At 53.6% G+C, this 56,691-nt stretch carries 56 protein-coding genes and 2 pseudogenes (2 of these 58 running past the window's edge); 18 read left to right on the plus strand and 40 right to left on the minus strand.

Annotation, left to right across the window (positions count from 1 at the left end; translation table 11 throughout):
- The 9 genes from AC2FAP_RS06605 to ymcF all read right to left on the minus strand — a co-directional run.
- On the minus strand, positions 1–584 hold the 5' portion of the coding sequence (locus AC2FAP_RS06605; RefSeq protein ID WP_342863356.1) for an alpha/beta fold hydrolase. 175 nt of this gene lie to the left of the window's left edge; 584 of the gene's 759 nt are visible here — the first part of the coding sequence; its start codon is at positions 582–584; its stop codon lies beyond the left edge, outside the window.
- Between the two features lie 86 nt (positions 585–670).
- Positions 671–844, minus strand: coding sequence for a GhoT/OrtT family toxin (locus AC2FAP_RS06610; protein WP_032670341.1), 174 nt, complete (start codon positions 842–844; stop codon positions 671–673).
- A gap of 155 nt (positions 845–999) precedes the next feature.
- On the minus strand, positions 1,000–2,424 hold the full coding sequence (patD, locus tag AC2FAP_RS06615; RefSeq protein WP_032678249.1) for an aminobutyraldehyde dehydrogenase: 1,425 nt from the start codon (positions 2,422–2,424) through the stop codon (positions 1,000–1,002).
- Between the two features lie 24 nt (positions 2,425–2,448).
- Positions 2,449–3,255, minus strand: coding sequence for an ABC transporter permease (locus AC2FAP_RS06620; RefSeq protein ID WP_032680927.1), 807 nt, complete (start codon positions 3,253–3,255; stop codon positions 2,449–2,451).
- Positions 3,245–4,147 carry an ABC transporter permease gene (locus AC2FAP_RS06625; protein ID WP_108648610.1) on the minus strand — a complete coding sequence of 301 codons (903 nt, stop codon included), beginning with the start codon at positions 4,145–4,147 and terminating at the stop codon, positions 3,245–3,247. The genes AC2FAP_RS06620 and AC2FAP_RS06625 overlap by 11 nt, the downstream gene beginning before the upstream one ends.
- A gap of 43 nt (positions 4,148–4,190) precedes the next feature.
- Entirely contained in the window at positions 4,191–5,204 is a 1,014-nt protein-coding gene (locus AC2FAP_RS06630; protein WP_044859298.1) for an ABC transporter ATP-binding protein, read from the minus strand.
- Between the two features lie 15 nt (positions 5,205–5,219).
- Positions 5,220–6,365, minus strand: coding sequence for a putative ABC transporter substrate-binding protein YdcS (ydcS, locus tag AC2FAP_RS06635; RefSeq protein WP_020884016.1), 1,146 nt, complete (start codon positions 6,363–6,365; stop codon positions 5,220–5,222).
- Between the two features lie 273 nt (positions 6,366–6,638).
- The gene (locus AC2FAP_RS06640; protein WP_020884015.1) at positions 6,639–8,048 is read right to left on the minus strand and encodes an aminotransferase-like domain-containing protein; all 1,410 of its coding nucleotides are present in this window, start codon (positions 8,046–8,048) and stop codon (positions 6,639–6,641) included.
- A gap of 82 nt (positions 8,049–8,130) precedes the next feature.
- Positions 8,131–8,319: a cold shock small protein YmcF gene (ymcF, locus tag AC2FAP_RS06645; RefSeq protein WP_020884014.1), complete on the minus strand. Its 189-nt coding sequence runs from the start codon at positions 8,317–8,319 to the stop codon at positions 8,131–8,133.
- A 394-nt stretch (positions 8,320–8,713) separates the two neighbouring features.
- On the opposite strand from ymcF, the gene AC2FAP_RS06650 reads away from it, so the two are divergent.
- From AC2FAP_RS06650 to hslJ, 4 genes are all read left to right on the plus strand, one after another.
- A complete protein-coding gene (locus tag AC2FAP_RS06650; RefSeq protein WP_342863355.1) occupies positions 8,714–10,114 on the plus strand; it encodes a cytochrome ubiquinol oxidase subunit I in 1,401 nt (466 codons plus the stop codon).
- Complete coding sequence (gene cydB, locus AC2FAP_RS06655; protein WP_311382615.1) at positions 10,114–11,124, plus strand: cytochrome d ubiquinol oxidase subunit II; 1,011 nt, start codon at positions 10,114–10,116, stop codon at positions 11,122–11,124. Before AC2FAP_RS06650 ends, cydB begins: the two co-directional genes overlap by 1 nt.
- Positions 11,124–11,252: a DUF2474 domain-containing protein gene (locus AC2FAP_RS06660; RefSeq protein ID WP_014170274.1), complete on the plus strand. Its 129-nt coding sequence runs from the start codon at positions 11,124–11,126 to the stop codon at positions 11,250–11,252. Before cydB ends, AC2FAP_RS06660 begins: the two co-directional genes overlap by 1 nt.
- 127 nt (positions 11,253–11,379) lie before the next feature.
- Complete coding sequence (gene hslJ / locus AC2FAP_RS06665; RefSeq protein WP_014170275.1) at positions 11,380–11,817, plus strand: heat shock protein HslJ; 438 nt, start codon at positions 11,380–11,382, stop codon at positions 11,815–11,817.
- Here hslJ and AC2FAP_RS06670 read toward each other — a convergent pair whose 3' ends face one another.
- Positions 11,818–12,084: a putative hemolysin gene (locus AC2FAP_RS06670; protein WP_014170276.1), complete on the minus strand. Its 267-nt coding sequence runs from the start codon at positions 12,082–12,084 to the stop codon at positions 11,818–11,820.
- Positions 12,085–12,357: 273 nt separating this feature from the next.
- Here AC2FAP_RS06670 and nifJ point away from each other — a divergent pair, with 273 nt between their 5' ends.
- From nifJ to AC2FAP_RS06685, 3 genes are all read left to right on the plus strand, one after another.
- Positions 12,358–15,882 (plus strand): pyruvate:ferredoxin (flavodoxin) oxidoreductase, encoded by a 3,525-nt coding sequence (gene nifJ, locus AC2FAP_RS06675; protein ID WP_422713688.1) that lies wholly within the window; start codon positions 12,358–12,360, stop codon positions 15,880–15,882.
- Positions 15,883–16,274: 392 nt separating this feature from the next.
- Positions 16,275–17,384, plus strand: coding sequence for a porin OmpC (gene ompC / locus AC2FAP_RS06680; RefSeq protein ID WP_032678256.1), 1,110 nt, complete (start codon positions 16,275–16,277; stop codon positions 17,382–17,384).
- Positions 17,385–17,608: 224 nt separating this feature from the next.
- Positions 17,609–17,734, plus strand: a complete 126-nt coding sequence (locus tag AC2FAP_RS06685) for a hypothetical protein (protein WP_255320659.1) — start codon at positions 17,609–17,611, stop codon at positions 17,732–17,734.
- Positions 17,735–17,792: 58 nt separating this feature from the next.
- Here the strand turns inward: AC2FAP_RS06685 and AC2FAP_RS06690 are convergent, their stop codons facing one another.
- From AC2FAP_RS06690 to AC2FAP_RS06710, 5 genes are all read right to left on the minus strand, one after another.
- Positions 17,793–17,870, minus strand: coding sequence for a hypothetical protein (locus AC2FAP_RS06690; RefSeq protein ID WP_485452930.1), 78 nt, complete (start codon positions 17,868–17,870; stop codon positions 17,793–17,795).
- 69 nt (positions 17,871–17,939) lie between these two features.
- A complete protein-coding gene (locus tag AC2FAP_RS06695; protein WP_020884007.1) occupies positions 17,940–18,353 on the minus strand; it encodes a GFA family protein in 414 nt (137 codons plus the stop codon).
- Between the two features lie 3 nt (positions 18,354–18,356).
- The gene (locus AC2FAP_RS06700; RefSeq protein WP_014170281.1) at positions 18,357–18,554 is read right to left on the minus strand and encodes a hypothetical protein; all 198 of its coding nucleotides are present in this window, start codon (positions 18,552–18,554) and stop codon (positions 18,357–18,359) included.
- A gap of 134 nt (positions 18,555–18,688) precedes the next feature.
- Positions 18,689–19,138 carry a hypothetical protein gene (locus AC2FAP_RS06705; protein WP_485452886.1) on the minus strand — a complete coding sequence of 150 codons (450 nt, stop codon included), beginning with the start codon at positions 19,136–19,138 and terminating at the stop codon, positions 18,689–18,691.
- Positions 19,139–19,282: 144 nt separating this feature from the next.
- On the minus strand, positions 19,283–19,627 hold the full coding sequence (locus AC2FAP_RS06710; protein ID WP_040017614.1) for a DUF1294 domain-containing protein: 345 nt from the start codon (positions 19,625–19,627) through the stop codon (positions 19,283–19,285).
- 90 nt (positions 19,628–19,717) lie between these two features.
- Between AC2FAP_RS06710 and AC2FAP_RS06715 the strand changes: the two are divergent.
- Positions 19,718–19,834: pseudogene (locus tag AC2FAP_RS06715) on the plus strand (site-specific integrase); the annotation flags it as partial.
- 141 nt (positions 19,835–19,975) lie between these two features.
- Positions 19,976–20,911 (plus strand): tRNA 2-thiocytidine(32) synthetase TtcA, encoded by a 936-nt coding sequence (gene ttcA, locus AC2FAP_RS06720; RefSeq protein ID WP_032678259.1) that lies wholly within the window; start codon positions 19,976–19,978, stop codon positions 20,909–20,911.
- Positions 20,912–20,969: 58 nt separating this feature from the next.
- On the opposite strand, the gene dbpA is transcribed toward ttcA, so the two are convergent.
- The 4 genes from dbpA to AC2FAP_RS06740 form a co-directional block, all read right to left on the minus strand.
- Entirely contained in the window at positions 20,970–22,343 is a 1,374-nt protein-coding gene (dbpA, locus tag AC2FAP_RS06725; RefSeq protein ID WP_014170312.1) for an ATP-dependent RNA helicase DbpA, read from the minus strand.
- 27 nt (positions 22,344–22,370) lie between these two features.
- On the minus strand, positions 22,371–22,553 hold the full coding sequence (gene ynaL / locus AC2FAP_RS06730; protein WP_020882481.1) for a proline-rich small protein YnaL: 183 nt from the start codon (positions 22,551–22,553) through the stop codon (positions 22,371–22,373).
- Positions 22,554–22,827: 274 nt separating this feature from the next.
- The gene (zntB, locus tag AC2FAP_RS06735; protein ID WP_014170313.1) at positions 22,828–23,811 is read right to left on the minus strand and encodes a zinc transporter ZntB; all 984 of its coding nucleotides are present in this window, start codon (positions 23,809–23,811) and stop codon (positions 22,828–22,830) included.
- Positions 23,812–24,011: 200 nt separating this feature from the next.
- On the minus strand, positions 24,012–25,163 hold the full coding sequence (locus AC2FAP_RS06740) for a methyl-accepting chemotaxis protein (protein WP_485452887.1): 1,152 nt from the start codon (positions 25,161–25,163) through the stop codon (positions 24,012–24,014).
- Between the two features lie 457 nt (positions 25,164–25,620).
- Here AC2FAP_RS06740 and AC2FAP_RS06745 point away from each other — a divergent pair, with 457 nt between their 5' ends.
- The 4 genes from AC2FAP_RS06745 (at position 25,621) to AC2FAP_RS06760 (ending at position 30,070) form a co-directional block, all read left to right on the plus strand.
- On the plus strand, positions 25,621–27,750 hold the full coding sequence (locus AC2FAP_RS06745) for a putative bifunctional diguanylate cyclase/phosphodiesterase (RefSeq protein WP_449542467.1): 2,130 nt from the start codon (positions 25,621–25,623) through the stop codon (positions 27,748–27,750).
- A 92-nt stretch (positions 27,751–27,842) separates the two neighbouring features.
- The gene (locus AC2FAP_RS06750) at positions 27,843–29,075 is read left to right on the plus strand and encodes a sensor domain-containing diguanylate cyclase (RefSeq protein WP_014170316.1); all 1,233 of its coding nucleotides are present in this window, start codon (positions 27,843–27,845) and stop codon (positions 29,073–29,075) included.
- A 73-nt stretch (positions 29,076–29,148) separates the two neighbouring features.
- Positions 29,149–29,289 carry an Ecr family regulatory small membrane protein gene (locus tag AC2FAP_RS06755; RefSeq protein ID WP_020882478.1) on the plus strand — a complete coding sequence of 47 codons (141 nt, stop codon included), beginning with the start codon at positions 29,149–29,151 and terminating at the stop codon, positions 29,287–29,289.
- A gap of 217 nt (positions 29,290–29,506) precedes the next feature.
- The gene (locus tag AC2FAP_RS06760) at positions 29,507–30,070 is read left to right on the plus strand and encodes a DJ-1/PfpI family protein (RefSeq protein ID WP_025204027.1); all 564 of its coding nucleotides are present in this window, start codon (positions 29,507–29,509) and stop codon (positions 30,068–30,070) included.
- Positions 30,071–30,139: 69 nt separating this feature from the next.
- Here the strand turns inward: AC2FAP_RS06760 and AC2FAP_RS06765 are convergent, their stop codons facing one another.
- Positions 30,140–30,898, minus strand: a complete 759-nt coding sequence (locus AC2FAP_RS06765; RefSeq protein WP_047356420.1) for a hypothetical protein — start codon at positions 30,896–30,898, stop codon at positions 30,140–30,142.
- Positions 30,899–31,013: 115 nt separating this feature from the next.
- The gene (locus AC2FAP_RS06770) at positions 31,014–32,630 is read right to left on the minus strand and encodes a peptide ABC transporter substrate-binding protein (protein ID WP_485452888.1); all 1,617 of its coding nucleotides are present in this window, start codon (positions 32,628–32,630) and stop codon (positions 31,014–31,016) included.
- A 185-nt stretch (positions 32,631–32,815) separates the two neighbouring features.
- Here AC2FAP_RS06770 and mpaA point away from each other — a divergent pair, with 185 nt between their 5' ends.
- Positions 32,816–33,529 carry a murein tripeptide amidase MpaA gene (gene mpaA, locus AC2FAP_RS06775; protein ID WP_485452889.1) on the plus strand — a complete coding sequence of 238 codons (714 nt, stop codon included), beginning with the start codon at positions 32,816–32,818 and terminating at the stop codon, positions 33,527–33,529.
- Here the strand turns inward: mpaA and ycjG are convergent.
- On the minus strand, positions 33,520–34,485 hold the full coding sequence (gene ycjG, locus AC2FAP_RS06780; protein WP_485452890.1) for an L-Ala-D/L-Glu epimerase: 966 nt from the start codon (positions 34,483–34,485) through the stop codon (positions 33,520–33,522). The two genes, mpaA and ycjG, sit on opposite strands and share 10 nt — an antisense overlap.
- A gap of 107 nt (positions 34,486–34,592) precedes the next feature.
- On the opposite strand from ycjG, the gene tpx reads away from it, so the two are divergent.
- Both tpx and AC2FAP_RS06790 read left to right on the plus strand, forming a co-directional pair.
- Entirely contained in the window at positions 34,593–35,099 is a 507-nt protein-coding gene (gene tpx / locus AC2FAP_RS06785) for a thiol peroxidase (RefSeq protein WP_063214359.1), read from the plus strand.
- 332 nt (positions 35,100–35,431) lie between these two features.
- A pseudogene (locus tag AC2FAP_RS06790) lies at positions 35,432–36,639 on the plus strand (aldose 1-epimerase family protein).
- 35 nt (positions 36,640–36,674) lie between these two features.
- Here AC2FAP_RS06790 and tyrR read toward each other — a convergent pair.
- The 3 genes from tyrR to AC2FAP_RS06805 form a co-directional block, all read right to left on the minus strand.
- Positions 36,675–38,216 carry a transcriptional regulator TyrR gene (tyrR, locus tag AC2FAP_RS06795; protein WP_014170325.1) on the minus strand — a complete coding sequence of 514 codons (1,542 nt, stop codon included), beginning with the start codon at positions 38,214–38,216 and terminating at the stop codon, positions 36,675–36,677.
- Between the two features lie 113 nt (positions 38,217–38,329).
- Positions 38,330–39,382: a YcjF family protein gene (locus AC2FAP_RS06800; protein WP_020882470.1), complete on the minus strand. Its 1,053-nt coding sequence runs from the start codon at positions 39,380–39,382 to the stop codon at positions 38,330–38,332.
- Positions 39,379–40,776: a YcjX family GTP-binding protein gene (locus AC2FAP_RS06805; protein ID WP_449541679.1), complete on the minus strand. Its 1,398-nt coding sequence runs from the start codon at positions 40,774–40,776 to the stop codon at positions 39,379–39,381. Before AC2FAP_RS06805 ends, AC2FAP_RS06800 begins: the two co-directional genes overlap by 4 nt.
- Before the next feature lie 155 nt (positions 40,777–40,931).
- On the opposite strand from AC2FAP_RS06805, the gene AC2FAP_RS06810 reads away from it, so the two are divergent.
- Complete coding sequence (locus AC2FAP_RS06810; RefSeq protein ID WP_059306831.1) at positions 40,932–41,942, plus strand: LacI family DNA-binding transcriptional regulator; 1,011 nt, start codon at positions 40,932–40,934, stop codon at positions 41,940–41,942.
- A 34-nt stretch (positions 41,943–41,976) separates the two neighbouring features.
- Here the strand turns inward: AC2FAP_RS06810 and AC2FAP_RS06815 are convergent, their stop codons facing one another.
- The 15 genes from AC2FAP_RS06815 to pspA all read right to left on the minus strand — a co-directional run bounded on the left by AC2FAP_RS06815 (position 41,977) and on the right by pspA (position 56,405).
- Positions 41,977–42,891 (minus strand): OmpG family monomeric porin, encoded by a 915-nt coding sequence (locus AC2FAP_RS06815; protein WP_020882467.1) that lies wholly within the window; start codon positions 42,889–42,891, stop codon positions 41,977–41,979.
- A 66-nt stretch (positions 42,892–42,957) separates the two neighbouring features.
- Entirely contained in the window at positions 42,958–44,040 is a 1,083-nt protein-coding gene (locus AC2FAP_RS06820; RefSeq protein ID WP_032669771.1) for an ABC transporter ATP-binding protein, read from the minus strand.
- A 2-nt stretch (positions 44,041–44,042) separates the two neighbouring features.
- Positions 44,043–44,720: a beta-phosphoglucomutase gene (pgmB, locus tag AC2FAP_RS06825; protein WP_020882465.1), complete on the minus strand. Its 678-nt coding sequence runs from the start codon at positions 44,718–44,720 to the stop codon at positions 44,043–44,045.
- Positions 44,710–46,989 (minus strand): glycoside hydrolase family 65 protein, encoded by a 2,280-nt coding sequence (locus AC2FAP_RS06830; protein WP_020882464.1) that lies wholly within the window; start codon positions 46,987–46,989, stop codon positions 44,710–44,712. Before AC2FAP_RS06830 ends, pgmB begins: the two co-directional genes overlap by 11 nt.
- Positions 46,983–48,041 carry a D-glucoside 3-dehydrogenase gene (gene ycjS / locus AC2FAP_RS06835; RefSeq protein WP_025204017.1) on the minus strand — a complete coding sequence of 353 codons (1,059 nt, stop codon included), beginning with the start codon at positions 48,039–48,041 and terminating at the stop codon, positions 46,983–46,985. Before ycjS ends, AC2FAP_RS06830 begins: the two co-directional genes overlap by 7 nt.
- An 11-nt stretch (positions 48,042–48,052) precedes the next feature.
- Positions 48,053–48,841 carry a 3-dehydro-D-guloside 4-epimerase gene (gene ycjR / locus AC2FAP_RS06840; RefSeq protein WP_449541680.1) on the minus strand — a complete coding sequence of 263 codons (789 nt, stop codon included), beginning with the start codon at positions 48,839–48,841 and terminating at the stop codon, positions 48,053–48,055.
- Between the two features lie 16 nt (positions 48,842–48,857).
- On the minus strand, positions 48,858–49,910 hold the full coding sequence (gene ycjQ / locus AC2FAP_RS06845; protein ID WP_485452891.1) for a D-guloside 3-dehydrogenase: 1,053 nt from the start codon (positions 49,908–49,910) through the stop codon (positions 48,858–48,860).
- A gap of 28 nt (positions 49,911–49,938) precedes the next feature.
- Complete coding sequence (locus AC2FAP_RS06850) at positions 49,939–50,781, minus strand: carbohydrate ABC transporter permease (protein ID WP_025204015.1); 843 nt, start codon at positions 50,779–50,781, stop codon at positions 49,939–49,941.
- A complete protein-coding gene (locus tag AC2FAP_RS06855; protein WP_020882459.1) occupies positions 50,768–51,649 on the minus strand; it encodes a carbohydrate ABC transporter permease in 882 nt (293 codons plus the stop codon). Before AC2FAP_RS06855 ends, AC2FAP_RS06850 begins: the two co-directional genes overlap by 14 nt.
- Before the next feature lie 22 nt (positions 51,650–51,671).
- Positions 51,672–52,964, minus strand: coding sequence for an ABC transporter substrate-binding protein (locus AC2FAP_RS06860; protein WP_342863310.1), 1,293 nt, complete (start codon positions 52,962–52,964; stop codon positions 51,672–51,674).
- A 15-nt stretch (positions 52,965–52,979) separates the two neighbouring features.
- The gene (locus tag AC2FAP_RS06865; protein WP_485452892.1) at positions 52,980–54,677 is read right to left on the minus strand and encodes a sugar phosphorylase; all 1,698 of its coding nucleotides are present in this window, start codon (positions 54,675–54,677) and stop codon (positions 52,980–52,982) included.
- Between the two features lie 184 nt (positions 54,678–54,861).
- Positions 54,862–55,086, minus strand: a complete 225-nt coding sequence (gene pspD / locus AC2FAP_RS06870; protein WP_014170342.1) for a phage shock protein PspD — start codon at positions 55,084–55,086, stop codon at positions 54,862–54,864.
- Between the two features lie 12 nt (positions 55,087–55,098).
- Entirely contained in the window at positions 55,099–55,458 is a 360-nt protein-coding gene (gene pspC, locus AC2FAP_RS06875; RefSeq protein ID WP_014170343.1) for an envelope stress response membrane protein PspC, read from the minus strand.
- Positions 55,458–55,682, minus strand: coding sequence for an envelope stress response membrane protein PspB (gene pspB, locus AC2FAP_RS06880; protein ID WP_025204011.1), 225 nt, complete (start codon positions 55,680–55,682; stop codon positions 55,458–55,460). Before pspB ends, pspC begins: the two co-directional genes overlap by 1 nt.
- A gap of 54 nt (positions 55,683–55,736) precedes the next feature.
- Positions 55,737–56,405 carry a phage shock protein PspA gene (gene pspA, locus AC2FAP_RS06885; protein WP_014170345.1) on the minus strand — a complete coding sequence of 223 codons (669 nt, stop codon included), beginning with the start codon at positions 56,403–56,405 and terminating at the stop codon, positions 55,737–55,739.
- 166 nt (positions 56,406–56,571) lie between these two features.
- Here pspA and pspF point away from each other — a divergent pair, with 166 nt between their 5' ends.
- A protein-coding gene (gene pspF / locus AC2FAP_RS06890) for a phage shock protein operon transcriptional activator (protein WP_485452893.1) crosses the window boundary here: on the plus strand, positions 56,572–56,691 show its beginning. 858 nt of this gene lie beyond the right edge of the window; 120 of the gene's 978 nt are visible here — the first part of the coding sequence; it begins with the start codon at positions 56,572–56,574; the stop codon falls past the right edge of the window.

Consider the following 56,691-nt stretch of genomic DNA (forward strand, 5'->3'; position numbering starts at 1 on the left):
AGAGACAAAAACTGAACCTCCCATTCCGGCTCTACCCCTTCCACCAGGCTGGACGCGCCACGCCACACGGCATACGGCGCATTGCTTTGCAGACTGCCCGCCCAGGGTGAGGTTTCTGCACTGAGCAGCGCATCATACCCCTGCTCCAGGAACTGTTGTTCCGTCTGTGCAGCAATAGAGCGGCTGAACATGCCACCCCCGGCGTGAAAATTGGGTTCCGACACCATCAACCCTTTTACGCGTGGCGCCATCAGTCCTGCTGCCTCGATAGCAATGCTGCCACCCATACTATGACCATATAGCCAGAAGCTATCGAGTTTGAGATGGTCCAACAGTTCAGCCACCACTCGCGCCTGCTCGCTGGTGCGATAACGATACTGCACAGGTTTGTCGCTGTAACCGCTGCCCGGGAGATCGATAAGAATGGCTCTGCGCGCACCAAACCGGGCGTCAGAGACGATACGAGGATATTCATAAGAAGAGGCGCAGCCTAACCCGTGAATAAACACCACAGGATCGCCAGAGCCGGGAAGATCGTGCCAGCGCACAACGCAGCCGGCCTGCTGCGAGTAAAAACTGTTCATAAGCACTCCTTTAACGATTCACTGTGTATTTATACAGTCTTCGTGTCTGGAATGCTATGTTCATCTTTTAAAACGGGAAGCGTGCTTCAGAAAAGCGAGATCAACAGCGCAACGGGAAAGCTCATTGGCCAGGTTGACCCCACCAGAAAAGCACTGAGCAGTCGGATACGTTTGCGGTCTTTAGAGAGGAACCAGGTAATTAATGCACAGACAGAAGCCATGATTGCGTAAAAAACCAACATCTTTTGATACAACGTCATTCTGTTTACCAGAGCCGAAAAAATAACCGCACGCAATATGCGTCATATGTTGATACAGATCAAGTTTTTCCGTTACAGAATAACCATTTGAATACTATGGATAATGTACTGAAAGGAGAGAATGCCCGGCGCTGAATGCGACCGGGCATGGGGGCTTAGTGCTTTATCATCACGTGGCGAACAACGGTATAATCTTCAAGGCCGTACACCGACATATCTTTGCCGTAGCCGGATAACTTCATCCCGCCGTGCGGCATTTCGCTCACCAGCATAAAATGGGTATTAACCCAGGTGCAGCCGTACTGCAGACGCGCGCTCATCCGGTGGGCACGCCCTACATCGCGGGTCCAGACCGATGACGCCAGGCCGTACTGCGAATCGTTCGCCCATGCCAGCACCTGCGCTTCGTCATCAAACTCGGTGACACTTACAACCGGGCCAAACACTTCACGCTGAACGATAGCATCGTCCTGTTTTGCCCCTGCCAGAAGGGTTGGCTGGAAATAGTAGCCTGCCCCCTCTTTTTTGCTGCCGCCGGTCACCACGCGAATATGGCTCAGGGCTTTAGCCTCATCAACCGCCTTACAGACGCGTGAAAGATGGGCTTCGGAACTGAGCGGGCCCAGCTCGGTGGTTTCCTCCTCCGGCGCACCCATTTTCAGGCTCGCCACCGCGGCACCCAGTTTTTCCACCAGCGCGGCACAAACGCCTTTCTGCGCATAAATACGACAGGCTGCCGTACAATCCTGCCCGGCATTGTAGAAACCGAAAGTACGTACCCCTTCAACAACCGCATCAAGATCGGCGTCGTCGAAAACGATAACCGGGGCTTTGCCGCCCAGCTCCATATGGGTGCGTTTAATCGAGGACGCCGTGTGTCCAATAATATGTTCGCCGGTGGCAATAGAACCGGTGAGCGACACCATACGCACCTTTTCGTGGCCGGTCAGCGGATCGCCGACCGTTTTTCCGCGGCCAAACAGAACGTTCAGAACGCCTGCCGGGAAGATGTCTTTCGCCAGTTCCGCCAGCTTGAGGGCCGTCAGTGGGGTAATCTCCGAAGGTTTGATCACCACACAGTTACCCGCGGCCAGCGCGGGTGCCAGCTTCCATGCCGCCATCATCAGCGGATAGTTCCAAGGCGCAATGGAGGCGACCACGCCCACCGGATCGCGGCGTATCATCGATGTGTGACCGTCAAGATATTCGCCGGCAGCCAGCCCGTTCAGGCAGCGGGCGGCGCCGGCAAAGAAGCGGAAAACGTCGACCACAGCCGGAATTTCATCTCCCAACGCACAGTGCAGCGGCTTACCGCAATTGAGCGATTCGAGACGGGCAAATTCTTCGCCGTGGGCTTCAATCACGTCAGCCAGCTTCAGCAGACACTCGGCACGCGTTTTAGGCGTGGTTTGTCCCCATTCAATGAATGCGCGATCGGCGGCCTGGACCGCCGCGTCGACCTGCGCTGCTGACGCTTCAGCAATCTCCAGAAGTACCTCTCCGGTGGCAGGGTTATAGACCGGCTGTTTTTCCCCGTCTCCGGCGACCAGTTCACCATTTATCAGCAGTTGTGTTTGCATAGCATTGTCCTGTTGAAATCAATGTTATTTCCCGCTTCCGGCACTGTTTTCGCCGTCGCGGGTTAGCCACCAGGCTCCCAGAATGGGTAGGGTTGTGACCAGCATCACCAGCAATGCGACGACGTTGGTGACCGGCACGTCGCGCGGACGCCCGAGCTGATTAAGCAACCACAGCGGTAACGTGCGCTCGTGTCCCGCGGTAAATGTTGTGACGATGATTTCGTCAAACGAGAGTGCAAACGCCAGCATCCCCCCGGCCAACAACGCCGAACCGAGATTCGGCAGGACCACGTAACGGAAGGTTTGCCAGCCGTCGGCCCCCAGATCCATTGACGCCTCGACCAGACTCCAGGAGGTGCGTCTGAAACGGGCAATCACGTTGTTAAACACCACCACCACGCAGAACGTGGCGTGACCGACCACGATGGTGAAAAAACCCGGCTCAAGGTCAATGGTTTTAAACGCCGTCAACAGCGCCAGACCGGTGATAATCCCCGGTAACGCAATCGGCAACAGCAGCAACAGCGAAATCGCATTTTTGCCAAAAAACGCGCTTCGCCACAGCGCCGCTGCAGCAAGCGTGCCAAGCACCAGCGCGATAGCCGTCGACAGCGCAGCGATTTGAAGTGACAACGTCACTGATTCAATGATGTCGCCACGCCCCGCTGCCACGGTGAACCACTTCAAGGTCAACCCCTGCGGCGGAAAACTGAACGCGGCGTCTTCGGTGTTAAAGGCGTAGGTCGCAATAATCAGCAGCGGGAAATGAAGGAAGATAACGCCTCCCCAGGCTGCCACTTTCAGGAACAACGGTGCGCGTTCAGAGTGCATCGAATGCTCCCAGACGTTTCACGAACGCCAGATAAAGCGAGATGAGGACAATTGGTACCAGGGTGAAGGCCGCGGCCATGGGCATATTGCCGATAGCGCCCTGCTGGGAATAGACCATATTGCCAATAAAGTACCCCGGCGGCCCCACCAGCTGTGGAACAATGAAATCGCCCAGCGTCAGGGAAAAAGTGAAGATTGACCCTGCGGCAATGCCCGGGATTGCCAGCGGCAAAACGACGTAACGAAAAGTCTGGCGTGGTCGCGCGCCGAGATCGGCTGAAGCCTGCAGTAACGACGCGGGCAGTCGCTCCAGCGCCGCCTGTACCGGCAGGATCATAAACGGCAGCCAGATATAGACGAACACCAGAAAACGCCCCAGCCCGGAGGTGGAAAGCGTGTTTCCGCCAATGGCCGGAAGCGTAAGGATCGCGGTCAGGATCGGCTCCAGCCCCAGATGGCTCAGAAACCACTGAGCTACCCCGTCTTTCGCCAGCAGCAGCGTCCAGGCATAGGCTTTAACAATATAGCTGGCCCACATTGGCAGCATCACGGCGATATAGAAGAACGCCTTCCACTTGCCGCGGGTGTAACGTGCCATGTACCACGCCATCGGAAACGCGAGGATAGCGCTGGCGATGGTCACCGCAATGGCCATCATCAGCGTACGCAGGATGATGTCATAGTTTGCCGGATTAAAAAGCGCCAGGATATTGGCAAACGTCAGTTCCGGCGTGACCGCCATGGTGAAATCGTCAAAGGTATAAAACCCTTGCCATAAAAGGGTGAGAAGCGATCCCAGATAAACGATGCCAAACCACATTAGCGGCGCGAGCAGCAGCAGGAACAGCCCAAGCGATGGCTTACGCCAGAACAGTGCGGTAAGGCGGCTCATGCGGCTACGGTGGGCGGGAGGCGGCGCGACACGCGTGTTCATGTCACCTCTCCTCTTGCAGGCGAACCATGGCATCACGTGACCACGACGCCATCACCGCCTGTCCCGGCGTCACGCCGCCCAGCGTTGCGGCATCGCTAAAATTGGCCTGGCTGACCAGCAGTTTTGCACCGTCAGCGAGTTTTAGCTCAAGACGCGTTGCCGCCCCCTGATACTGTACTGCCTGCACCACGCCCTCAACCTGAACCTCACCGCTCTCATTGAGGCGAATATGTTCCGGCCGTAAAGAATAGATGCCTTCCATCCCGCACACGTTGTGTGCCATACCGGCGTCAAACACGTTCGAGGTCCCGACAAAGCTCGCCACGAAGGGCGTTCCTGGACGCATATAGAGATCGCGCGGGGTGTCCACTTGCTCAATGCGGCCATTATTGAAAACCGCGACCCGGTCAGACATCGACAGGGCTTCCCCCTGATCGTGAGTGACGAAAATAAAGGTGATGCCGAGCTCCTGCTGCAGCTTTTTCAGCTCGAACTGCATCTGCTCACGCAGTTTAAGATCGAGCGCGCCGAGCGGTTCATCCAGCAGCAATACCCGGGGTTCATTGACCAGCGCCCGCGCGATGGCGACACGTTGACGTTGCCCGCCGGAAAGCTGCGAAGGCTTACGCGTGACAGCAAAGCTTAGCCCCACTTTTTCCAGCGCTTGACGCGCCTGCGCATGCCGCGTTTTCTTGTCGATACCTTTGACCATGAGTCCGTACGCGACGTTATCGAGGATCGACATATGCGGGAACAACGCATAATCCTGGAACACGGTATTCACATCACGTTCCCATGGGGGAAGTGCGCTCGCCTCTTTACCGAAGATTTTGATTGCGCCGCCTGACAGCTGCTCAAAACCGGCTATCAGACGCAGGCAGGTAGTTTTGCCGGAGCCCGAAGGCCCCAGCATGGAGAAAAACTCTCCGTCATGAATAGCAATGGTGACCCCATCCACCGCCCGCACGTCACCGTACAGACGGGAAACGTCATTAAACTCTACTGCGTACGTCATGTTCTGCTCCTGCGATTAACGGCCGCCCATGATGGCGATGTAATCCTGTGTCCAGCGGCTGTAAGGGACGAATTTGCCGCCTTCTGCAATCGGGGTTTTCCAGAACATGATTTTGTCGAAATAGTTGTAGCCGTTCGTTTCGCAGCCTTTATCGCCGAGCAATGTGCTGGCTTTACACCCTTCCGGTACCACGGGCAGCGAGCCAAACCAGGCCGCCAGATCGCCCTGCACTTTAGGCGTCAGCGACCAGTTCATCCATTTGTAGGCGCACATCGGGTGCTTGGCCTGCGCGTGCAGCATGGTGGTGTCCGCCCAGCCGGTTACCCCTTCTTTCGGGAAAACAGTGGCGACAGGCTGGTTCTCCGCTTTCAGGGCATTGGCCTGATAGGGCCAGGCGCTGGAGGCCACTACGCCTTCATTTTTAAAGTCGCTCATCTGAACGGTGGTGTCATGCCAGTAGCGGTGGATCAGCGCATGCTGGTCACGCAATACCTTCAGTACGGCGGCATACTGTTTTTCTGTTAGCTGGTACGGGTCGGTGATACCCAGTTGCGGCTGCGTGGCTTTGACAAACAGCGCCGCATCGGCGATGTAAATCGGGCCATCATAGGCCTGCACGCGGCCCTGATTAGTTTTACCGTCAGGTAAATTCTGTTTCGTAAAGACGACGCTCCAGCTGTCCGGCGGCGTCGGGAACGTTTTGCTGTTGTACATCAGCAGGTTTGGCCCCCACTGATACGGCGTGCCGTAGACGTTGCCGCCGACGTTAAACCATTCACCTTTGACGATCCGCGGGTCGAGGGTTTTCCAGTTTGGGATAAGGTCGGGGTTAATCGGCTGAACGCGTTTCCCCATGATCAGGCGCAGTGAGGCATCGCCCGAGGCAGTGACCAGATCGTATCCTCCTTTCGCCATCAGGCTAACCATTTCATCCGAAGTGGCCGCGGTTTTAACGTTCACCGCGCAGCCGGTCTCTTTTTCGAACTGCGTGACCCAGTCATAATTTTTATCGGTTTGTCCCCGTTCGATGTACCCGGGCCAGGCAATAATATCCAGTCGTCCTTCCCCGTCGCCGATAGCCTTCGGTGGCTCTGCGGCGTGCGCTGTCATGAGGGTCATGCCGAGCGCGCACAGGCTGCTGCGGGCAAATTTTTTGCTCATAAGAATTACTCCTGTCGCAATGAAATTTAGCGGCAGCCGTGCCGTAAAAATATCTCCCTTATTAAACGTAGACCGCGCAAATGCGCCGTACCGTGCGGCTTAAAGAAATTTCATCAAGGTGTGACCGAGGGCGCATTCCCCGTTAACTGGATTATAGACAAGGAGTTAGCGTTGAGAGGCGGTATGCAGATTTCCTATGATGCGGTACTGCGGAATATTCGCCGTACCGCCATCAGGATAAGGAATGATTATTTTAGAAAGGTGCGGAGATTATTATTCGAGCATGCTGCTAATTAATTTCCCTAACTGAATCACAGCCTGTTCTTCCCGCTCCCCCCACGCCCAGGAGGTATTAAACCGGAAGAACGGTGTCCAGGCGTCAGAGGTCGAAAACATCTTACCGGGGGCAATACTGATGTGGTGCATTAGCGCTTTCTCACTCAGCAGTCCGGCGTCCAGCTGCGCCGGGAGTTCCAGCCATAAAAAATAGCCGCTGTCGTTGTGATGAATTTTGACGCCTGCCGGCATATGGCGCAAAAGCGACTGCCACGCCTGCTGTTTGCGTTCGGCCAGCGTGCGTCGCAGGCGGCGAAGATGGGCGTCATAGCGTTTTGTCGCCAGGTAATCCACCAGCGCCAGCTGCATGGGTGAACTGGTCGATAAGGTGCTCATCAGCTGTAGCTGCTGAATGCGTCGCGCATGTTTACCTGCCGCCACCCAGCCGATGCGAAACCCCGCCACCAGACATTTCGAGAAGGACGAGCAGTGCAGCGTCATATCGTCACGATCCCATGCTTTCGCTGGCAGGGGTTTCTCCCGGCCAAAATAGAGTTCGCTGTAGACATCATCTTCGATCAGGGTGACGTTGTGCCTGGCGAGAAGCGCGACCAGGTGCGCTTTTTTCTCTGCGCTGAGCGTGAAGCCGAGGGGATTTTGACTGTTGGTCATGAGCCAGCAGGCTTTGACCGGATACTCATTGAGCGCCTGCTCAAGCGCATTCAGATCGATCCCTTCGCGGACGTCCGTCGCCACCGACAGCGCTTTGAGTTTCAGGCGTTCCAGCGCCTGTAGCGCACCGTAGAAACAGGGGTTTTCGACAATCACCCAGTCACCAGGCTCGGTAACGGCCTGCAGGCTAAGATTCAGGGCTTCGAGTGCGCCTGCGGTTATGACAATCTCATCCGGCGAGATATTCATTCCCTGCTGCGCATAGCGGCGGGCAATGGCGTGGCGAAGGTCAACGTTACCCGGAGGCAGGTTCTCAATTACGCTCATTGCTGTGGCGGTTTTACTGACATTGGCCAGCGAACGGTTAAGTTGCTGCAACGGGAAAAGCCGGGGGTCGGGGAAGGCAGAAGCGAAAGGAACAACCGACGGGTCGCGGCTGGCCTGTAATACGTCGAAGATATAGGTGTTGATATCTACCACTTCGTCCCGCATCACCTGGGCAGGCGGCGCAGGTTGGTGTGCGGTCGGGCGCGAGGCAACGTAATAGCCCGACTGCGGCCTGGCGACGATACGCCCCTGGCTTTCCAGCATCTGATACGCGTGGCCCACGGTCATAAAACTCATGCCGCTGCTCGCGACCTGCTCTCGCAGAGAAGGCAGCTTATCGCCCGGCAACCATACGCCAAGCTCGATCTGCGAGATAATTTGTTGCGCCAGACGCTGGTATTTTTTCATCAGATTCTCCTTATGACCGACAGTGTATATCAGCAGGAGAAAAAGAGAAGATTTTGCTAACTGTTATAGTTAGCCAGATGCATTACTTACGCAGTTCGGTGACGTTACGCTGAGCGTGGCGGGCAGCGGCCAGATGATCGAGGGTAATCATCGACGATTTGCAAAAAATGCATTTTGCACCGAACGGGTTTTTCTCAGACACATCAAAAGCTGAGGTACGGTACTGCGAACCATGGCAGCATGGGCAGCGGAAATGGATATAAGAAGTCATAGGATTCTCCTGTAAACGTAAAAACGTTAATTGCTTAATGGGCCCTTCAGGCGATAGTGGTTTGAAACAAAAACTAATCGGAGTGTAGAAAAAGACCCAAGAGAGGCTGCGGAGAGGCACAACGTGATGAGAACTGCTTTATAAAACTACGTCAGATGTTTATTTGGACTCAAACCCAGAGGGCCATTAACGCATGTTGTTGATAACAAGGCAAGCTGTTTAATGCATAAATTTCATAAAAATAATTTTTTTATTCTTTCATGCAAGCTATATCAGATGTGCAAAGCGTGATGTTTTCATGAACTGTTATAGGTAAATTTCGCTTTTCTGCGTCTGATACTCGTTATTTCGCCCCTATACCATAACAGCACACCGTTTGACATTGAGGTTGTGCATGTTTGGTTTAGATGCTTTTCATCTTGCACGGATACAGTTTGCCTTTACCGTATCCTTCCACATTATTTTCCCGGCAATCACCATCGGTCTGGCGAGTTATCTCGCTGTGCTAGAAGGCCTGTGGCTGAAAACCAAAAACCCGGTCTGGCGTTCGCTGTACCATTTCTGGTCGAAGATTTTTGCCGTTAACTTCGGTATGGGCGTAGTCTCCGGGCTGGTCATGGCCTACCAGTTTGGGACCAACTGGAGTGGGTTTTCACAATTTGCCGGCAGTATTACCGGCCCGCTCCTGACCTACGAAGTGCTTACTGCCTTCTTCCTCGAGGCAGGATTCCTCGGCGTTATGCTGTTCGGCTGGAATAGAGTCGGGCCGGGTCTGCATTTCTTTGCAACCTGTATGGTGGCACTGGGGACCATTATCTCAACCTTCTGGATCCTCTCATCAAACAGCTGGATGCAGACGCCACAGGGCTTTGAAATCGTCAACGGACAGGTGGTGCCGGTAGACTGGTTTGCCGTGGTGTTTAACCCCTCCTTCCCGTATCGCCTGCTGCATATGTCGATAGCGGCCTTCCTGAGTAGCGCCCTGTTTGTCGGCGCATCCGCAGCCTGGCATTTGCTGCGCGGAAACAACACCCCCGCCATCCGCGCGATGTTTTCCATGGCGCTGTGGATGACCCTGATTGTGGCTCCCCTTCAGGCGATGGTGGGTGATATGCACGGGTTGAACACCCTGAAGCACCAGCCCGCTAAAATAGCAGCCATTGAAGGCCACTGGGAGAACCCACCGGGTGAACCCACCCCGCTGCTGCTGTTTGGCTGGCCGGATATGGAACAGGAGCGCACCCGCTTTGGGGTGGAGATCCCGGCGCTTGGCAGCCTTATTCTGACGCACAGCCTCGACAAACAGGTTCCGGCACTGAAAGAATTTCCAAAGGAAGACCGGCCAAATTCCACCATCGTCTTCTGGTCATTCCGCATTATGGCGGGCTTAGGCATGCTGATGCTGTTGCTTGGGGTAACGGCGCTCTGGTTACGTTATAAAAAGCGCGTGTACGCTTCGCGTCCCTTCCTGTGGTTTGCCCTCCTGATGGGACCCACCGGGCTGATTGCCATCCTGGCCGGATGGGTCACTACCGAAGTGGGCCGCCAGCCGTGGGTCGTCTACGGGCTTCAGCGAACAAAGGATGCGGTTTCTGCCCATGGTGACTTGCATATGAGCGTGAGTCTGCTGGCCTTCTTCGTCGTATACACCTCCGTATTTGGCGTGGGTTACAGCTATATGGTCCGCCTGATTAAAAAAGGACCTCAGCCTCATGAATCGTTTGCCACCGAGTCCGATGGACGTCCCGCACGCCCGCTTTCTGCCGTTACTACTGAACATAAGGAGCAACCATAATGGGTATCGATCTTTCCATTATCTGGTTTGTTATGATCGTCTTTGCCACGCTGATGTATATCGTGATGGATGGTTTTGATCTGGGGATAGGTATCCTGTTCCCGGCTACGCCTGATGCCGACGATCGCGATGTGATGGTGAACAGCGTTGCGCCGGTCTGGGACGGCAATGAAACCTGGCTGGTGCTCGGCGGTGCGGCGCTGTTTGGCGCGTTTCCGCTGGCCTATGCAGTCATTATTGATGCCCTCACTATTCCGCTGACGTTAATGCTGATCGGACTTATTTTCCGGGGCGTGGCATTTGAGTTTCGTTTTAAAGCCACGCCGGCACACCGCCCTTTCTGGGATAAAGCGTTTATTGGCGGCTCGATCCTGGCGACCTTTACCCAGGGCATGACGGTGGGCGCGGTGATTAACGGCTTTAGCGTCACCGGGCGTGCCTACAGTGGCGGACCGTTCGACTGGCTGACCGTTTTTAACCTGTTCTGCGGCGCAGGTCTGGTGGTGGCCTACGCGCTGTTAGGCTCGACATGGCTGGTGATGAAAAGCGAAAACGCGCTGCAACAGCGAATGCGACGGGTATCCAGAACGCTCCTGATCCTGCTTCTGGTATTCATTGCAGCAATCAGCCTCTGGACCCCACTGGCGCAGCCGGCCATCGCCGCGCGCTGGTTTACCCTGCCGAATCTTTTCTTCCTGCTGCCCGTGCCGGCGCTGGTGGTGATCCTGAGCCTGTGTCAGTGGCGTTGCCTGAATAACCCAGAGAGCCATCATCTGCCGTTTATCCTGACGTTAGGGCTGATTTTTCTCGGCTTTAGCGGACTTGGGATCAGCATCTGGCCGCACATTATTCCCCCGTCAATCACGCTCTGGCAGGCGGCGGCTCCGACACAAAGCCAGGGCTTTATGCTGGTGGGCGCGTTGTTGATCATTCCCGTGATTCTGGTCTACACCTTCTGGAGTTACTACGTGTTTCGCGGAAAAGTACAACATGGAGAGGGTTATCACTGATGCAACAACCTTTCTGGAAAAGAGTCATGTGGCTGGCCATTATCTGGGGCGGCAGCGTACTGGCACTGGCGGCGGTCAGTATGCTCTTTCGCATGTTAATGACGGCCGCAGGGTTTAAGTCGCACTGATCGTATTGCGGGCAACGACAACGTTGCCCGGTACCCGCCCGCACTTTCAGATAAACCCCATTAACGCACGGCAGAGTATCGTTACACTGAAAAAAAGATTCACAGTATCTATCGTCTGAGAAGAAAAATGAAAAAGCTCATTGCGTTAAGTGTTATCAGTCTTGTCCTCACCGGGTGTGTTAATCCTGGTAAAGCCTCCGTTCAGCCGGACCAACTTAAGAGCCACCGTTTTGTGCTGGAGAATGTGGACGGGAAAGCCGTTAAGGCCACGACAACGCAACCAGAGATCAGCTTCAAAGCCCTGTCTGATATCAGTCTGGTTAATAACATTAGCGTTTCCGGCGTGATGTGTAACACGTTTAACGGACAGGGGAAATTGTCCGAAGGTGAGCTCAAGGTCAAAACGCTCGCCATGACGCGCAAGCTCTGTACCGAACCACAGTTAAACGAACTGGATCAGGCCATTGGCGACATGCTGCGTAAAGGGGCGCAGGTCGACCTGACTGAAGACCAGTTAACGCTGGCGACAGCCGATAAAACGCTGATGTTTAAGCGTGCGGAGTAATCAGTAGTTTCCGCAGGATCCTACGGCAAGCGACTGTTCACTGCAGCGTTTGCCGTTTGGCAATGCGCACATCCCGATAGCTGAGCCGTCAAGCTGGCGGGCAACAGACAGCGAGCCGCCAATCATCGCGCAGTTGGCTTGTCCGGAGCTGGACATCGCCGCTTTCATTCCCGGCGTTACGTGTGCCGCCGTTGCCTGCTGAACAGGTTCACTGCTGCATGCCGATAATAATAACGCGGCACACCCGACCCAAAATGCTGAACGCATGCTCTCTCTCCCCCATTAATAATGCGAAACCTATGCATAATAGGCATCCCATGCCGTGTCGTCGAGAGCGAAAGTGCGTATTTATGCGCTCCTGAAACAATTTCTCGCAATTTTTTCGCCAAAAGATTGATCTACTCATTGATGTCGAGAATACCGAGGACACAAAAGCGAAAATCGTAAAATCCGACCTTTGCTAAACTAAGGGAATAATATTCAAAGCCCGTTGTGTTTTTTTCGGGCTCCTTTTTTTGCGCAATGTAAGGGTGTTGTCCTATGCAAACTATTGACGGTAATGGTGCAGTCGCGTCCGTCGCGTTTCGCACCAGTGAAGTTATCGCCATCTACCCAATTACGCCAAGTTCTACGATGGCCGAACAGGCCGATGCCTGGGCGGGCAACGGACTGAAAAACGTCTGGGGCGACGTCCCAAGAGTCGTGGAAATGCAGTCTGAGGCTGGCGCTATCGCGACCGTCCACGGGGCGCTGCAGACCGGTGCTTTGTCGACGTCATTCACGTCGTCGCAGGGATTATTGTTGATGATCCCGACGCTCTATAAACTGGCAGGACAACTCACCCCGTTTGTGCTTCACGTTGCCGCACGAACCGTTGCGACACACGCCCTCTCCATCTTTGGCGATCACTCAGACGTAATGGCCGTCCGCCAGACCGGTTGCGCCATGCTGTGCGCCAGCAGCGTTCAGGAAGCACAGGACTTCGCGTTAATTTCGCATATGGCGACGCTGAAGAGTCGCGTGCCCTTTATTCATTTCTTTGATGGTTTTCGTACCTCTCACGAAATCAATAAAATCGTTCCGCTAGCTGATGACACGCTCCTCAATCTTCTGCCGCAGGCGGAAATCGACGCGCATCGCGCCCGTGCGCTGAACCCGGAACACCCGGTGATCCGCGGGACATCGGCCAACCCGGATACCTATTTCCAGTCCCGGGAAGCAACGAACCCCTGGTACAACGCCGTTTATGATCACGTTGAGCAGGCGATGGATGATTTTGCCGCGGCCACCGGACGGCAATACAAACCGTTTGAATACTACGGCCATCCGCAGGCGGAACGGGTCATTGTGCTCATGGGGTCAGCCATTGGCACCTGTGAAGAGGTGGTGGATGAACTGCTGACCCGTGGTGAAAAAATCGGCGTGCTCAAAGTGCGGCTCTACCGACCGTTTTCCGCGCGACATTTGCTCTCCGCCCTGCCGGAAAGCGCGCGCACCGTGGCGGTGCTCGATCGCACTAAAGAGCCTGGCGCCCACGCAGAACCTCTGTATCTGGACGTCATGTCCGCGCTGGCTGAAGCGTTTAATTGCGGTGAGCGCGAAACACTGCCGCGCGTGATCGGGGGTCGCTATGGGTTGTCCTCCAAAGAGTTTGGCCCGGACTGTGTGCTGGCGGTGTTTAATGAGCTGAGCGAGGCTAAACCAAAACCGCGCTTTACCGTCGGTATTTATGATGACGTGACCAACCTCTCTCTGCCCCTGCCGGAAAACACGCTGCCTTCCACCGCAAAACTTGAGGCGCTGTTTTATGGACTGGGCAGCGACGGTAGCGTCTCCGCGACCAAGAACAACATTAAGATTATCGGGAACTCCACGTCGTGGTATGCCCAGGGGTATTTTGTCTACGACTCCAAAAAAGCAGGCGGGCTGACCGTTTCCCATCTGCGCGTCAGCGAGCACCCTATCCGCTCGGCGTACCTTATCTCGCAGGCTGATTTTGTGGGCTGTCACCAGCTGCAGTTCATCGATAAGTACCAGATGGCAGAGCGCCTGAAACCGGGCGGTATTTTCCTGCTCAATACGCCATACAGCGTGGATGAAGTCTGGTCGCGGCTGCCGCAGGAAGTGCAGGCGGTGCTGAACCAGAAAAAAGCCCGCTTCTACGTCATTAACGCTGCAAAAATTGCCCGCGAGTGTGGCCTTGCCGCGCGAATTAACACCGTGATGCAAATGGCCTTCTTCCACCTGACGCAGATCCTGCCGGGAGACAGCGCGCTAATGGAACTGCAGGGGGCGATTGCCAAAAGCTACAGCAGTAAAGGTCAGGAGCTGGTCGAGCGTAACTGGCAGGCGCTGGCGCTGGCACGCGAGTCTTTATTTGAAGTACCGCTGCAAGCGGTTGATGCGTCCAGCCCGAACCGTCCACCAGTGGTTTCTGACGCGGCACCGGATTTCGTGAAAACCGTGACGGCAGCCATGCTGGCCGGGCTGGGTGATGCCCTTCCCGTCTCCGCACTGCCACCCGATGGCACCTGGCCGATGGGCACCACGCGCTGGGAAAAACGCAACATCGCCGAAGAAATCCCCATCTGGAAAGAGGAGCTGTGTACCCAGTGCAACCACTGCGTAGCAGCCTGCCCGCACTCGGCCATTCGTGCCAAAGTGGTCTCCCCGGAAGCGATGGAAGACGCCCCGACCAGCCTGCATTCACTTGATGTGAAATCCCGTGATATGCGCGGACAGAAGTATGTTCTGCAGGTCGCTCCGGAAGACTGCACCGGATGTAATCTGTGCGTTGAGGTCTGTCCGGCGAAAGATCGTCAGGATCCGGACATCAAAGCCATCAATATGATGTCGCGCCTCGAGCATGTCGAAGAAGAGAAGGTAAATTATGACTTCTTCCTGAACCTGCCGGAGATCGACCGTAGCACGCTGGAGCGTATTGATATTCGTACCTCGCAGCTCATTACTCCGCTGTTCGAATATTCAGGCGCCTGCTCCGGCTGCGGTGAAACGCCGTATATCAAGCTGCTCACGCAACTGTACGGCGACAGAATGTTGATCGCTAACGCCACGGGCTGTTCATCAATCTATGGCGGTAATCTGCCTTCCACGCCGTACACCACCGACGCCCATGGCCGCGGTCCGGCATGGGCGAACTCGTTGTTTGAGGATAACGCCGAGTTTGGTCTGGGCTTCCGTCTGACCGTTGACCAGCACCGCGCACGCGTGATGCGGTTACTGGAACAGTTTGCTGGCCACATCCCGGCGGAGCTGAATGAGGCGTTGCACGCCGATGCAACGCCAGAACGTCGTCGTGAGCAGGTTGCGGAACTGCGCAACGCTCTGCAGGGCGTAGAAGGTGCCGGGCAGCTGTTGACCGACGCTGACGCGCTGGTGGAAAAATCAATCTGGCTGATTGGCGGTGACGGCTGGGCGTATGACATCGGCTTTGGCGGGCTGGATCACGTGTTAAGCCTTACCGAAAACGTCAACATTCTGGTTCTGGATACGCAGTGCTATTCCAACACCGGTGGCCAGGCGTCAAAAGCTACTCCGCTTGGCGCAGTAACTAAGTTTGGTGAACACGGCAAGCGCAAGGCGCGTAAAGATCTCGGCGTCAGCATGATGATGTACGGCCATGTGTATGTCGCGCAAATCTCGCTGGGCGCGCAGCTGAACCAGACGGTGAAAGCCATTCAGGAAGCGGAAGCCTACCCGGGTCCGTCGCTGATCATTGCCTACAGCCCGTGTGAAGAGCATGGCTACGACCTGGCACTCAGCCACGATCAGATGCGCCAGCTGACCGCAACCGGCTTCTGGCCGCTCTACCGGTTCGACCCGCGCCGCGCCGATGAAGGTAAATTGCCTCTGGCGCTGGATTCACGCCCGCCTTCCGATGCGCTGGCCGAAACGTTAATGCAGGAACAGCGCTTCCGTCGCCTCAACGCGCAACAACCAGAGGTGGCCGAGCAATTGTGGAAAGATGCCGCCGCCGATCTGCAAAAACGGTATGATTTCCTGGCGCAAATGGCCGGAAAAGCGGAAAAACCCACCCGCGACTGACTCTCCCTCTGCCCGGCTTGTCCGGGCATTTTTTTGCCATAAAAAAAGCCCGATGTATTCACACCGGGCGAGTCCAGATAATTAATGAATATCACGTTAATTCACTAAATGACATTCACATAAATTATGGATGAAAAATCTTAAAGGCATATAACGCCGCTGAGATTATCCGATTTAATGGGCAATTAATAATTTTTATTTAATATGATTAGCTTTAAATCATTTATAAAACCAATGACTATTTCCGTCGCATAATCCGGTTAAGAATTAACTTAACTCGTAACAATTATATTTTATTGTTCTTGGCCAGGAGTGATTTAGCATGAGACAGCTTTCTCGTGCGGAAAGTTCAATACGTAATTAAATAAAAACAACTGCAAAGGAATTCCAAAATGCAAAGAAAAGTACTGGCCCTGATGATTCCAGCGCTGTTAATGGCTGGCGCTGCGCATGCTGCAGAAATTTATAATAAAGACGGCAACAAATTAGATCTGTACGGAAAAGTAGATGGTCTGCATTACTTCTCCGACGATGCCTCTAAAGATGGCGATCAAACTTACATGCGTCTGGGCTTCAAGGGTGAAACCCAGATCAACAACATGATGACCGGTTATGCCCAGTGGGAATACAATATCCAGGCCAATAACACTGAAGGGTCTGATAACCAGTCATGGACGCGTCTGGCCTTCGCCGGTATTAAAGTCGGTGACTATGGCTCCTTCGATTACGGTCGTAACTACGGCGTTCTGTACGACGTGGAAGGCTGGACCGATATGTTGCCAGAATTCGGTGGTGACTCTTACACCAATGCAGACAACTTTATGACTGGCCGTGCCAACGGGGTCGCCACCTACCGTAACACTGACTTCTATGGTCTGGTACAGGGTCTGAACTTTGCCCTGCAGTATCAGGGTAAGAACGAAGATGCCAGCAACAACCAGGAAGGCACCAACAATGGTCGCGACACGCGCCATGAGAACGGTGACGGCTTCGGTATCTCCACCACCTATGACTTTGGCATGGGTATCAGCGCGGGTGCTGCTTATACCTCTTCTGACCGTACCAACGAACAGGTGATGAATACCACTGCCGGTGGCGATAAAGCGGATGCCTGGACTGCAGGCCTGAAATATGACGCCAACAATATTTATCTGGCGGCAATGTATTCTGAAACCCGCAATATGACCCCTTATGGCGATAATACGGATGCCGTGGCCAATAAAACGCAAAACGTTGAAGTGACCGCGCAATATCAGTTCGACTTCGGCCTGCGCCCGGCAATTTCTTATCTGCAGTCTAAAGGTAAAGACCTGGCCAACGGTCAGGGCGATCAGGATCTGGTTAAATATGCTGACGTAGGCGCAACCTACTACTTCAACAAAAACATGTCCACCTACGTTGATTATAAAATCAACCTGTTGGATGAAGATGACAGTTTCTACAAAAATAACGGCATTAGCACGGATGATGTCGTTGCATTAGGTCTGGTTTACCAGTTCTGATCCCAAGAGCCCGCATCGTGATGCGGGCTCGTTATTTTCGTTGCGACGCCTGAAGCCAGCCCTCCTCTTCTCTCCCATCATATTTCCCTCTCTTCGCGCCTCTCGGCTCAGTGAATGTGTGAATCATCTCAAAAGGAAATTTTATGACGGTGTCGTTAAGGGTAAGTTTAAAGAAACCCATGTAGACTCACCTTATAGACTTTGCTTCATTAAGGATAACTGCGTTGTTTGGTCGTGTATCAGTTGCCGTACTTACCCTTCTGGCGATTATATGGATGGCGTTAATTTTTGATTTTGGTGGTGTCGTTGGGCATCTCGGCGCGCTGTTGAACCATCTGGATGGCAGTTAAGGTTTCCCCCAAACAATACGCCACCAGCAGGGCCGGTGGCGGGAAACGTATCAACGGACTATTTTTTGACCGGCCGAGGCTTTTTATCACCTGACTCAGGCGCCTCACGCGGATCGTCTTTCTCAACATACAGCATATTTCTCTCCTGTTTCGGATACCCACTCCCCACTATAGGCCGCATTGTTAAAATCTGGCCAGGCGGCAGTTATGCTTCTTTTTGACGAAAAGAGAGGTAGCCGAAAACCCCGCTGTCGCCATCCGCGGGATGATTAACGCCGTCCATCACCGCCACTTCGGCAAAATCAAAGGGGGTCACATTCTCAAAACAGGCCACATTCACGCCGTATTCGTTGGGATTTGAACGCCGCTGATGGAAGGTATAAATCCCGCAGACCGAGCAGAAGAAATGGCGGGCTGTTCCTGTGTTAAAACGATATTCCGTGAGCTTATCCGCCCCTTTTGTTACGGTAATGCCTGACAGCGGTGCCGAGACCACCACGGCGCCCCGCATCCGGCAAAAAGAGCAGCTGCAGCGCCGGGCGGTATTTAATCCGTCTGAAAGTTCAACGGTAAACGCCACCGCGCCACAATGGCACTGTGCATGACGAATATCAGCCATCGGTTACACCCCCTTTCTCACGAGCTCGGCAGCCTTAACGAAAACCTCGTCTTCAACGCCATCGCCTTTCTGTCTGCCGAGTCTGACCAGTTCACTCACAATACTGTCTCGATGGATGGGTTGCTGTGCTGAAACAAGACCGATAACGGCGGCACCAATTGCCAGTCCCACTAATCCCGTTTGTTCATCTTTGTTCTTCATGTTTGTGCTCCCTTGTACAACACAAAAAGCGTAGCAGGATTGTGGTAAAACGTGGCGTTGTCACGGATGCTATTTATTCTGTGATACAGGGCGTAACCCCTACGCTAACAGGCGATGAGGTCGAGGTGTACGTGTCAGAATCGCGGCGCGAGGCCGTATTTGGGCGCATTAATGTTCGCAGCCCAGACCTTGATGTCGTTTTGAAGAAGTAAGGTGAAATCCGATTTCAGATGGTTAACCATGCCGTTAACGCTCTGCGCATCTTTCACCGAAAAATGCTCTATCCGGTTCTGCCCGACCTGAACACAATAATACGTGGCCGCAAGCACTTTGCCATTCACGTTAAGTTCTTGCCGGGTCCCGTCACAGCGCCCTTCGGTGATATAGGAGACCAGCAAATTTGCTGATTTCCGCTCAGGCTGGGAGATGCTCAACATGACCGGGAAACCGTCTGAAGTCTGGGTCATATCGTAAAGAACAGCATTTTTTATATACCAGGTATTATATTCCCGCTCCTGAAAAGCTGACCTCGAAGGCGCAGAAACGACCACCGGCATTGCCAGTGTAATAGTTTGAATTTTCATGAGATGTTGTCATCCGTGTCGTTGCACACATTATTCAGATCGTGCAAAAAACAGCAACACCTTAAGAATATTCCTACTACTATTGGCAGTCGTTTTTAGTTATCTACCGTGGTCAGCGCGTTATTGCATTCCGTTTGTACACGCTCAGTACGTTAAAACAGGAAAGAGTTGGTACACCGCCACCATCGCTGAAATACTGACGATGACACTGACAACGAAGTAGGTTTTGAAGGGCTGCTTTTGCGTTTTATGGCGAAACAGTTGCTGACCTATAATCGCCCCGGGCCATCCGCCGATAAGGCCAAATACCAGCAGTGTGGCTTCCGGCACTCTGCGCATGGCCCTTCGCGCCGCCATTTTGTCGGCGCCATACGTCGCTAACGTCAGTACGTTGATAAGCAGGAGCCACAGGATAAACGGATGCGAGGTGAATAGACTTCCGATTGCGGCGATCAACAGAAGCAAATAACAAAAGCGATTGAGGGTCATAGCACAAGCCACTGGAATGTTCAGAGTATGTCGAAGCCGCATTATACGCGATATCACAAAGCAAGGTTGCTGCCGTCCACAATTCAAAATCCTGTAAAACGTGCTGGCATTCGGCGCAACAATCCGTACCATACACGGCACACTTTCGCATGCTGGTGGTTAACCGCAGGCGCTGACCCGTCTTTTATTGCCAGTCAGATGGGGCACTAAACTGCGCAGAGGGTGTTTGAAATCTAAGCTTCATAGAGTGAAGAGATGAACAGCAAAGAGAGGGCAATGCTGACAGAAGCTGCCCCTCTAAACCGTTTGCCCCACTGGTGCCCCATTTGAAATTTGAGTACAGATTAAATGCAACAAAATCAAGATATTAATAAGAAAGAGCAATACAACCTGAACAAACTGCAAAAGCGTCTGCGCCGTAACGTTGGTGAAGCCATTGCAGACTTCAATATGATTGAAGAAGGCGACCGCATTATGGTCTGCCTGTCAGGGGGTAAAGACAGTTACACCATGCTCGAGATCCTGCGTAATCTTCAGCAAAGCGCGCCGGTGAAGTTTTCGCTGGTGGCGGTTAACCTCGATCAAAAGCAGCCTGGTTTCCCGGAACACATTCTGCCGGAATACCTGGAAAAACTGGGCGTTGAGTACAAAATCGTAGAAGAAAATACCTACGGGATTGTGAAAGAGAAGATCCCGGAAGGCAAAACCACCTGCTCGCTCTGCTCTCGTCTTCGCCGCGGCATCCTGTACCGTACCGCGACAGAACTGGGTGCAACCAAAATCGCACTCGGCCATCACCGCGACGATATCCTGCAGACGCTGTTCCTGAACATGTTCTACGGCGGCAAGATGAAAGGCATGCCGCCAAAACTGATGAGCGATGACGGCAAACACATTGTGATCCGCCCGCTTGCCTACTGCCGCGAGAAAGATATCGAACGGTTCTCTCAGGCCAAAGGGTTCCCGATCATTCCATGTAACCTGTGCGGCTCTCAGCCGAACCTGCAGCGTCAGGTGATTGGTGACATGCTGCGTGACTGGGACAAACGCTACCCGGGCCGTATCGAAACCATGTTCAGCGCGATGCAGAACGTGGTGCCTTCTCACCTCGCGGACGTTGAGCTTTTCGATTTCAAAGGCATCAACCATGAGTCGGAAGTGGTAAATGGCGGCGATCTGGCGTTTGACCGGGAAGAGATCCCCGTGAAACCTGCTGGCTGGCAGCCAGAAGAAGATGACAATCAGTTTGAAGAACTGCGCCTGAATGTCGTAGAAGTGAAATAGTGAAATAGTGAAATAATGCAAACGCGTCTCAGACCACCGTCTGAGACGCGTTTAAATCTTATTTCAGCAGACGAACGCGACAGGTTTTACCCTTGATTTTCCCGTTCTGCAGCTGTTTCCAGGCCTTATGGGCAACCGACTGGCGAACAGCAACATAAACATGTGCAGGATGTACCGCAATCTTGCCGATATCCGCCCCATCCAGCCCCACGTCTCCGGTCAGCGCACCGAGCACATCACCCGGACGCATCTTGGCTTTTTTACCGCCATCAATACACAGCGTTGCCATTTCTGCTTCCAGCGGAACGAGACTGACGTTGCCCGGTGCATTCACCCAGTTAAGCTTAATCTGCAGCATTTCAGACAGAATATTGGCGCGCTGCGCCTCTTCCGGTGCGCAGAAGCTGATGGCCAGACCGCTGTTTCCGGCACGCGCAGTACGGCCGATACGGTGAACGTGTACTTCAGGATCCCATGCCAGCTCGTAGTTCACGACCAGCTCAAGCGATTTAATATCCAGACCGCGCGCCGCCACGTCGGTGGCAACCAGCACGCGGGCGCTGCCGTTGGCGAAACGGACCAGCGTCTGATCGCGATCGCGCTGTTCCAGATCGCCATGCAACGATAACGCGCTCTGCCCTGCGGCGTTCAGGGCGTCACAGACCGCCTGACAATCTTTTTTGGTGTTACAGAACACCACGCAGGAAGCGGGCTGATGCTGACTGAGCACCTTCTGCAGGAGCGCGATTTTTCCGTGCTGGGACGTTTCATAAAACTGCTGCTCGATAGCAGGCAGCGCATCAACACTGTCAATTTCGATGGTGAGCGGATTTTTCTGCACGCGGCCACTGATTGCGGCGATCGCTTCAGGCCAGGTCGCCGAAAATAACAGCGTCTGACGGTCTGCAGGCGCGAAACGGATCACTTCATCGATAGCATCGCTGAAGCCCATATCCAGCATCCGGTCTGCCTCATCCATGACCAGCGTGTGTAATGCATCCAGCGAGACCGTACCTTTTTGCAGGTGATCGAGCAGTCGGCCAGGCGTCGCCACAATGATGTGTGGTGGATGCTGAAGCGAATCACGCTGTGCGCCAAACGGTTGTCCGCCACAGAGGGTTAAAATCTTGGTATTAGGCAGGAATCGCGCCAGACGACGCAGCTCGCCCGCGACCTGGTCCGCCAGTTCGCGGGTTGGGCACAGCACCAGAGACTGCGTCTGAAACAGCGCAGCATCAATATGCTGTAGCAGACCCAGACCGAAAGCCGCCGTTTTTCCGCTCCCTGTTTTAGCCTGAACGCGTACATCACGCCCCTCAAGAATGGCGGGCAATGCGGCCGCCTGAACAGGCGTCATGGTGAGGTATCCCAACTCGTTGAGGTTATCGAGTTGGGCGGCGGGCAGTACATTCAGGGTTGAAAAAGCGGTCACAATAGTCTCTCGTGGTCATCTTTGCGGTCAGATGGCGCGTATCCTCGCAGATCTCGGGGTTCGATGCGACAATTTAATCGGTTCTTCATCGGGCGGCGGGTCAGGCATGGGTTGCGGACGCGGAACAGGATCGGGCATCGGTGTCGGATCGGTGGGGATCGGATCGGACTGACGTGAATACTGCAGTTGCAGAGCGAGTAAGATGCTCATCATTCCCTCCAGGTTTTACTGACGTCCCTTTTAGGGTAGACGCTGGGGAACAGGAGGCAAAAAAAAGCCGACTAGTTAAGTCGGCGTCGTACGAATCAATTGTGCTATGCAGTAATTCAAAAAAGGAAGTAAGACAATATGGAGCGCAACGCCCATCGCTTGACGTTGCATTCACCTGCGGGAGTAATATTGCACCTTACGCGGTCATTGTTTATTGACTTCGCTCAATTAAAAGAGCGTTATGATCTCCGTAAAAGCTGAAAAAAGCGTAAATTTACAGCCATTTACTACGATGCAACCACCATGCAACACCACCGATCAAAACAACTAACATGACGCAAAATGCGGTAAAGCCATAATGGGCCGCGCCGCCGGGAATTCCGCCCAGGTTCACGCCAAACAATCCCGTCAGGAATGTGCTCGGCAGAAAGACCATTGCCATCAGCGACATCGTATAGGTTCTTCTTGCCAGCGACTCCTGCATCACCTGCGCGATCTCATCCGCCATGACGCCCGTGCGGGCAATACAGGAATCGATTTCATCAAGTCCGCGGCCCAGCCTGTCGGCAATATCCTGCATTCGGCGTCGCTGATCGTCATTCATCCAGTTGAGCCTTTCGCTGGACAGACGCGCGTATACGTCCCGCTGCGGCGTCATATAGCGGCGCATGACAATTAACTGCTTACGCAGGAGCGCCAGAAAACCGCGCGGCGGGATCTGCTGATCGAGCAGGTTATCTTCGAGGTCGATGATTTTATCGTGCAGCTCTTCGATAAACTCACTCGCATGGTCAGTCAGCGCGTCGCAGACGTCCACCAGCCAGCTTCCGCAATCGGTCGGTCCGGTGCCCTCTTTCAGATCGTTCACGATATCATCCAGCGCCAAAACTTTACGCTGACGGGTGGAGACAATCAGACCATCGTCCATATAAACACGCATCGCGACCAGCTGGTCAGGACGTTCATCGGTGCTGCCGTTAATGCAACGCAAAGTGATGAGCGTGCCGTCCCCCATTCTGCTCACGCGTGGCCGCAGGCTTTCACCCGCCAGCGCATCACGCACGTTGTTCGGCAGGAGCGGCGTCGTGGCCAGCCAGTCGGCACTGTCCGGATGGGTATAGTTAAGGTGCAGCCAGCAGGGATGCTCATTATCAATGACATCGTTGTCTTCCAGCGGTCGGGCACCGCCACGACCATCCAGCACCCAGGCAAAAACTGCATCAGGAACGTTTAGTTCTGATCCTTTTATACTCTCCACCGCGCCTCCCCCTTTTCAACTCTTTCGTTGTCAGTCTAGCTTTCATCAGGGGTTAAGCAACAACTATGTTTCGCATCGCGCTGAATTCGCTCAGGAAATAACCGTATTCCGCCAGGCGCCTTTTCAGACCGCACGGGAGGATAATTCAGCGGCGAGAAGCCGGGATAAAAGAGCCCGGTTAACCAGGCTCTTCTCGTGCATCAGAGGGAGTGACCGGGACGCGAGTGGAATGACAGCGGGCCAGCATGAGAAGGCGTGGATTCAGCCTGATACCCCTTTTCGAGCCGGAAGTTACGCGTCCGCGCCTGCAGTTCACTCACCTGATTACGCAGTACATCAGAGGATCCGTTGAGTTCTTCTGCCATCGTAACGTTACTTTGCGTGACCCGTTCCAGCTCAGATAAGGCCAGCGTAATCTGGGAAATGCCTTTCTCCTGCTCTGACGTCGAGGTGAAAATGTCATCCATCAACTGGCTGACATTGCCGGAGCCGGTCACAATTTCTTGCATATTCTTTTCAGCCTCGGACACAACGGTCACGCCCTGAGTGACGTTATTGCTGGTCACTTCAATCAGCGTTTTGATGTTTTTGGCGGCATCCGCACTGCGGTGGGCCAGGTTTCGCACCTCTTCTGCCACCACCGAAAACCCTTTTCCGTGGTCGCCGGCTCTGGCCGCCTCAACGGCCGCGTTTAGCGCCAGGATATTCGTCTGGAAGGCAATGCCGTCGATCATCGAGATAATCTCCGTCATTTGCTGTGCACATTCGGTAATGGATTGCATATTGGTGGCCACCTGCCCCATCAACTCGCCACCTTTACGCGCCTGCAGTGTCGCCCTGTTTGCCTGCTCGCTGGCCAGTCGGGTGTTATCGGCATTATTTCGGGTACTTGCTGCCATCTGCTCCATGCTGGCAGCCGTTTGCACCAGCGATGCAGACTGCTGCTCTGTTTTCACCGAAAGCTGCGCGCTACGCGCGGAGAGTTGATCAGACAAGGTCATGGCGGTTTGCGACGAGGCCATGATCTCGCGTACCAGGGTCGCGATGTTGCTGGAGAGGCTATTAATCCCGGGGATTAAACGCCCTGCACAGTTATTGCCAAATTCAGGGATAGTCACGCCAAGATTGCCTGCAGTCACTTCTTCAATACTTTTTTTCACCGTATTGATCGGCGTCACAAGATACTTTGTCATGTAGCCCCAGAGCAAAAATAGCGCAACGAAATTAATGATATTGAGTGAAATAAAGAGAGAGGATTTGCTGGAAAATAGAACAACGACACCTGCATCAACCAGGAAAAGACATAAAAGGAACCCGGCAATGAAGGTTCTGACACTAATATTTCTTAGCATGATTATATCCACGATTTTATATTTAGGTCGGTATTAAGATTTATAGCATTCGTGTTGTTGTTTGTCCTGATGAACAACGCTGGTTTCACCTTTCGCCGTTAGCCACCTGAGATTTAACTTAAGTCAGATAAAAACAGGGTATTAGTGAAAATGTTATATGCAGCATCCTGTGATACTGGTTTCCTGCCACTTTAAGCGATACCATCGCCTGCGATGAGACAATATGGCCGCGCTCATATTTAAGGAGCTTTGCTGCAATTATTCGCCTTTGTTTAGCAATGCTTAATAAGTGCCGGAAAGAATATATTTTATATTCACCGCCAGCCTTACCGTTTTAATATGACCGGTCGTTTTGCACGATACCTAACTCATATTATTTGAATGCGCATGTACGTTGCCAGTTAAAGACGTGCCCGGCAGGCGAAATCGGTAACCCTCTTTGGCGTGGGATTGCATAATGCTCAATATATCGTGGGACCCTGTGTTAATAGCCCTCTCGTATCTGGTGGCCTTTATCGCCTCATTTGTGGCCCTGGACAGCGCCGGAAAAATCCCGCTTTCCAGCCGTAAAACGGCGATGTTCTGGCGTATCGCCGGAGGCGTCACGCTTGGGATCGGGATCTGGTCAATGCACTTCATCGGCATGCTGTCGATGCAAATGCCGATGATAATGAGCTATAACCTCTGGTTAACCCTCGCCTCACTGGGCGTGGCGGTGGTTGCATCCACGGTCGCCATCAATATTGCCGTAACGGGTAAAACCCTTTCCCCTTTTCGATTGATCGTTGCCACGGTGCTCCTGAGTGCTGGCGTGGTCTGTATGCACTTTATCGGTATGGCCGCACTGATGCTGGACAGCCATATTCTCTGGGATCGACGCATTGTTGCCGTGTCCGTGTTGATTGCCGTTATGGCCTCCGGCGCGGCGCTGTGGCTGGCATTCCGCCTGCGGGATATGCGCAAAGGGGTGTTTATCAATCGTATTCTCGCGGCCTGCGTGCTGGGTGTCGCCATCTGCGCGATGCACTACACCGGCATGCATGCCGCCCATTTTCAGGAAATGACGCATACCCTGCCCGGTGGTATCAGCGAGCTGGGGTTATCGGTCTGGGTTTCTGTCACCACACTGTGCCTGCTCGGCGGTATGTTAATGATTTCGCTCATCGACTCGCACCGGCGGACGAACCGACTGACCGATAACCTACGCCAGCTTAATCGTCAGCTTGAACTGCAGGCGCGGTTTGATGCGCTCACCGGTCTCGCTAATCGCCACCAGATGGACATTCGGATGCAGGATTGCCTGCGCAGCGCATTGCTCAGCAAGAAGCCATTCGCCGTGATTTTCCTCAACGTCGATCATTTCAAACGCATCAACGATACCTGGGGCCACAACACCGGGGATGAGTTGTTAATCTCTCTCGCGCAGCGCATTACCGCCCGCCTTACCCGCGAGATGACCCTCGCCAGGCTTGGCGGCGACGCCTTTATCCTGCTGGTTCCCGAGTGTGACGACGATAAACTCAACGCGCTGCTCACGACATTGCTGGAGGATATGCGCCGCCCGTTTTCACTTTGTGGGCACACGCTGAGCACAACAATCAGCGCGGGGGTCAGCCTCTACCCGCAGGATGGCGAGACGCTGCATGAGCTGAAGCTAAAAGCCGATGCGGCCCTGAATCGCGTCAAAGAGGATGGACGAAACGGCTGGGCCGTCTACCGGAACGAGATGTCAACGGCCATTCCGGCCAACCCCGGCTTCCTGCAGGAGTTAACTCAGGCGCTGGAACGCGATCAGTTTGAACTGTGGTATCAGCCGACCTGGCATGCAAAAGACACCACTATTCACGGTTTTGAAGCCCTTCTGCGCTGGCGGCACCCTGAGCAAGGGGTGTTGCTGCCTAATCTGTTTTTACCGTCGCTGGAACAAACGGGGCTGATCATCCCGGTGGGGAACTGGGCGATTGAAGCGGCATGCCGTCAGCTTCATTTCTGGACAGAACAAGGTTTCAGCCAGTGGACATTGTCCTTTAACCTCTCCCCCGTCCAGTTCGAACAGCCGGATATCTTCCACATCATTTCGTCGATGTTGCATAAATATAATCTGTCGCCCTCCCGGCTTATCCTTGAGGTGACAGAAAGTACCGCACTGAAAAATCTCGACCGCAGTATTGAATTACTCAATGCGTTCAATCAAGCCGGGATTACCGTCTCGATTGATGATTTTGGCACCGGCTATTCCAACCTGTTGATGTTGAGCGTTCTGCCCGCTAAAGAGCTAAAAATCGACAAGAGCTTTGTGCACTCGATGCTGGTAAATGAAAAAAGCCGCAAGCTGGTGGAAACCATTATTAATATCGCCAGGACCATGGAAATGAATGTGGTTGCGGAAGGGATCGAGACGCAAGAACAACAGGTGGTGCTGACGGACCTCGGCTGTGATTACCTGCAGGGGTTTCTTTTCTCCCGTCCATTACCTGCCGAACAGGTTCCCTGGCTGCTGCTGCAAAAAAACTCAGACAAACAAATTATACCCATTGGTAAAATTCACGCGGAACCCGCATATATTTCACAAAAAAATCATGCCTGACCGGGTTAAGTAGAGTATGTTTCAAAGGAGTCCACTCCCGTTAATTCTGTCATGATCCTCAGGCACATTGTGCCGATGTACAGGAATACGCTATGTCGCAAAATTGTTTTGATGCGCTGAATTTAATTAAAACCCCCGTGTGGCTCATTTCACCTGCTTCAGAACAGATCATTTTTGCAAATGTGGCCGCCGCTCAGATCATGGGCGATAAAACCCTGGATGACCTACGCAAAGGTACCTATTCCGCCAATGCGCATCACGTGCTGTCGATGTATGTGCCTGAACTGAAGAGTGAGCAGGAGATCGTCGAAATCTGGACCATCTCCCGCGATGGACATGAAACCGCGCTGAGCTGCCGTCTCTCGCTTGCCCATTTCGTGCCCCAGGGGAATGTTATTGTTTTTGAAGGGCTAACGCAGCAGGTTCTCTCCGGGCTTAAAGCCAGCCGCTCCGCGACCTACCAGCGCAAAAAACAGGGATTTTACGCGCGCTTTTTCCTGACCAACAGCGCGCCAATGCTGCTTATCGATCCGTCCCGGGATGGCCAGATTGTGGATGCCAATCTGGCGGCGCTGACTTTTTACGGTTATGCGCATGATGAAATGTGCAGAAAACATACCTGGGAAATCAATACTCTGGGGCGGGATGTGATCCCCGTAATGACGGAAATTGCCGCGTTGCCGGGCGGCCATAAGCCCCTCAACTTTATCCACCGTCTGGCCGATGGCTCCACCCGCCATGTTCAGACCTATGCCGGGCCGATTGAAATTTACGGTGACAAATTGATGTTGTGCATTATCCACGATATCACCGAGCAAAAAAGGCTGGAGCAGGAGCTGGAACACGCGGCACTGCGTGATTCCATGACGGGCCTGCTCAACCGGCGTCAGTTCTATATCATCACCGACCAGGCCAATACCCATCATCTTCCCGCGCAGCAGCAATTTAGCCTGTTGCTGGTGGATACCGATCACTTCAAAAATATCAACGACCTCTTCGGCCACCTGAAAGGTGATGAGGTACTGATCTCGCTCTCGCGCACGCTGGAAGCCTGTAGCCGCAAAGAGGACCTGGTCTTCCGCTGGGGCGGTGAGGAGTTCGTCATCCTGCTGCCGCGCACCCCGCTCGACACCGCCCTGCAAATCGCCGAAACTGTGCGCGATGCGGTCGCCCGCATCACGATCCCGGGTTTACCTCGCTTCACCGTCAGCATTGGCGTGGCGCGACATAATCCGGGCGAGAGTATGGATGAGCTGTTTAAACGTGTGGACGATGCGCTTTATCGCGCCAAAAGTGATGGGCGCAATAAAGTCCTGGCGGCATGAAACTGGTGTATCTTCGTCAGCCCCGTTACAATGCCCCTCTCGAATAAATGGACTACAGGTGGGTAGATGTGCAATGGGAAAAACAGAAATAATACTCACCATAATTATTTTATTCGTTATTATATTTGGCTTCTGGTTTATTTTCAGCGGTGAGATCTGGTTTCTGGTGGAATACCTTGAGAACAGTATCTACCCCACCTTCGATGCGCTATGACGCATGTTTAATTCCTTGTTTCACCTACCGAATTTGTCAGGTATCAGCACCGGTAAGAGGTGCGTAAAATACGCAACGTTATCCTCCAACAAGTTGATAACGAATCATTAAATCATTTGCTTATTTCGCCCGTTCTCTGACGGGCTTTTTTTATTTCCGGCTATTCAGCTGTGCCAGGCTATATCTTAAACATCGTTAAACCTAAAGGTGAGAAATGATGAGCAAGAAAATCCTGATGTTGGTCGGCGATTACGCCGAAGATTATGAAACAATGGTGCCCTTTCAGGCTTTACAGATGATTGGCCATCAGGTGGACGCCGTCTGCCCGGACAAATCCCGTGGCGACTACATCATGACGGCGATCCATGATTTCGACGGCGCCCAGACCTACAGTGAAAAGCCGGGCCACCGTTTTATCCTCAATGCCGATTTTTCCGCCGTAAAAGAGCAGGATTATGACGCGCTGCTAATCCCGGGCGGACGAGCCCCTGAATATCTCCGGCTAAATGATGACGTGCTGAAACTGGTGCAGGCCTTCGACGCCGCGCGCAAACCGATTGCTGCGGTTTGCCACGGACCGCAACTGCTCGCTGCTGCCGGCATATTAAAAGGACGAACCTGTAGCGCCTATCCCGCCTGTGCGCCTGAAGTCCGCCTCGGCGGCGGGCACTATGCCAATATCGGTATCGATCAGGCGCACGTAGACGGTAATCTGGTCACTGCCCCCGCCTGGCCTGCGCATCCGCAATGGCTGGCGAAATTCAGTGCATTGCTAGAATAACGTTGCCCTGCTCCCGCCAGCAGCGCCTGGCGGGAGCAATCCGCGGGGAATAATGTGTCGCCCGGCGATTTAGCGATCCTGCTGCTCCCACTGCGCTTCCCGCTCACGCGCTTTTCTGCGGGCTTCCTCTTTTTCACGATACAGTGGCGGATAATAGATGTTCCCCCAGTCCCATTTACCGAACCAGAGACTCATCAGCGTACTAAAGATGAGTATAAGCACGGTATAAAACAGAACGGTTCCGCTTTCACCGCCGTGGCTGAACAGATCGATGACCAGCGAATGCTGCGCGTCGCTAAACCACTGCGGATGGTCATCAAGCATCATGAAAAACAGGATCCCAAAGAGTAAATCCCCGACTTTAAATCGTTCATGAAATTTCGTGCGCCAGTTTGCATTATGTTTTTCATAATAATTCAGCAGGAACTGGTTGTTTTCCTTCAACGCTAAATCAAGTACTTCGCCTGAAGGAACTTCACCCGACCTCTTCTGATAATCACTCTGCGCGCGCAAGAAATCCGGGAAGATACTGCTGTAGATGAGCTCATTGAGTAATAGCCTGACGATATTGGCTATAAAAGGCATCACGGTGGTGGCAATCAAACCTAAGGCGGCGAGCGCCACGCAGAAAAAACCCAGATGTTCGGTCCAGTTAAGTGTCTGAACAGGCCAGGTCAATATTCCTTGCCCGCTGTATACCAGCAGCGCCAGATCGGCGAAAAGGACAATATAGATGAAGCGGATAATCCATTGCCATTCCCAGATTTTATCCATAATCCCTAACCCTGCCGGGAAAGACGCTTTCTCTTTCTTTTCATCCGTCATCATTTACCTCCCCTTTGACTCACGGAACAAACATCCCTCGTTCAATAAAGAAAAACTGGCGCAAATGCGCCAGCTCTTAATTTAACGTTCACAACGAAGACCGGCGGTTCCCGGCTCGTCAGTGTTTCTCAATATACATCGTCCGGCTATAAGCCACGTCTTCCGGGTTATTAATGGGGTAACCTTTCACCCATGGTTTGATCAGGCGGCCGTTGATGTACTGGTAAATAGGTGCGATTGGCGCTTTTTCCGTGAGGATTTTCTCCGCCATGTTGTAGTCTGCGTTACGGGCTTTCGCCGTGTTTTCGAGCGTCGCCTGATGGATAATTTTATCGTACGCCGGATCGTTGAAACGCGAAATATTGCCGCTGTGGGTTGAGGTCAATAACGACAGGAAGGTCGATGGCTCATTGTAATCCCCAACCCATGACGCGCGGATCACATCGAAATTACCGGTATTACGGCTGTCGATGTAGGTTTTCCACTCCTGGTTTTGCAGTTTGACGTCAACGCCGAGGTTTTTCTTCCACATCGAGGCCACCGCAATCGCGATTTTCTGATGGTTTTCTGACGTGTTGTACAACAGGTTCAGCTTCAGCGGGCGCTGAGGGCCATAGCCCGCGGCCTGAAGCAGCGTTTTCGCCTGGGCATTAAGTTCCTGCTGTGACATCTGCTCAAACGGCGAGGTTTCTGGCGTAAACCCTACCGTCACGTCTGGCGTGAAATGCCAGGCGGGCTTCTCACCGGTTCCTAACACTTTGTCCGCCATGATGCGGCGATCGATGGTCATGCTCAGGGCGAGACGTACACGGGCATCGGCCGTGGGTCCTTTTTGCGTATTAAACGCATAGTAATAGGTGCCCAGCTGAGGCGGTGTATACACCTGTCCCGGAATGTCCTTGAGCAGCTTCTGATACATGTTTTTCGGGAACGATTCGGTGATATCAATATCATCCGCCAGATAGCGTTTAGTGGCCGAGGATTCCTGGTTAATCGGTATGAACGTCACTTTTTGCAGGACGGTTTTGGCGTTATCCCAGTAGTGTGTATTTGGCACCACAACCAGTTTTTCATTCACCACGCGATCTTTCAGAACGTAGGCGCCATTTCCGACCAGAGCCCCCGGACGCGTCCACTCTTTGCCGCTCTCCACATTGGCCTTTTGCACCGGATAGAAGGCAAAGTTTGCCGTCAGATTACTAAACCACGGCAGCGGTTTATCCAGCTGCACACGTAAGGTTTTTGCATCTACGGCCGTCACGCCCAGCGTATCTGGCGCGGCTTTACCATCAATTATCGCCTGTGCGTTATGGATACCCGCCAGCGCCGCAAACCAGGCAAACGGAGACGTGGTTTTCGGATCAACCAGACGCTGCCAGCTGTAGACAAAATCCTGAGCGGTAACCGGCGAACCGTCAGACCATTTCGCGTTATCACGTAAGGAGAAGGTCCAGATACGGTTATCATTACTCTGCCAGCGCGTCGCCACGCCTGGGGTCAGTTCACCTTTCTCATTCTGATTAACCAGTCCTTCAAAAAGGTCGCGAATGACCTGTATCTCGGGTAATCCCACGGCTTTTGCCGGATCAAGGGAAGCCGGCTCATCTTTAATGTGTCTGACCAGCTCCTGTTTTTGCGCCAGTACCGTGCCCTGTGGCACATCAGCGGCGTACGAGAGTGTAGAGAGTCCGCACAGCAACAGTGCAGCACAGAGACGCGAAACAGGATGCTTCATAAGATCCCCTTTTATGAATTCAGGTAATAAGCAGATGCGTAATTATTTGTTTCGACAATGAGAATTGCAAATACCTTCCTCCGGAAAGTTGATATCCGGCAATTTTCCCGCCATACGGAAACTATTTGATTAACCGCGAGTTTTGCACAACACTGCCAGTAGAGACTTCTTTATCAGGATTTCCTATGGCAATCACCCGACCCAGAGCGGAACGCGGCGCCTTCCCGCCAGGTGCAGAGCAGTATGGCCGTTCATTTTTAGGCGCATCGCTGATTTGGTTTCCGGCCCCCGATGCCGATCGCAACAGCGGCTTAATCATTGCCGGCACGCACGGCGACGAGAACTCTTCTGTCGTCACGCTCTCGTGCGCGCTGCGCACGTTGACGCCCAGCTTACGACGTCATCACGTGATTCTGGCCGTCAACCCGGATGGGTGTCAGCTTGGGTTACGCGCCAATGCGCGGGGCATCGATTTAAACCGTAATTTCCCTGCAGCAAACTGGCGCGCCGGTGAAACGGTTTATCGCTGGAACAGCTCCGCCGAAGAGCGTGACGTTGTCTTGCTGACCGGCGACACGCCGGGCTCGGAGCCGGAAACACAGGCGCTGTGCCAGTTAATCCATAAGATCCACCCGGCCTGGGTTGTCACCTTTCACGATCCGCTGGCCTGCATCGAAGATCCGCGGCACACCGAGCTGGGCGAATGGCTGGCGAATGCTTTCGCCCTGCCGCTTGTCTCCAGCGTGGGCTATGAAACCCCTGGCTCATTCGGCAGCTGGTGTGCCGACCTGGGATTACCTTGCATCACCGCGGAATTCCCGCCGATATCGTCAGACGAAGCCAGCAAAAAATATTTAAAAGCCATGGTGGAGCTTTTGCGCTGGCAGCCTCAAAAATGAAGGACGCCGCTGGTAAACGTGAGTGCCGGTGAAACGTCAACCGCCAGCCATGTCGGGCCATCAAGATCGGCAAAACTGACATGATTTACCAGCGGCAGCGCCGCGTTGATCGCCCGGGATGTACACAGCATACATCCCAGCATGATTGAAAACCCCTGAGCTTGCGCCTGTTCTGCCAGCGCCAGCGCCTCTGTTAGCCCGCCGGTCTTGTCGAGCTTGATATTGACCATCTCGTAACGACCCTGCAGTTCAACCAGGCTATCGCGCGTATGGCAGCTTTCATCCGCGCAGATGGGCAGCGGGTGGATAAAATTCTTCAGCGCCGCATCATCCTGTGCCGGCAGAGGCTGTTCCAGCATGGCCACGCCCAGGTCGGCCAGCAGCTGACATCGTGCGGCAAGGCCTTCGGGATGCCATGACTCATTCGCATCCACAATTAACGTGGCTGTCGGGACTGCCGAGCGGATAGCGACCATACGCTCGCTGATCAGACGATCGTCAAGCTTCACCTTTAACAGCGTCGCCCCCGCATCAAAGAGTGCTTTTGCGCTGGCGGCCATGTGTTCAGGCTCACCAATCACCACCGTTTGCGCCGTGACAACCGATGTCGGCAACGTGACGCCTAGCAGCGTCGTCAGCGAGGTTTGCTGTTTGCCAGCCTCCAGGCTCCAGAGTGCGCAGTCAATCGCATTACGCGCCGCGCCGGCGGGTATACGCTGCTGTAACGCCTCGCGGGTGAGCCCTTTTTCCAGATCGGGAACGAGCGTCATGATAAGTGCCATTACCGACGCCAGACTTTCGCCATAGCGCGGGTACGGCGTGCATTCGCCGACGCCCTTAATGCCGTCCTCTTCTATCTCCACCACGACCACACTGGCTTCGCTTCGACTGCCGCGGGAGATCACAAACGGGGTATGCAATGGCCAGGCTTCTTCATAGACCTTAATGCTTCTCATCACTGACTCCTTGCGGCCCGGAAAGGCGAAAAAATTGGTTTGCCGTGTTATCCGCTGATGGCATACACTAGCCCCGACGTTAACTATATGTAAACAGGAAGATATCTATGTCACAACTCGTTCATTTCCAGGGCAACCCGGTTACTGTTGCAGGTTCCATTCCACAGGCTGGCAGCAAAGCACAGGCTTTTACTCTGGTGGCTAAAGATCTGTCTGACGTCACACTGTCTCAGTTTGCTGGCAAACGCAAAGTCCTGAACATTTTCCCAAGCATCGACACCGGCGTCTGTGCTGCATCCGTGCGCAAATTCAACCAGCTGGCGACGGACATGGACAACACCGTTGTGCTGTGTATTTCTGCCGATCTGCCGTTCGCCCAGTCCCGTTTCTGCGGTGCTGAAGGTCTGAGCAACGTCATTACCCTCTCCACCCTGCGCAGCCCGGATTTCCTGGAAAACTACGGCGTGAGCATCGCGGAAGGCCCACTGAAAGGCCTGGCAGCGCGCGCTGTACTGGTTATCGATGAAAATGACAACGTCGTCTTCAGCGAACTGGTTAACGAAATCACCACCGAGCCGGATTACACTGCCGCGCTGGACGTGTTGAAAGCATAATGAATGCTTAGCATTCTATATAGCTTAGCAATCTAATGAAATAACAGGGTTTATTTCTCTTTGCAGGCTCTGGAAGACGACACATGACAAACCTCGCACTGGCGGGGTTTTTTATTCCCTTTAAGCTGAATCGTTAAAGCTAAACCCTTCACAGTTCACATTTACTGTGCAATTAATTGTATTAAAGTTAACTTAATTGCGATCTTATTCTCATATTAGACCTTAAATATTCATATTTTCTTCCCCAGTGAAGCACATCACATTTCCCTTCAGGTCAAAACATTAGATTTGCTGACGAAAGCAAATAATCGTTTCAGCAAAAAGGAAGGGATATGAAAATTAAACTGGCTATTACGCTCCTTGCAGCTTTGATTTCGGGTCATGCTGCGGCGAAAACCTGGGTGCTGACAAGCGCTGAAAGCGGCGTGGAGAAAGGAAACTGGAAAATAACGAGCGATGAGCTGAAGTTAAAAGATCAGGCGTTCAGCATTGAACAAAAAGTGTTGCACGGTGGCAAACAGGAAGGCAGCAAAATCCTTGTTATCAGCAGTAAAAGTGGCCTGACCATTACCTTAAGCCCCTCTCGCGGCATGAACCTGCTCCATGTGGAAGGCTTCGGCACCAGAATGGGCTGGGATTCCCCGGTAAAAGAGGTCGTGAACCCGGCATATATTAATCTGGAAAGTCGCAACGGGCTTGGCTGGCTGGAAGGTTTCAACGAGATGATGGTGCGCTGTGGCTATGAGTGGACGGGCCACCCAGTCACGGCTGACGGCCAAATCTACACGCTTCACGGCAAGGCGGGCAATACGCCTGTATCGCAGGTTGAAGTAGAGGTGGCTGACGCCGCCCCCCATGAAATTCGAATTCGCGGTTTGATCAAAGAGAGCACGTTCAAAAAGCAGATTTGCAGACCATGACCGAACTGCGTTACGTCCCAGGAACCAACCAGTTCAGTTTGCATGATGTCCTGACAAACCATGCCGATTACCCGCATGATTATCAAATCATCTACCACAGCAACTTTGGTACCCCGATCCTCGAAGAAGGTGCACGCTTCCTTGCCCCGGTCGCGAGCGTCAGTCCATTCAATGACTACGCAAAAGCCGGTGTCAACGACTGGCAGACCTATGCCGGGCCAACGAAAGGCTTTGATGAGATGGTGTTTAACCTCAAACCGCTTGCGGATAACAACCACGAAACCCTCGCGGCCGTGGTGAATAAAGCCGGTGATAAAGGGGCGTCCATTCAGTTTGATACCCGCCAGTTGCCGGTGCTGACCTTATGGAAAAACACCGACACCCTGAAGCAAGGTTATGTCACCGGTATTGAGCCGGGTACCAGCTACGCCTACCCGGTCACCATTGAGCGCGAACAAAAACGCGTTAAGCAATTGCAACCGGGAGCCAGCACACAGTTTGATCTGACCTATACCCTGCTCCATAACCCGCAACAGGTGAAAGACGTGGAGAACCGAATTGCATCGATTCAGGGAGAGACAAAGGTCGACATTAATAGCACCCCTATCGCAAAAGAATGAGTAAAAAAAAGCCTCTTTACAGAGGCTTTTTACCGTTATTCGTCACCCTTCTTCTGATTCAAACCATACTCTCGCAACTTATTGGCAATCGCCGTGTGTGAAACGCCAAGGCGTTTTGCCAGCTTACGGGTGCTTGGATAGCTACGGTACAGTTGCGTCAGCACGGAGCGCTCAAAACGGCTGGTAATGTCATCCAGCGAACCTTCCATCGCCTCTTCACCTACTGACACCGTCCCGGCATCGTAATCCGGTAACAGAATATCCTGCGGACGCAGTTCATAACCTTCCAGCTGCGTCAGCGCGCGGTAAACGGCGTTCTTGAGCTGGCGAATGTTGCCCGGCCAGCCGTAGCGCATGAGCACCGTGCCGAGATCGGCTGAAAGCTTCGGACGCGGTACACCCTGCTCGTCGGCAAAGCGCGCCACAAACAGTTCGGTCAGCGGCATGATATCCTGCGGGCAATCGCGCAGCGGTGGGATATTCAGCGTCAGGACATTCAGGCGGTAGTAGAGATCCTCGCGGAATACCCCTTTTTGCACCAGTTCGACCAGGTTTTTCTGCGTCGCACAAATCACACGCACATCCACATGAACTTCGTGATCCTCGCCTACGCGGCGGAACGTGCCATCATTGAGGAAGCGCAGCAGCTTGGCCTGCATGCGTGGCGACATTTCACCAATCTCGTCCAGCAGCACGGAGCCGCCGTTAGCCTGCTCGAAGAACCCTTTTTTACCTTCCGGCGCGTGACCAAATAATTCGCTTTCGACGGCATCTTCCGGAATCGAGGCGCAGTTCAGGGCCAGATACGGTTTTGCCGCTCGCGGGCTGGCCAGATGCACAGCATGCGCCAGCAGGTCCTTCCCGGTACCGGTATCGCCGGTAATCAGCAGTGGCGCGGTCAGACTCGCGAGTTTGCGCGCCTGATCCACCACATGCCGCATTTTCGGGCTGACGGCAATAATCTGGCTGAATGCCCCCACATCCTGGCTGGAGATATTTTGCAGCTGACGGCCCATGCGCACGGTAGAACGCAGCATGATCACGGCGCCGGTCAGAACGCGCGTGTCGGCCTCGCCTTTCAGATAGACCGGCGTTATCTCCATTAAGAAATTCTGTCCGTGGATAACCACATGCTCGCTGTGGGTGTTCTGCGGGTTGCTGTCCAGCCAGCGCTGGAAGTTAAAGCCGGGAATCAACTGTGCTGCGTTGTGGTTGCTGAGTTTTTCCTGACTCTGCGCGAACAGCTGGCAGCTGGCATGGTTAACACGCTCAACCTTACTTTTTAAATCCAGGGAGAGGAAAGGCTCTGGCATGGCTTCAAGCAATGCGCTCAATGCCAGATGCTCACGCTCCGACGGCATCCAGGGGATGGTGCGTACATCCGTAACGCCAGCGATACGGCGTATTTCTGCCATCAGGCTACTGAACGTATTAAATTCAATTTCGGCAAAATTGAGGTAAATTCGCCCGACAGGATCGATCTCAATGCCACGTAAATCAATGCTACGTAAAACAAGAAGATCGAGTAATTCGCGGGTCAGACCGAGACGGTCTTCACAGAAGACTTCAAGACGCATGGGAAATTCACCGTTTTAAGCCAATAACATTAAAATGATATGTCAGAACACGGTGATCGGGAAGATGGCTGTCAACAAATATTGACAGCCAGCACGATTAATGACCAAACCGGCTACTGAACCGGTTTTTTATTGAGCGTCTCTTTGAGCTGACCGATTAACTCACGTCGGAAATCCCCCAATCGCGGCTTATCGCCATCAATCCACGGCAGTGGACGGCACACTTCCATCGCTTTGATGCCCAGACGGGCGGTCAACAAACCGGCACCAATACCCTGCGCGGCACGGGCAGAGAGACGCGCCGCCAGATCCTGCGACATCCAGTCCATCCCCACTTCCCGCACCAGCTCGCTTGCTCCTGCAAAGGCGATGTTGAGCAATACCAGACGGAACAAGCGAAGGCGGCTGTAGTACCCCAGCTCAATACCGTATAAAGCAGCAATCCGGTTAATCAGACGCAGGTTACGCCAGGCGATAAACGCCATATCCACCAGCGCCAGCGGGCTGACGGCAATCATCAGGGTTGATTCCGCAGCAGAGCGGCTGATTTCGCGCCGCGCCTGGGCATCCAGCACCGGCTGCACCATGTGGGAATACAGCGTCACCACTTCACGATCGTTCTGGGTTTCATGGATAGCGGCATACCAGCGCTGAAGCGCCGGGTGTGACTGGTCAATACCCGCCTGACTGGCCAGCTTTTCACAAAACGCGCGGCCTTTGCCGGTTCCGTGACTGTGGAGCAGATCCCGCGCTTCATCACGCTCATGGGCGCGCTGTCGCAGGCGCCACAGGCGACGCCACTCGGTCGCAACAGACCCGACACCCGCCCCCACAATCAGAGCACCGGCAGCGCAGCCGCCCAACGCGACCCAATCCTGGGTTTGCCAGGCGTTGACTGCCCACTGGACGCCTTGCCCAACCACGCTGACGCCAAACAACGCCAGTCCGGCAGTCACCATCTTTCGCCACAGGCTGCGTTTTGGGCGTAGCGCGGCTTCCACGACCGCTTCAGCCGGCCCCTCTTCAACAAGCAGCTCTTCGGTCAGCGCTGGGGCAAAATTATCTGCCTGCGGGCCATTAAACGTCTGCGCAGTTTTAAACGCCTCCGGGTGCTCTTGCTCAAGCGTTCCGGTAAAATCAATGCGCGGTTTTAACGGTTCCGTCATCGCAATTTATCTCCAATCAAAAACTCCAGCGCCGCATCCAGACGGATATGCGGTAACGGCTGATCGACCGTCATGGCCTGCGGGCGGAAGGCTTCAAACTGGAAGCCCTGGTTCTGCCAGAAGGCCGGCCCCGGAAGGCGTGCGGGCACTTCGCCCGGATAGACAGTAAGCGGTTCGCCGTCGCTGAGACGATTCCCGCGCAATGCCGGTATTTTCTCGCCATTAAGGTCAATCAACCCACTCTGTGTCGCCTGTACGGAAGCCAGTCCGAGGCAATCCATGCTGATCCCTTCGAACGCGGCATTCTGCCAGGCGTCCTGCACCAGTTGCTGCAGCAGCGACACCATATTGGCATGCTGATCGACCGTCACGTGATCGGCTTTTGTGGCCGCAAACAGCAGCTTGTCGATAACGGGTGAGAAGATACGGCGAAACAGCGTGCGCTGCCCGTAGTGAAAACTTTGCATTAACTGTGTCAGCGCCAGGCGCATATCGTTGAAGGCCTGCGGCCCGCTGTTCAGCGGTTGCAGGCAATCCACCAGCACAATCTGGCGATCAAAACGTAAAAAGTGGTTTTTATAAAAACCTTTCACCACCTTTTCACAGTAGTAATTGTAACGCTCGCGCAGCATTCCGGCGTTAGTGTGTTTGTCCGCCTGGGCCAGTTTTGACTCCCCGATGCCATCCACGTCCGGCCACGGGAAAAACTGCAGCGCAGGTGCGCCCGCCAAATCTCCCGGCAGAACAAAACGGCCCGGCTGGATGAAATGCAACCCTTCCTGCTTACACTGATGCAGATACTCCGTCCAGGCCTCGGCAATCGCCGCCAGCCGGTTTTCATCGGCAGGCGCCAGCGGATCCAGGCCTTCGCACAGTTTTCGCCATTTCGTCGACCACTCGGCGCGGTTGCCCTGCAACAGCCCCGTCATCTGTCGTGACCAGTTGAGATAGTCCTGTGCCAGCATAGGTAAATCGAGCAACCACTCACCGGGATAATCCACAATTTCCAGATACAGGGTGGAGGTATCCTTAAAGTGGCGCATCAGGGATTCATTAGAGCGAAAACGCAGCGCGAGGCGAATTTCACTCACCCCGCGCGTCGGCGTCGGCCAGGTGGGCGGTTCACCATAAAGCTGAGCCAGCCCTTCATCATAGGTAAAGCGGGGAATGCCAAAATCGCGCTGAGGCACACGTTTAACCCCCAGCAGGCGCTCTTCCCGCACGGCGCTCAGCAGCGGCAGCCGCGCCCCACTGTGCAGGTTAAGCAGCTGGTTCACCATCGCGGTGATAAACGCCGTCTTGCCGCTGCGGCTCAGCCCCGTCACCGCCAGACGCAGATGACGGTCAACGCCACGGTTCACCAGTGAATTGAGTTCGTTCTTAAGTCGCTTCATCGCCGTCCTTCATTGCCCGGAAGCCTCAAATACATTGCTTCAGAATACAATAAATGGGGGCAGATCGTTGATTATCAATTCTTATTTATTGCTATTGCCGTTTTCTCTCCAGTAAGATGAACGACATTGCTGTTAGTCAGGAGTGAGTAAGGTGTATGTCACCCACCATCTATGATATCGCACGGGTTGCCGGCGTTTCGAAATCAACCGTCTCCCGCGTTCTGAATAAACAAACGAATATTTCTCCTGAAGCGCGTGAAAAAGTGTTGAAGGCGATTGACGAATTAAATTATCAACCCAATAAACTCGCCCGCGCCCTGACCTCTTCTGGCTTCGACGCCATTATGGTTATTTCGACACGCTCGACGAAAACCACCGCCGGCAACCCTTTTTTCTCTGATGTTCTGCATGCCATTACAGCCAAAGCTGAAGAGGAAGGTTTTGACGTTATTTTGCAAACCTCGAAAAGCAGTGAAGACGATCTGCTGAAATGCGAAAGTAAAATAAAACAAAAAATGATTAAAGGGATCATCATGCTGAGCTCACCGGCAAATGAATCCTTTTTCACAACGCTGGATGCTTATGGCGTACCGGTGGTCGTCATCGGGAAAGTCGAAGGTGATTTTCAGAATATTTACTCGGTCGACACGGATAATTTTCACGACAGCGCCACGCTAACAGAAACCTTTATTAAAAATGGCCGACGTAACATTGCCTGTCTGCATGCGCCGCTCAATTATCATGTTTCGATTGATCGTCTTGCCGGTTATAAAGCCAGCCTTGAAAAGCACGGCATCGCCATTAACCCGGCGTGGATCATCGACGGCGGATATACCCATGAAAGCGCGCTTGCCGCGGCCACAGAATTGCTCTCCTCGGCCACGCCACCTGATGCGGTATTTGCCACCGACAGCATGAAGTTACTCAGCCTTTATCGCGCGGCGGATACTCTGGATCTGAGGATCCCCGAGCAGGTTGTGATTGCAGGATACAGTGACCCGATGCTCTCTCTCATTTTAACGCCAGCACCCGGGGGCTTTGATATCCCAACCCGCAAGCTGGGTGAAGAGAGCTGCAATCTTCTTTTCAGGCGTATCGCCGGTCAGCCTGCGCCACAAAAAGTGCTTGTCGATACCCGCTTTACGTTAGCGCCCTCTCTTCGCTAAAACCAGGGGCTGAAAGCCCCTGGCATCCGGTCTGTCAGAACGCGTAATTAACGCCAACACCCGCGTAGTGGAAACGGTCGCTGTCGCCTTCGTCATGGTTTTCCCATTCGTAGGCGTATTCCAGCGTCATGGATAATCCATTGTTGAAGTCATACGCGTACAGTAAACCCAGTCGGTTGAAATCGTGTCCTTCACGATCGGGGTCGTCCTGCCAGTCCCAGTTCGACCAGCGATCCAGCCCCAGACGGGTATATGGCGTGAGCGTCGTCTGGCCTAATGAAACAGGCAGATACGCGCGAATTTCCTGCGTTGAAAACTCGCCGTTATTACGTGAACTGTCCATATTGAAACCGCGCTCAAGATAATAGTTCACTTTTGCAGAGAAGGTTTCATTAATGGTCCAGGTAAAACCCGTTTCCGTTTCTACACGGCTGTCGGCATAACCGGTTTTTTCCAGGTCATTCGCAAACTGATACATGGCAAACCAGCCACCAAAACGCCAGTCGTCGGACAATTTAATATCCCAGTCCGGCTGAATTTTGTAGCGCTGCATATTTGCGCTACCGTCTTTGGCACCGTGTTCATCTTTAAAGTGATAACCGTAATTACGGAAACCGCCGGTCAACCCGAGTGTAAAATCATCGGTGCCAATAAAGCGATAGCGTAATTCAAATTCCGGACGGTCAAAATAGGTCCCACGGGTCATGCTGCTGTAATCAACCGGTCCTTCCTGATACATTGCCAGCGAAAGGGTCCAGGCATCCCATGTGGCATTAAACCACACAGAGGGTTCATATAATCCATCTTTATCGTCGCCCTGACCTTCGACGTTTTCAATTTCATACATGGCACCGATATTAAATTCCCAGTGTTTTGCTGATTCCGTTGCGTGCGCGCAGCTAACCCCTGCGCACAGAACGAGCGCAGCACGTCTTAGTAGAGTACTCATTTAAATGTTCCCTTTATAATTAACTCAAAAAAAACCGGAAATTTGCATTTCCGGCGAACGCCTTTCTTATCTAATAGCCACTTCAGTATCAGCGTCGAAGAAATGACATTTATTCATATCGAACTGGATGCCGATATTATCCCCCGCCGCATAATCATTTACCGCTCCTGCACGAACGACCAGCTCATGCCCGCCCACGGTGGCATAGAGCATGAACTCAGCCCCGGTCAGTTCGGCCACGCTGACTTTTGCCGCAATATCATCCCCACGGCTTTGCAGCGTCAGAATATCTTCCGGCCGGATCCCAAAGACCACGGCTTTACGCTGATATCCGGCGGCATTCACCGCCGCCAGCGTGTCTTCAGGTATCTCCAGACGCAGCGTTTCCGTCACGAAATAGCGATCGTCTATCGCGCCCCGGATAAAATTCATTGCCGGTGAGCCGATGAAGCCCGCCACAAACATATTCGCCGGTTCGTTGTAGACCTGCTTAGGTGCCCCCACCTGCTGAATAACGCCATCCTTGAGGATCACAATGCGGGTCGCCATCGTCATCGCTTCCGTCTGATCGTGGGTCACGTAAATCATTGTGGTGTTGAGCTTCTGGTGCAGCTTGCTGATTTCAGCGCGCATTTGCACACGCAGCTTGGCGTCGAGGTTAGAAAGCGGTTCATCCATCAGGAAGACGCCGGCTTCGCGCACAATCGCCCGTCCTAACGCCACGCGCTGACGTTGGCCACCCGACAATGCGCCAGGTTTACGCGTGAGGTAATCACGCAACCCCAGGATTTGTGCCGCCCAGTTCACGCGCTCTTCAATGACCGCAGGGGCAATTTTCTGCATCTTCAGGCCAAACGCCATGTTGTCGTAAACCGTCATGTGCGGATAAAGCGCATAGTTCTGGAAAACCATCGCAATGTCGCGGGACTTGGCGGGCACATCGTTCATACAGACGCCGTCAATCACCAGCTCACCGGCGGAGATCTCCTCCAGCCCGGCAATCATACGAAGCGTCGTCGATTTACCGCACCCCGAGGGACCCACAAAGACGATAAACTCCTTGTCCTCAATTTCGAGGTTAAAATCCTTAACCACATGGACCTGGTTATCGTAGATTTTCTGAATATGTTTCAGAGACAGTTGAGCCATTTTTAATTCCTTATCATTACCGTTCGGGATGCCCAGAAATCCGTCAGGCATTTCCAGGTCAGTTCCTGCGTTGAATGAAGTTGTAATCCCGCATGGTTCAGGCCAGGCCCAATCCCGACCGAGAGCATTCCCGCCGCGTTGATTGCCTCAACGCCGGCTGCAGCATCTTCGATTCCGATAGCCTGCTCGGGGCGCACGTTCAGCCCGGCGCAGGCCGCAAGAAAGATCTCCGGGTCCGGTTTTGAGCGGGCAATGCGCGAGGCATCGGCGCAGAAATCAAAAGCCCTCTCAATGCCCAGCGCCTGCAAAATACCGGGGGCGTTAAGGGACACTGAGGCCAGCCCGATTTTGACGTTCGCCGCACGAATTTCCGCCAGCACCTCGCGGATGCCCGGAAGCAGAGAATCCTGCGTCAACGACGCCAGAGACCCGACGTAGCGCGCGTTCTTTTTATCCGCGAGCGCCTGCCGCTGCTGGTCGTTAAACTCCCCCTCTTTTCCGCCATGGCGCAGGATCCGCTGCAGCGATTCCATACGGCTTATCCCTTTCAGCTCGTCGTTGAACGCCACGTCGAGCGAGATGCCAATTTCCTGCGCCACGGCACGCCAGGCCAGAAAATGCAGATGCGCGGTATCGGTGATCACACCATCAAGATCGAAGACAACGGCCTCAGGCTTCATGATTTGCTCCTGTGGTAGCGGTCCCACCAAGAGATGTAAAAAAATCCCTGAAAGAACAGACCTGCCGATCCATTATGCACAGGGTTTTACCCCACAGCGTTAAGCTCACCGGTGCAGTGGTTTCAATCGTTAAAACATCATTTTCAAACGTGAAGTGCATGCGCGCGTTTCTCCATCGCAGCGGGAAAGCCAGTTTTCGCCAGTGGGCAGGCAGCTTCGGGGCAAGATGCAATTCCCCCTGGACGATCTGCATGCCGGCAAATCCCTGAATAACGCCGGACCAGATAGCCCCGGTGGCGGCAGCATGAATCCCGTCATCGCAGCTGTGCGGATCGTCGCCCAGATCGATGGCGACACCCTCGCGCCAGAAGGCGTAGGCCCTTTCCGTATCGCCACACCGGGCAGCAACAATTCCATGAATCGCTTTGCTCAGCGAAGAGTCGTGTATGGTACGCGGCTCGTAGTACGCCAGGTTGGCAGCACACTGCTGTGGGGTAAACCGTTCCGGCAGCAGGTAGTTGAGCATCACCACGTCGGCCTGTTTAAGGATCTGCATCTCGTTCACTTCCGCGCGGGAGTAATCGAGCAGAATGGTCTGTTTACCCGCTTTCGCCTTATAGCGGCTCAGATCGATAGCCGGTTTCGCCATGAAGGTATCATCCTGAGGAAGGACCCCTTCTGCGTTGGCTTGCGGTAACCACAAACGGGACATAAACCGGCTGGCATTCTCCATGAAGCCATCATCTTCACGATTGAACATCGCCATAAACTGGCGCGCACAGGCGACATTGTGCCAGGCCAGATAGTTGGTGTAGGCATTGTTATTGACGTGCTCCGTGTACTCATCCGGCCCGATCACATCGTGGATTTCCAGGCGATCATTGACTTCCGTCGCCCGCCCCATCCAGAACGTTGCCGTCTCTATCAGTAGCGTCAGCCCTTCGTTACGCATAAAAGCGTCATCATGTGTCGCCTGCCAGTAGGCCACGACAGCCCAGGCAATGTCCGCCACAATGTGATGTTCTGCCAGCGCAGAGGCCACTTTCTGGCGCGTGCCCGTGCGGATGTTGATTGCCGCATATTCCGGCGTTTCCTCCTGACCGCTCGCGGCACTCTCCCAGGGGAAAAGTGCGCCAGGCCAGCCGTTGCGACGCGCTTTTTCACGAGCCCCGGCCAGGTTGAGCCAGCGATAACGCAGCAGACTGCGGGCGACATGCGGACGCGTAAAGAGATGGAAAGGCAGCAGGAAAATTTCGGTATCCCAGAAGACGTGGCCTTTATACCCTTCGCCGGTCAATCCTTTCGCGGCGATACTGCAGCGCTCATTGTCGGCAGGCGTCATGGCGGTCAGATGCCAGACGGTATAATCCAGCGCGAGCTGATCCTGCGGTTCCGCAGACGTTACCGCCACCCGCGCATCTCGCCAGACGTCTTCCCAGGCGCAGGCAGAGCTCTCCAGCAACGATGCGTAGCCTCGCGCTGCGCACACCTTGAGTTCGGCCAGTGCGTTACGCGCAAACGACGCCTGCGAAAGGGCTTTGTCACTGCGGTGGGCGACCCAGACGATCTTTTCAAGCGTGACAGTGTCACCCTGCGAAACGTTCAGGGCGTAATGCGCACTGATGCGACGATTTTTAGCGGTAAAGCAGCTTTCGCTACCCGCTGAAAGCCGGCAGAACGCGGATATAACGACATCAGAAACCCGGTCCTGCGTTTCATACACGCCCTGCATACAGTTCTGGTCGAATACCCGGACTGAAATCTCATCCAGATGCTGCCTGCCGCTGTTGGTTTGCGTCGCATCAATTCCGGTTTTCAACACCACCTGCGAGGGCCCATCAAGGGGAGTGATGGCGAGTTGCATTGCCACTAACGGCAGCTGAGCGAGAGAAACGAAACGACGGCTCTCCAGGCGATAGCGTTTCCCGTCGGGCGAGCGCCAGAGCACGCTGCGACGCAGTTCACCATTGGCAAACGCCAGCTCGCGCTGCCACTCAAGAAGCGCCCCGGAAAGCAGGGTAAAATTCACACCATCCAGTTCAACCTCAATACCGGTAATATCCGGCAGGTTGATTAACTCCGTGGTCTCATTGCGACCTGCGCGATGATAAAGCCCGGCGAGATACATGCCTCTGGTTTGCTGGGTGTAATCCTCTTCGTGTGCCGCGCGAATGCCCAGGTAGCCATTGCCGCAAGCCATGATGGAGGCGTATTTATTCAGACTGTGGGGAGAGAAGCCCGGTTCGGTTAAAACAGACACATTCAGCATAACGTCACGCTTTCCCCTGTATCCGCCGATTCATAAAGCGCGGCAACAAGTTGCTGGATAACCAGCCCCTGTTCCGCATCTGCGATCATAACCGGCTCTCCCAGCACATGGCGTACAAACGCCTCCATGCTGCGCAGGTGACGCTGGTCGTCTGCCTCATCACGCTGCATGAGGGTCTGTAAAACGCCCGCCTCATCGTGGTAAATGTGAGCCGGGAAGAGCGTGGCCCCCGCCTTTTCGCCACAGAATGAAACATTCATGATCGACTGCTCACGGATATTCAGCGCAAACGACGTATCCAGGCGCAGAACGCCGCCATTGCAGAATTCAATTGTGCCAAACAGAGCATCTTCAACGGTAAACCGGGCGGGATCCCACTCGCCAAACTGTCCACTGTTTTTACGGTTCCCCAGCTTCTGGAAGCTGTGGGCGGTCACCCTTTTTACCGCCGGAAAACCCAGCACATACATCGCGGCATCCAGCATATGAATACCGATATCGATCAGCGGTCCGCCACCCTGTAGCGATTTGTTCGTAAAGACACCCCAGCCCGGCACGCCGCAACGACGCAGCGCCTGCGCCGACGTAAAGTAGATCTCACCTAACGCCCCGTTTGTGACAGCGTCACGTAGCAGCTGCGTGTCGAGCGCAAACCGATGGTGAAAATCATACGCCAGCACTTTTCCCGCTTTACGGGCCGCCCTGCGCATCTGGTCAGCCTGTTGCGGCGTCATGGCAGGCGGTTTTTCGCACATCACATGACATCCGGCCTCCAGTGCCGCCATGACATGTTCAAAATGGAACCGGTTTGGGGAGCAGACGCTGACCACATCAGGTTTTACCGCCTGCAGCATTTCAGATGCATTCTGCCAGACCGAAGGAATTGCATGACGTTCCGCAAACGCCTGTGCCTGTTCAAGGCCGCTGTCCATGACAGCGACCATTTGAACATCACTGCGTGTGGCGTAATACGAGGCATGCACTTTGTCCGCGACCTGCCCGGCGCCAATAATGGCGACGCGCAGAAGCGAAGGTGTTGAAGCACTCATCACGCTCGTCATCCTTAGCATTCACGCAGATACGTGAGTGAATCCTGGTAAGCCTGGGCCGCATCGTCGGCGCGGACACGGCACTCATACACCACGTAGCCCTGATAGTTGTCCGCACGAAGCTGCCCGAACAACGTGGCAAAATCCAGCGTCCCGCTGCCAGGCTGATAGCGATGGTTATCGGCGATATGCACATGACCCAGCAGATCCCGGTTGCGATGCAGCGCCTCTGTTAGCGAATCTTCTTCGATATTCATGTGGTAAAAGTCGCCGATGATCTGCACATGTCTGAGCGCGTTTTCTTCGATATAGCGACGCGCATCCGCGAGCGTGTTGATCATGTGATCCTGGTAGCGGTTGAGCGGCTCAAGGTAAACGGTGGTCCCGGTACGCGCCGCCACCTCATCCAGATAACGCAGCGAAGCACTCACCGCTTCGCGGTCACCCGCCAGGCTGCGTGGAGAGGTCATCGGCGGCAAGCGGAAGGTAAACATTCCCCAGGCGGCGGGCACAATAATCCCCTTTCCACCCACTTCAGCCAGCGCTTCCAGGATGCGTTCGATCTGTTTTAATCCGTTCAGACGACGTTCTTCAATGAAGTCACCAATCCAGCCGTCATATCCCCCGCAGGCGGTGGTCACCGGCAGGCCCGTGGCGGTGATTGCGGCTTTCACTTCATCGAGATTATCCACCAGCAGTTTGCCGTCAATTTCATAGCCATCAAAACCCATCGCTTTGATGTACTGGAATTTCTTCAGAATAGAAGTCGGGAAAAAGGCCTGGTTTTGCGTTGCGATTTTCATTGATGCTCTCCTTAGCTTAAAAAGTGACGCCCATCTTGATGCTCAGTTCCGGATGCTGATCGACATACTTCATGTAGCTCTCAGCGCTGGTGGTAAAGGTGACAACCGGGTCAATCAGATCTTCGCAGTTCAGATAACCGTTCATCAGCAGTTCCCAGCAGGTCTCTTCAATACGCTTTCGGCTCCAGCGCGGGTAATCCGGGTTGGGTTCGCTGCAGGCGCGCGAGAAAACGATTTTCGCGTTATTGAAGTGGGCTTCACGCCCCAGATTGAACCCTTCTGCGAACGGTTTCGCGAAAGCCACGTAGGAGATCGTTCCACCGTAGGCGAGCCCGCGCAGCGCAGACTGCAATGCATCGGCAAAACCGCTGGTTTCGATAATCACGTCAGCGCCCTGCTTTCCCGTCAGTTTTTTAAACTCCAGACCGACATCGGTGCCAAACGGATTGAGGCAGTAATCGGCCCCGTGACGGCGGGCAATTTCGCAGCGATGCGCGATAGGATCGACACCGATGACGATGGATGCACCGGCTTTTTTCGCCAGCTGAATCGCAATCTGCCCAATGGCACCCAGTCCGACCACAACGACAAAATCCCCCACCCGCACGTTAGCATCACGCACGCCGCTCATGGCGAACTGCGCAGGGTCGTAACAGACGGCATTTTTCCAGGAAGACCCTTGCGGCATTTTGCGCAGCTTGTAGTTATTAACGGCATTCACGATGACCGTCTCCTGCAGCGGCCCATAGCAGCAGACACGGTCGCCCGTCTGGTACTCCGTCACGTCATCGCCGCATTCGATAATGTCGCCAACGATCATGTTGCCCAGCTGGAACTTACCAAACTCAATGCCCCGCGCCGCGCCCTCTTCACGCGGGGTAAACATCTGCCACTCCGCGTTAAACTCCTCATCAATGAAGGGACTTGCCGCACGGAAATCTACCACTTCGGTGCCGTGTTTTGGCGCGCCGAAGCGCGCACGAATTTTCACTTCATGGACGGCAACAGGACGATCTTCATATTCCACCAGCGCCGCTACACGAGGCGCTGTCGCAACTAACTTTTTCATGACTGACTCCTAGTTAAAACTGGCCGCCTCAGCCCTTAACGCCACCGGCGGTCAAACCACTTTTGATAAAACGTTCAGACAGCGCGTACATGATGACCACCGGAAGCGCCGTTACCAGCGATGCCGCCATCATCCGACCCCAGATATAATCTGGCGTGCTAAAGAGCGTGTTCAGCCCAACCGGCAAGGTGAAATTGCTGGCGCTGGACAGGAAAATGGATGCAAACAGGTAGTCGTTCCATGCCACCATGAAGCAGTAGACGAACACCGACACGAGGCCGGAAATCGCCAGCGGAACGGTAATGCGGAAGATAATTTGCAGGCGGTTAAGCCCGTCCATCATCGCGGCTTCTTCTATTTCATCCGGAATGGTGTCGAAATAGCTGCGCAGCATAAAGACGGCTGTCGGCAGCGTCTGGGTCACCATGGTGATAATCAGCGCCAGCTCCGTGTCATAGATCCCCAGCGCGGTGATGATTTTGAATAGCGGCACCACCAGCAAAATCCCCGAGAACATATAGACGGTGTAAAAACTCGCATTGATTGTCGTGCGTCCTTTAAAACGCAGTTTGGATAACGCGTAAGCCCCCAGCGTGCCGAGAAAAACGGCAATTACCGACGAGGTCAGCGAGACCACCATGCTGTTTCTGAAGTAATCCACAAACGGGAAAATCAGCGGATTAAAGATGTCGATGTAATGCTGCAGCGTCCACGCCTGCGGCAGGATGGTCGGATGGAGCGATATCGCCTCTTTCGCGCTCTTAAGCGAGGTCATTAACATCACAAAGAACGGGAACAGCGTGATGATCAGAAACACCGCCAGCCCCAGATAAAAACCGAGACGGCCCAGTACGCGTTTATTTGTTGCCATTGAGGTTTACCCTTTTTCTGGTCAGCAGAATGACGGCGAAGATGATCACGAACAGCACCACGGAGATGGCAGCGGCTTTCCCGAGGTCATTGAAGGCAAATGCGGTCTTGTAGAGATAGACGCCCAAAATATCGACCTTGGTGGTCAGGAGATAAACATCAGCGAACATATAGAACATCCAGATGGTTCGCAGTGTAATCGCCGTGGCCAGCACCGGCATAATGGCGGGCAGTGTGACGATACGAAAACGCTGCCAGGCATTTGCCCCATCCATTTCCGCGGCTTCGTACAGCGACTTATCAATGGTCTGCAATATCGCGAGGAACGAGATAAACGCGTAGGGGAAGTAACGCCAGATGGCGAACAGCACCACCAGCACAAAACTGCTGCCCGGGTTGTCGAACCACAGCGGCGCCTGGTCATAAAGGTGCAACAGATCGACACCCAGATAGTTCACAATGCCGTAGCCGTTGTTGAACATGTATTTCCATGCAAACACCAGCGAGATGGATGGTGTGACGTAGGACAAAATCACCAGTGAACGCGCCGTTTTCCGCAGGCGAAATTCCCGGTTAAAAAAGAGGGCAACGGCCAGCCCCAGCGCCGTGCTGCCCATCACCACCAGGGCGGTGTACCAGAACGTCATCCACAGGGAGTGCCAGAATGCGCCATCGCTGAGGATACGAACATAGTTATCCAGCCCGACAAACACGGCGCTAATGCGCGGGTTAAGCGGCAAACGTAAAAAGCTGATTTCAATATTGGAAATCATCGGCCAGGCCACCAGGCCCCCCAGCAAAATCAGGCTGGGGGCCAACAGCAGCATGGCGAAAGGCATATCTGAACGACCAGAAAACAACGTCTTCATAATTTCCTTCCGCAGAGCGCTCCTATCGTTGTGAAATCAGGTCAGTCAGTCGCTTCTGGCTTTTGCTTAACGTTGCACTGAGATCCTGTTGACCTACTGTGACGTTATGCACCATGGAACTGATGATGCCGGACCCCGTTACATCACCCATGCGGGTAAAGTTTTTGTCGCCCACGGCGCCAAATACCTGCACATTCGGGAACTGGGCGATAAGCTCATAGGGAAGTTGACCAAACGCTTTAATGACCTCGTTGTCTTTCCAGGAGTCCGTGCCGACGACCAGTTTGTTCACCGGCAGCGCGGCCCCCGGGGACATCATCACCCAGTCAGACGCGTTCTGTGCCTGCTCCATCCAGGTGACAAACTTCTGTGCAGCCTGGGTTTCATCTTCTGTTTGACCGGAGGTGATCGTCAGCGATGTGACCATGCCGTAGACCGCTGAAGACGTTTCAGTCGGAACGACAAAGCCCAGGTTGGCTGGGTTGCCGTCTTTATAGACCGCCGGCAGGATATAGGTGGAATACACCGCCATCGGTGCCGAACCATTCATAAAGGCATCTTTAATCTCCATGACATCGTTCGAGCCCGGCATGGTGGTCGCGGCCAGTGCTTTATAGAACGCCAGCGCGTTCACCATTTCCGGGGTATCGATGTTGATTTTCCCGTTGGCGTCAAAAACGTTCGCGCCACCGGAAAGCGCAAACTGAGAAAACGCCTGCTCGGTCATCACGCTTTCTGCCGTGGGTAGCGCAATGCCATAGCGTTTTTTAGCCGGATCGCTGAGGCGTTGGCTGGCTTTCAGCAGCTGTTCCCAGTTATGCGGCTCCTCAATACCCGCCGCAGCAAGCACATCTTTGTGATACCAGACGCCAGACAGCCAGGCGCTGATTGGCACCCCCGTCCAGGCTGAGCCGTCTTCCGTGCGAACGACACGTAAAATTCCGTCATAGAAGGTGTTTTCGCCCACCGCTTTGATGGCGGCGTTGATCGCATCCCGGTCCAGCAGCTGCTCTTTATCCATGACTTTTGCGTAGTCATGGCTGACCTCAATGACCTCAGGCAGCGCACCGGTGCGGGCCAACGTAATCACTTTGGTGTTGTAGGCATCCTCTTCTACCGGTACCTGTTTCACCGTAATCGTCGGGTTCTCTTTCTCGAATTTTTCAATCAGTTTTGTAATTACCGCCTGACGCTCCTGTTCAACTGAGGAGTGCATAAACTCAATGGTGACAGCAGAGGGTTTGTCATCCTTACAGCCTGACAACAAGGCGCACGAAACCAGTGCTGATATCAGCACAATTTTGGGCATATTCATGTTTAAGGTCCTTTTTTAGTTTTCTTTAATCCACAACACCTGCCATGGATTAAGGGTCAGAGTCGTACCAGTAATATCTTTCCCGGCGATCAATTCCCTGCCGGATGGAATATTCGACTCAAGCGTTTGAATGCGATCGCTGAAATTAAATAACGCGGTAACTTTTTCGCCACTTTGCGCAATACGCATTATTTTTAATACATGCTCGCCTGCCGTAATAAAACAAGCCTGACTGTCAGGGTGGAATGCTTTTTCTGCACGCCTCAGGGAGATTAATTCACGCAATCTATAATAGACTTTCTGCCGCAGGCTATTTTCGTTCTCAAGCTCACTGTCGATTGCACCGGCGAGGTATTTTTTGCGGTTAATCGCACGGTTATATCCCAGGCGATCCACGCCCTCATAATCATTACGCGAGCCAAGAATACTTTGAATATAGACGGCAGGCACACCGGGGAAACTCAGGAGTACAGCATGAGCCAGAATAAACCGGGCAATACGGTGATTGTCATCGCAGTCCCTTGTGCTTAACGCATCAAGATAAGTGACATTGATTTCATACGGGCTTCGCGTTCCATCCGGATTGTTTTTCCAGTTGACCAGCGCCCCCTCGGCCTGAAGTTTCTCAACCAGCGAGAGGATCTCAGACTCGGGTAAAATTCCGCGTAACGGATTGAGGCCAATCCCATCATGCGAGGCCAAAAAGTTAAACCAGGTGGTTTTCGTGGAAGGAAGCGTCAACGACGACGCCCACTGACACAGCGCCCGGACATCCTGACGGTGTACCGCATGCAGCACAAGCGGCGGCAAGGAGAACTGATACACCATCTGCGCTTCATTGTTGCCGTCACCAAAGTAGGCAACGTTGTCTTTATGCGGGACATTGGTCTCTGTGATAATCACCGTCCCCGGCGCGACAGCCTCGGTAATGGCACGGAAAAGCTGGATAAGCTGGTGGGTTTGTTCCAGATGGATACAGCTCGTTCCGGGTATCTTCCACATAAACCCAACAGCATCCAGACGAATGTAGCGCGCCCCTTCAGTCAGGTAGTGCAGCAGCACGTCTACCATCGCAATCAGAACCTGAGGAGAGGCAAAATTGAGATCGACCTGGTCGCTGCTGAAGGTGGTCCACAGGTGGCGTACGCTGCCATCGTGAAGCGTAAACGGCGTGAGGAGGGGCAAAGCACGCGGTCGCGTGACGGCCGACAGATCCGTTTCAGGGTCAACAGAAATGAAGAAATCGTTATACCCCGGCATTTGCTTAAGGTAATTCGCGAACCATTGACTTTGCGCCGACATGTGATTGCAGACGAAATCAAACATCAAACTGGCTGATTGTTTTAATTCGGCGATGTCCTGCCACGTTCCTGTTTCTGGTGCAACTTCGTGGTAATCAATAACAGAAAAACCGTCGTCAGAAGACCACGGGTAAAAAGGTAAAAGATGAACATGTGAAAAGGAGTGAGAGAGCCACTTATTATAAAACCGTGTGAAAACCGGCAGGGCTTTCTCCCCTTCTGCCGAAAACTGATCGGCATACGTAATCAGGACAACATCTTTTTCATCCCACCCCACCTTACGCTTATCTGTAATAACAGAAATCGCGTTATCAATCTTTTCCAGCAACACCGAAAAATGGGTATCGGAAAATGATTCCCCGTAAACAAGATTAATGATTTCTTTAATTTTAGCCTGCATTTTATTTTCCATGGTAGCGGTCCCACGGAACGCAATCTACTCCCATGAAAAATATCTGTCAACGGACCGGGACGCAGAAAACGCAATTGCAAAGCAGCTCAACGCAGTATTGTGAGCTGCCGCAAAGAAAGAAAGGGAAAGCGAAGAAGTATCGCTAGCCTGCCCCGAAAACGAGAAAGGCTAACGTACGCAGGAATTATTGGGGAAAGTAGCGGCGTGAAAGCCGTTTTGCCACTTTTTGCAGCAGAGGTTCGAGCGCCACAGCCAGCAACATTCTTACCGGCTTGCGGGCAACAGATTTTATCGCCCAACCCGCCACACCTGCCGGGCCGAAACGTAATGCCGTCAGCAGGACCAGTTTACCTGCGATTTTCAGGCCGGGTTTTACCTTCTGACCGGCCTGTTGCCAGTTTTGCTTCATGTATATTCTCTCTTAAAGCTGACGAAAACGGCTTCTCAGCGTGAAGGTGTCAGACGTGACATAGCGCTCCATCTCACGTAACCGCTTCTCCCCAGCGGCGAGTTGATCGTCAACCGCGTTGAGAAGATCGTTGCTGGTCGGTGCGCCTTCTGCGGCCAGTTCACCTTCCGGCATCGGGTCGAGTACAAACGACAGCACGATGTACGCCACCAGGGTGATAAACGCCAGACCGAAGAAGATCGACAGCACCGTTACCACGCGAACCAGTTTGACCGGGACATCAAGATAATGGGCCAGTCCCGCACAGACGCCGCGTACCATTCCCTGCTGCGGAATGCGCCACAATTTTTTGTTCAGATTCAGTCCGGCCATTAACGGTCCCTCCAGTTTGGATGTTCTGCATCGAGGATATCTTCCAGCGCCTGAATGCGTTCGCGCATTTTATTCGCCTGTTCGGTCAGCTGTACGAGACGCTGTTGTTCACTCTGGGAAAGTTCACCACGTGAAGAACGGTTGCTGTAGTGCAGCCATAACCAAATCGGCAGAACAAACAGCACGAAAATGGTCAGGGGAATAGCCAGAAAAAGCGCGCTCATGTGTACTCCTTGTCTTACGATGCGTGGCGGCACACTCAGGTGCCGCACAAATTATTATTGGTTGTCTTGCTTCATTTTGGCTTTCAGCGCAGCAAGTTGCTCGCTGATTTCATCGTCCGCTTTCAGGTCAGCGAACTGCTGATCCAGTGACTTCTGTTTACCAATGCTGTGACTTTCCGCTTCCGCTTCCATATGGTCGATACGGCGTTCAAACGACTCAAAACGTGCCATTGCTTCATCCAGCTTACCGCTATCCAGCTGGCGACGTACATCGCGGGATGAGCTTGCCGCCTGGTGGCGCAATGCCAGCGCCTGCTGACGCGCACGCGTTTCGTTCAGTTTGTTCTCAAGCTCACCAATCTCTTTCTTCATACGCGAAAGCGTATCATCGACCAGTGTGACTTCATGCTCGAGCGTCGCGACCATGTCTGCCAGCTTCTGTTTTTCAATCAGCGCGGCACGGGCCAGGTCTTCTTTATCTTTACGCAGCGCAAGTTCTGCTTTTTCCTGCCATTCGTTAAGCTGAGCGGTCGCCTGCTCAATGCGGCGCGTTAACTGTTTTTTCTCAGCCAGCGCACGGGCGGAGGTAGAACGCACTTCAACCAGCGTATCTTCCATTTCCTGAATCATCAGGCGCACCAGCTTCTGCGGATCTTCCGCTTTCTCAAGCAGTGAGTTGATATTGGCGTTCACGATGTCGGCGAAACGAGAAAAAATACCCATAATGTGATCCTCATAGTTCTGTTATCGGGCGATGCCCTGCTACATAACTAATACAAATACCGTGCCAAGTTTTTATCTTGTTGATTTTACTTGATGTGGTTGATTTCCAGGCATCGGCACACTATGCTCACCTGGTGAATATCACTAAGGAGTGGTTAATTTCATCATGGCTGGATACAAAGACAATTTACTCGGCGAAGCCAACAGTTTTCTGGAAGTCCTCGAACAGGTCTCCCGTCTCGCGCCGCTCAACAAGCCGGTGCTTATTATCGGTGAGCGCGGCACG

The sequence above is a fragment of the Enterobacter cloacae complex sp. 394I7 genome, from assembly GCF_057320345.1.

Excerpts from the sequence above, each read along its gene's own strand:
- pspD (WP_014170342.1), bottom strand. The coding sequence starts at position 55,086 with ATGAAGCAAAACTGGCAACAGGCCGGTCAGAAGGTAAAACCCGGCCTG.
- AC2FAP_RS06670 (WP_014170276.1), bottom strand. The coding sequence starts at position 12,084 with ATGCGTTCAGCATTTTGGGTCGGGTGTGCCGCGTTATTATTATCGGCA.
- AC2FAP_RS06820 (WP_032669771.1), bottom strand. The coding sequence starts at position 44,040 with ATGGCTCAACTGTCTCTGAAACATATTCAGAAAATCTACGATAACCAG.
- tpx (WP_063214359.1), top strand. The coding sequence starts at position 34,593 with ATGTCACAACTCGTTCATTTCCAGGGCAACCCGGTTACTGTTGCAGGT.
- AC2FAP_RS06865 (WP_485452892.1), bottom strand. The coding sequence starts at position 54,677 with ATGGAAAATAAAATGCAGGCTAAAATTAAAGAAATCATTAATCTTGTT.
- AC2FAP_RS06800 (WP_020882470.1), bottom strand. The coding sequence starts at position 39,382 with ATGACGGAACCGTTAAAACCGCGCATTGATTTTACCGGAACGCTTGAG.
- AC2FAP_RS06660 (WP_014170274.1), top strand. The coding sequence starts at position 11,124 with ATGCAACAACCTTTCTGGAAAAGAGTCATGTGGCTGGCCATTATCTGG.
- AC2FAP_RS06630 (WP_044859298.1), bottom strand. The coding sequence starts at position 5,204 with ATGACGTACGCAGTAGAGTTTAATGACGTTTCCCGTCTGTACGGTGAC.
- ycjQ (WP_485452891.1), bottom strand. The coding sequence starts at position 49,910 with ATGAAAAAGTTAGTTGCGACAGCGCCTCGTGTAGCGGCGCTGGTGGAA.
- pspA (WP_014170345.1), bottom strand. The coding sequence starts at position 56,405 with ATGGGTATTTTTTCTCGTTTCGCCGACATCGTGAACGCCAATATCAAC.
- ompC (WP_032678256.1), top strand. The coding sequence starts at position 16,275 with ATGCAAAGAAAAGTACTGGCCCTGATGATTCCAGCGCTGTTAATGGCT.
- AC2FAP_RS06640 (WP_020884015.1), bottom strand. The coding sequence starts at position 8,048 with ATGAAAAAATACCAGCGTCTGGCGCAACAAATTATCTCGCAGATCGAG.
- AC2FAP_RS06695 (WP_020884007.1), bottom strand. The coding sequence starts at position 18,353 with ATGGCTGATATTCGTCATGCACAGTGCCATTGTGGCGCGGTGGCGTTT.
- AC2FAP_RS06770 (WP_485452888.1), bottom strand. The coding sequence starts at position 32,630 with ATGAAGCATCCTGTTTCGCGTCTCTGTGCTGCACTGTTGCTGTGCGGA.
- cydB (WP_311382615.1), top strand. The coding sequence starts at position 10,114 with ATGGGTATCGATCTTTCCATTATCTGGTTTGTTATGATCGTCTTTGCC.
- pspC (WP_014170343.1), bottom strand. The coding sequence starts at position 55,458 with ATGGCCGGACTGAATCTGAACAAAAAATTGTGGCGCATTCCGCAGCAG.
- AC2FAP_RS06710 (WP_040017614.1), bottom strand. The coding sequence starts at position 19,627 with ATGACCCTCAATCGCTTTTGTTATTTGCTTCTGTTGATCGCCGCAATC.
- AC2FAP_RS06755 (WP_020882478.1), top strand. The coding sequence starts at position 29,149 with ATGGGAAAAACAGAAATAATACTCACCATAATTATTTTATTCGTTATT.
- ydcS (WP_020884016.1), bottom strand. The coding sequence starts at position 6,365 with ATGAGCAAAAAATTTGCCCGCAGCAGCCTGTGCGCGCTCGGCATGACC.
- hslJ (WP_014170275.1), top strand. The coding sequence starts at position 11,380 with ATGAAAAAGCTCATTGCGTTAAGTGTTATCAGTCTTGTCCTCACCGGG.
- AC2FAP_RS06760 (WP_025204027.1), top strand. The coding sequence starts at position 29,507 with ATGAGCAAGAAAATCCTGATGTTGGTCGGCGATTACGCCGAAGATTAT.
- tyrR (WP_014170325.1), bottom strand. The coding sequence starts at position 38,216 with ATGCGTCTTGAAGTCTTCTGTGAAGACCGTCTCGGTCTGACCCGCGAA.
- mpaA (WP_485452889.1), top strand. The coding sequence starts at position 32,816 with ATGGCAATCACCCGACCCAGAGCGGAACGCGGCGCCTTCCCGCCAGGT.
- ycjR (WP_449541680.1), bottom strand. The coding sequence starts at position 48,841 with ATGAAAATCGCAACGCAAAACCAGGCCTTTTTCCCGACTTCTATTCTG.
- AC2FAP_RS06650 (WP_342863355.1), top strand. The coding sequence starts at position 8,714 with ATGTTTGGTTTAGATGCTTTTCATCTTGCACGGATACAGTTTGCCTTT.
- pgmB (WP_020882465.1), bottom strand. The coding sequence starts at position 44,720 with ATGAAGCCTGAGGCCGTTGTCTTCGATCTTGATGGTGTGATCACCGAT.
- AC2FAP_RS06700 (WP_014170281.1), bottom strand. The coding sequence starts at position 18,554 with ATGAAGAACAAAGATGAACAAACGGGATTAGTGGGACTGGCAATTGGT.
- AC2FAP_RS06855 (WP_020882459.1), bottom strand. The coding sequence starts at position 51,649 with ATGAAGACGTTGTTTTCTGGTCGTTCAGATATGCCTTTCGCCATGCTG.
- AC2FAP_RS06690 (WP_485452930.1), bottom strand. The coding sequence starts at position 17,870 with ATGCTGTATGTTGAGAAAGACGATCCGCGTGAGGCGCCTGAGTCAGGT.
- AC2FAP_RS06830 (WP_020882464.1), bottom strand. The coding sequence starts at position 46,989 with ATGCTGAATGTGTCTGTTTTAACCGAACCGGGCTTCTCTCCCCACAGT.
- AC2FAP_RS06815 (WP_020882467.1), bottom strand. The coding sequence starts at position 42,891 with ATGAGTACTCTACTAAGACGTGCTGCGCTCGTTCTGTGCGCAGGGGTT.
- pspB (WP_025204011.1), bottom strand. The coding sequence starts at position 55,682 with ATGAGCGCGCTTTTTCTGGCTATTCCCCTGACCATTTTCGTGCTGTTT.
- AC2FAP_RS06745 (WP_449542467.1), top strand. The coding sequence starts at position 25,621 with ATGCTCAATATATCGTGGGACCCTGTGTTAATAGCCCTCTCGTATCTG.
- AC2FAP_RS06705 (WP_485452886.1), bottom strand. The coding sequence starts at position 19,138 with ATGAAAATTCAAACTATTACACTGGCAATGCCGGTGGTCGTTTCTGCG.
- AC2FAP_RS06860 (WP_342863310.1), bottom strand. The coding sequence starts at position 52,964 with ATGAATATGCCCAAAATTGTGCTGATATCAGCACTGGTTTCGTGCGCC.
- AC2FAP_RS06810 (WP_059306831.1), top strand. The coding sequence starts at position 40,932 with ATGTCACCCACCATCTATGATATCGCACGGGTTGCCGGCGTTTCGAAA.
- AC2FAP_RS06805 (WP_449541679.1), bottom strand. The coding sequence starts at position 40,776 with ATGAAGCGACTTAAGAACGAACTCAATTCACTGGTGAACCGTGGCGTT.
- AC2FAP_RS06740 (WP_485452887.1), bottom strand. The coding sequence starts at position 25,163 with ATGCTAAGAAATATTAGTGTCAGAACCTTCATTGCCGGGTTCCTTTTA.
- AC2FAP_RS06620 (WP_032680927.1), bottom strand. The coding sequence starts at position 3,255 with ATGCACTCTGAACGCGCACCGTTGTTCCTGAAAGTGGCAGCCTGGGGA.
- AC2FAP_RS06750 (WP_014170316.1), top strand. The coding sequence starts at position 27,843 with ATGTCGCAAAATTGTTTTGATGCGCTGAATTTAATTAAAACCCCCGTG.
- ymcF (WP_020884014.1), bottom strand. The coding sequence starts at position 8,319 with ATGACTTCTTATATCCATTTCCGCTGCCCATGCTGCCATGGTTCGCAG.
- AC2FAP_RS06625 (WP_108648610.1), bottom strand. The coding sequence starts at position 4,147 with ATGAGCCGCCTTACCGCACTGTTCTGGCGTAAGCCATCGCTTGGGCTG.
- ynaL (WP_020882481.1), bottom strand. The coding sequence starts at position 22,553 with ATGAGCATCTTACTCGCTCTGCAACTGCAGTATTCACGTCAGTCCGAT.
- ycjG (WP_485452890.1), bottom strand. The coding sequence starts at position 34,485 with ATGAGAAGCATTAAGGTCTATGAAGAAGCCTGGCCATTGCATACCCCG.
- ttcA (WP_032678259.1), top strand. The coding sequence starts at position 19,976 with ATGCAACAAAATCAAGATATTAATAAGAAAGAGCAATACAACCTGAAC.
- AC2FAP_RS06850 (WP_025204015.1), bottom strand. The coding sequence starts at position 50,781 with ATGGCAACAAATAAACGCGTACTGGGCCGTCTCGGTTTTTATCTGGGG.
- AC2FAP_RS06765 (WP_047356420.1), bottom strand. The coding sequence starts at position 30,898 with ATGATGACGGATGAAAAGAAAGAGAAAGCGTCTTTCCCGGCAGGGTTA.
- patD (WP_032678249.1), bottom strand. The coding sequence starts at position 2,424 with ATGCAAACACAACTGCTGATAAATGGTGAACTGGTCGCCGGAGACGGG.
- AC2FAP_RS06610 (WP_032670341.1), bottom strand. The coding sequence starts at position 844 with ATGACGTTGTATCAAAAGATGTTGGTTTTTTACGCAATCATGGCTTCT.
- nifJ (WP_422713688.1), top strand. The coding sequence starts at position 12,358 with ATGCAAACTATTGACGGTAATGGTGCAGTCGCGTCCGTCGCGTTTCGC.